Source organism: Pedobacter nyackensis, assembly GCF_900176505.1.
In the GTDB taxonomy this organism is placed as follows: domain Bacteria; phylum Bacteroidota; class Bacteroidia; order Sphingobacteriales; family Sphingobacteriaceae; genus Pedobacter; species Pedobacter nyackensis.
Map to the genome: position 1 here is coordinate 831,298 of NZ_FWYB01000001.1, position 57,671 is coordinate 888,968.

Below are 57,671 nucleotides of genomic sequence, written 5' to 3' on the forward strand. Positions count from 1 at the left end.
AAATCAGCATACGCTTTTAATTCTGCTTCTTTATTTTCTTTAATACGTTTTAGTAAATTAACAGCGCTGCTATCGTTTTTATAGTAATCCCTTGCTTTATACTGATAAAATTGATTATCCCGTTTTGAGAATAGGATGATGCCGTCCATATTGCGGTCTGTGTAGCTTAAAGCATCCTTTTTGCCATAATCAAACAAAATATTGGTAATTCCAGGCTCAATAATGAAAAAGTATCCATTGATGCGCAACCAGGACGTTTTATTAACGGGAAATTTATAGGTAACTGTACTGTCGGCGCCTAAACTCTGCTCATCAACCGCAACGGGAAACCATGCAGCATCAATCGGATGTTTGATGATCACCTTCTGATCACCAGCATTTAGAACTTTAATCTTTACCGTTGCTTCCTCGGCCTTTAAAATAAAAGACATCAGACTAATGGTAAATAAAAGTAGTAGCTTTCTCATAGTGTAAGATAAAAAAATACCGGGAAATTATTTGTCTTCAGGTGGTTGCTTAGGAATCTGGATACTTATCGCGATGGTGCATTAAAGGTTGACGAACTTCTACCAGAAATTGAAAACCTAAATATTATCGATGATATGGCCGTGATCACATTGACAATGAAATTGAACGGAAAGTTTAATGACGTACCGTTTGAAGCCAACTATCGCTATATCAGGTTTTGGAAAAAATTCGGTGATGGGATTAAATTAGTAGGCGGAAGCGGAATAGCTATTTTTTAAATCTGGCTTATAAAATTGTCCTGAACTACAAAATTCATTTTTTAGGAGCTGTGGACACCCTAACTGTACAATTCATGCGATCTTTAAACTTATCCTTATCCGCTGGTGGAAGTTCGACTGTAATGGTCACTGTAAATCTTTCAACCCTTTTCACATCATTTCCGCTTTGGCTACTGGGAGAACTTAAAGGGAATGCATTTTTTACATTACTGATCTCCGATACTTTACCCGAAAGACTAAGTTCAGGAAAATCGTCCACAACAATTTTAGCGGATTGGCCATTAAGCAAATGCCCAACCTGATTTGATTTAAAACTGGCAGTAACACAAAATTCACTGACCCCATTCACTTTTTTATTGTCAAGATATGCATCATCCGTAAGTTCAAAATTTCCATCTCTTGATGGAATGATCTGGCTGCTTAACAAAATCTCAGACCATTGTTTCAAAAAACTAGCCGGAAATTTCTTTGTTTTCATGGAAACAAGCACCATATGTCTACAAGTTTTGCCATCAATAATGTAAATAAGCGTAGAAACAGGTGTCTGCTCAGATTTCAGCGTTCGGTTTTCCAAACTGATCAGTCTATAGGGATTAGGCTTGATTTTATTTTCCCCCAGAAGTGTATAAAGAATGCCTTTGTCCTTTAATAAATCGTGGGACACATCAATACTGTCCAAAGGCTTAGTGTATTCGGTGATGTCATCATTTAATATCATCACCACTTTTTGCCAGCTATCCTTTCTATCGTCCTTAACATCCCACTTATAATGACGACGAGAAAAATCAGTCTGGACAGACAATTTCTCATCAAACTCCCAACCCTCAGCTTTCGGCCACCGGATTTCTATATCTTCCCGGTTAGATTGGGCTTTTGTCAGCCCAAACACCAACACCAGGACAATTAAAGTAGCAATGTTTTTCATTTGCATTTTTCAGTAGTAGATATAGTAAAGTTAACTTAGAGATACAGTTTATTTAGTGTTGACCTCATAATAATGCAGTTTATTTATCCACTCTTTCCATAAATATTGAGCCTTTTGCTGCAAGTGTTCTGATGACATTTCAAATTCTGTTCGTGTATCAGAAGCATTCGAATTATAGGCTGTATAGAAACATACATAAAAAGCACTGCGTTCCACTATCTTTTTTGATAAACCTAAAAATCCACTTTCTACATCTTTCCATTCTACAAGCTCGTACCTTATACCCAGGTCTTCAGATTTTAAATGGATGTAAAAAAACGAATCGTATATTTCTTCAATCTCAGTTCTTTTTGTTCTAAGCTCAAAACCAATGTACAGGTCTTTCTCTACCCATGCAGACGACGAAGGCATTTTATTACTGGTTACTAAATTTAAAATCTGCTTTAAATATTTAGTATTTTCTTCTTTTGCTTTTAAAGGATAATCAAAAAGTCGTTTAGGCTGAGTTTTATAAAGTGAAACAACGATTTCATCGAAGTTCTGTCCCGCATTTATAGCATTCAAATTACTTTTAGCATCGTTAACTACATCGCGTATATAGTCTAACTGAGTGTTTGCAAATTTCTCGGCAATTAGTTTAAAATACCTTTGAGCCTCATTTTTATCGTTTAACCCCATATGGGCATGAGCCATAAAATAATTATTAAAACTCTCTGCTTTTTCACTTTGCATTTTCTGGTAAACCGGATTGCTAAATAAGTTACTTACATAGCTTATACTTTGATTGTGCATGCCCTTAGCCATTAAAAAATTGAAAAATACAATAGCCGTATCCAGAACTATACTTACAATTGTTTTATGTTCATCTCCGTTTTCTTCAAATTTTTGTATAGTTTGTTCATAGATTTGTTTTGCCTCCTCATATTTTTCTAATTGTCGGTAAGCAGTTATCAGGTAAAACATTACCTGGTACCATTTTTCAGCTTCCAGTATGCTTTTGTAATCATCGAAATTAGAAAGTACTTCCAGGCAGAATTTCTCCAGATTCAGGGCACTTTCATTTCTCCAGGAAATTTCCATCCCATTATCTAAGTTTTCCCAAAAAGGAGAAACCTGATAACCCTGCCAATGTATATCCGAGGCGAATTTACACTCGTCATTAAGATAGCTCTTATGCTGATACCAGGATACTTGCTTAATTACAATACCCAGATTATTGCAAAGCATTGCAAAAGTGTGTGGTTCATTGTTGATCGATAAGCCCTTACTACTGTTAAAGTAAGTATCAAATGCGTGGTAGCCGGCTAAACCATATTTTTTTGCCGTTTCATAATACATTTGGGCCGAATAATGATCATTCTTCCCTTGTGCCTCATTGCCTTTTTCCAGATAGGAAGTTAGGATATGATAGCAAATTGCACCATCAGGATAAATTGGAAAATCGATACTTCGTAAATCGACATTTAGGTATTCAGCAGTATCATAATATCTTTCAATTGCTAAATCTTTTATCTCCTCAACTATATTATAATATTTGGTCAAATTATCGAAACCTTTTTTTGCATTCTTATCATTGAAGTAATAGTTGTTACTCAACATCCTCCAGGCTATGGCATTTTTTGGATTTTTTTCAGTTTCACTAATAATAATAGGTAGATATTTCGAAACTACCTCCTGACGGTTTTTGTACCCAAATTCTGTTGGCATATCAAAAGCTGTGGGATAAAATAAATTGAACAAATTCCAATGCTTATTTAATTTCCCTTTATTAAATAACACTTCTATCTTTTCTGCATAGTCTTTACACTCAACAGGATCTGCTAACTCAAAATGCGCCGACAATAATTGCTCCGCCTCGTCAAATCTTTCTAATTCCAGTAAAAGCATCCCACCCTCATAATTTCTGGACATCATTTTTGGTGCATGGTTAAACGATTTCAGGTAATATTCAATGGCTTTGGTTTCTTCTCCTTTTTCTTGATGGAGATAAGCCAATCGGTAATAAGTCTCACCAAAAGCCTGATCTTGTAAAGGACGATTGTTTTGTATGCCAGCAACATCAATTAGTTTATCTTGCAAGGCTCCAATTGCAAGATCATTTAACGATAGTTTTTCCAGATATACATAAATCAACCAATCATACGCCTGAAGTCTACCGGCTATATCACTACTCGTATTTAGTATAAGGCTACAATCATCTTGTATGCCTAATACATCGTTAAAAACAGGGCTATTCTTTATCCTTATACGCCATAATAAGGCATCAAAATGATGTGGTTCTTTGCTTAGTATGGTTTGAACTATCGTTAGAATCTTTTCACAGGTGTTTTTGTTTTCAATAGCTGATAACAAATCGTCTTCATTTGAAAAATCAAGTGTGTTGTATAATTCTATGATGTGGTTAAGTTCGTTTGAAAACTTTTTCATTGATGTGCATTTATAGGTATAGGAAGTACAAAAATATTTTAAGTGTTTTAGCTCTTGAGATATGCTTTTAACCGGATCATTATTTCTGCATCAAAATAATAATCACTGTATTTGTCCTGGACATCCTCGCTGACCATTTCTTTATCCGCCGGATAAATCTCATTCTTGTCTACAACAAATACCTGCGGTCCTTTAAATGCATAGGCAAAGCCATACACTGCCATTTTTCTCGTTACGGCATCAAATTCATAATCTGAAAACCAGTTGTCAGATATGTTGGAAATTCCCCATTTCCCTGTCTTCTGCATAGCGAAGCAGTCCTCATGCAACCAAATAATATCCTCATAATCATCAAGCGGAATAAGCCAGTTTGGATGCGCGGCGTTACCATCAAAAATGCCTTTCTGATCTCCTTTTTGGGCTAAAATAAAATCAGTTGTTTTCTGATTTCTATAAGCCAGCAGATCTGTAAGCGCATCATACTCATAGGGTAAAATAACTCTTTGTTGTTGCAAGCCTAATGCACCATATTTTTTTTCTTTTCTTAAAATGAGTGCATTTGGAAAATTCGTTTGCCTGACGATCTTTTCGAAACCTTTTTCAAGCATTGCACCATCCCTGCCAAACAACATTAACTGATTTGAGTCCTTATGTGGGTTAACCAGGAGATAGCCATCCCCGAGGTCTTCTATGGCAGAGACCGGGAACTCCCCTATATATTTGAAATGCCTGTTAAAGATGATCCGCTTTCCTTTTCCGGCTATAACTGAATAATAATAACCATTACCCTCCTCAAAGCACTGTTCAAAGTCAAATTTCAGGATCGTTTCACCTTCACTATCTATCACTCCCCATTTATCATCTTTCCGTGCTGTAAAATTGCCTTCATCATCCAACGATATTACCTCATCAAATTCAAAGGGGGCAGTGACGGCATTCTGAACATTTATAAGCCCATATTTCCCGCCCCGCTTAACAACCGCTCTTCCCCCTTCGAAATCAAAGGCATCCTGGTACACAGGACTAATATGAACTTTTCCTGACTTATGGATGAATCCATATTTTTCACCTTTAAGTATAACAGCTAGATCTTCCCCTGCAAAACCATAAAACTCATCATAAATAGGTTCAACCAGCACTTTCCCTTCAGCATTTTTTAAACCCCAAAACCCGCCCTGTTCAAAATGTTCCACTTCTTCAGTAGCCTGATCATAGGCATCCACTTCCAACTCGAAGATGTGTTTTAAACCATAATCATAATCAGGATAGTTCAACAAGGACTTAAAATCACTAAAGCCAAGAACAGACTCCCTATGAAATAAAGAAATATCCAATAGTGAAACATCATCGTTTTCAATAGCCCTGTTTATAACGACATTATTAATGGCAATGCTTTTTAAAAGCTCATTAGCTTGCTGCTGGTGCCCCTGATCCGACATATTGAACACATCCCAGGCATCAACATGAAAATACGGCTGTTTCAGTTTATCTAAAAATTCAAACAGGGATTGTTTCGCTAATTGATACTTTTCGATATCATCAATCATTTCATCTTGATGCCGCTCTAAAAATTCGTAAAAGAGTTTGAGATTATTTATCCCTTCCCGGGCATTATAATAAAGTCCGTAGTTTTCAGGATCTGTATGCGTGTTGTAAATATTACCGGACACAAATCCATTAGCAATTAATAAAGGCTGCAGTAATAATGGGACATCATAGCCCCATTCTGTTAACATACAATTGGATTGCCTGACTTCTTCAGGCACACTGACATTATAAATATAGACTCGGTGTGACATTTTCAGATTTTCTTTTGGATAGTCATTAAAAATTGTGCCATTTAGGCTCCATGGTTTCCACCAGAAGCCGAATATTATCCCAAATCAAGTCACAACAAAGCATACAGACTACCTTATGTTTCGATATCGTTTAAAAATAGCCCAAATAAGAAGAAGCACTAGGCCCAATGATATAGCCAACAAATAACATTTCCAAAAATACAGGGGTGTAAACAGGTACTTAGTAATGAACAAATTTTTAACTTTCATTATTGTAGAATAATAAGCGTAAATCGAAGAATGGCTGGAAACTTAAGGTTTTAGCAAATAATAAAACCATTTTGTAGTTTTGATCATCATGGTTTTCAACATAAGAACAATAGATTTCCCAGGCTTACTGAAAAAGATTGAAACAATAAGATCCTTTTTAAAGGCCTTTCTTTATCAGAAATTGAACAGATGATCGGCTTACCAAAAAACTTTGGGAGTTTTGATTATGGTATTGAGGCCGGTAATTGGAAATTAAGCGATTGCTTGGTCGAGATATGGTTTAAAAATCAGATTTGCACTGAGGTTGTAATGGCAAAATCAAGTAAATTAAGTGAATAGTAAGTATTCGAACTAGATCCTATCGACTTTTTTTAATCTATACATCTACAATATATGGGAATATTTGACCTCTTCCGAAAAAAACAGCAAGCTGAACCCGTTTCTCCTGCCCAGACAAAGCAGCCTTATCTGGGGAATCTGGAAAAAACACAGTTAATTTTTGAACTGATTAAAGTCCCCCATGAGCAACGGGATGTGCAGTGGCAGCAAAGCTTCCTGAATAATATAGTACAGGCCAGTTTTCGATGTGGTGATCCCCAGGTGATTACCGGTCCGGATGGTTTTCCGTACGTCCAATTGCTTATGCCCAGGCCGAACGAGAGTTTTCAGTGTTACGTAATTGAACGGATGAAAGATGATTTCCTGCTGGAATCCGGTTATGGGGTCGTTATCAATCCTGATGCAGGGCAACCTGACTGGGTATTGTCTTATGGCGATATTCTGAACCTGCATTTGAATGGTTCATTTTATACGACAGGACCAACACTCTTTTCAACGGCAAGGGAAGATGAGACGATCCTTAAGGATGAGAAAGCTTTAGTTGGTCAGCCTTCCGAATTGATCTTACCTGCAATGACCAGGACTATATTACGTGAATTCCTGATCACTAATGGAATTAAGTCACCAAAAGTACTACTGATGTCAAGAAGTTCGACTGATTCCGGCGAAATTTCTCAGGATCTGGTTTTTAATTTAACCCCGGCTGATTTCGAAAATGAGGATATCTTCAGAAGTGTTATGCAGCACTTAGGTTGGTTTTTGCCCCGGCATTATTCCTATGTGGGATTGGGCGAGAATGGGCCAAACGATGGATTTATACCGCTTTAATGTCCTTATCCTACTTAGTTGCTTCGTATTGAAAGAATCTGCATGAATCACACATTTTATGAAAGAATTACATCCATGAATGTCAGTGAAATTCGGCTTAATTTCCATACTTTTCAATAGCTCTTGCTATTCTTGAATTGACAAAGTGTAGTTCAATTAATGTCAATAAAGGATACCCAATACAAATAATAAATGTTACTGCGATTTCTTTGCTGCCAGGATTTGTAGTGATTAAAGCTGTAATACCTCCAGTCGAATTGATAATATGTCATACCAAGAATACAAGGATGTAATAAGTGTACCTGATCAGTGAAATAGCTGGTCGTTTCTACCCGCTCATCTTGCTAAGTTAATAGCTTTGCCATTAAAGTCTACTTTATATTTTACGTTGCAAAAGTCTGTCAGAGCTATGTGATCTGTATTTAATTTAAATGCTTCATCGCCACCAAATGATACGAAAATATCAGAACCACCAAATTGCCATTTTATAAGCCCGTCTTTGCTGATACGGGTGACCAAAATCTCTCCGTGAATTATAAAATCATCTTGAAGTTTGTGAATTTGAAAACACGTAGCCTGATCAGCTTGAATGCTCCATATTAAGTCAAGGCTAGGGAGCTTTAAGTAGAAAACTGTATCAGCGCAACAGATTAATAATTGATCATTATCTATCAGAGATGAGTTTGATGAAATACCTGTACTTCCTCCAGTGCTAAGGACAATACAGTCGTTTATTTCTTCTTCATCACAATATATTTTTACACCGTGTTTTGATGATGGCTGATAATGTTCTTCGCAATTGGAATAAATCTTTGAATAATTGAATTTATTGTCTGATGATCCATATTCATAAGTTGAATCGTCGAATATTTGAATAACTAGATTTTGATAAGAGTGTGTGTTCATTAAAATAGATGTGGTTTGTGATATGCATAAATTCTTACCAGTGCTAGAACCAATATGACCACCAAAAGCTAGAATGCAGCACAGATGTTATTTAATTAGTTGCTTAATTAGGTTAACCAAGGCAATAGGAATTCCACCTACTAATTCAAGAAATAAGCCAAAAACAGGTAAAAGTAAATATGCCCAAAAGGGGTACTTAAATCTCGTTGTTGTACCGCTAATAAAATTTTGAATCGCAGGTAAAACTTTGTCTTTGTAATGCCAAAGAATCAAAAAAATCAACAGTAAATAAAATGGAATCATTAGATTTACAAAAGAATTACTTCAATTTCTTCTTTTCTTTTAAGCCCAGGTAATTCCCTGTATTAACAACTTTCTTACCCGTCGTCTGTTCCAGTTCCTTTCTTGCAATACCTGCAATGTCGCCACCACGCTTCGCAACCTTTTTATTTTCCATAAGCCCAATAGGATTTTGAGCTTTAATAATCTCCGTAGTAGATGCTTCTCCCAGCATAGAAAATATTAGTTCCAGATCACTCATATGATCACGAAGGTTTTGTTTTTCAAGTCCTTTAAAATTTTTATGTTCCGAAGGTGTCACGCCAAATGTAGCCTTACTAATCTCAGCTGTTAATATGCTATATTCAATTCCTTCTTTAACCCCATGATTTTTCCATTCTCCTGTCAGCTCATCCCTTACAGCGATTCCTCTTACCCGCTTATCAATCCAGCCTTCGCTATATCCTTTGGCTCGGTAAATATCGCGCATTCTAGCTTGGGCAAGTTCCGGGTTTTCTATTTCATCTAGTCTATCAGAGCCAACCTGGGCAAGCCATAACTTAAATGGTTCAGCCTTAGTCGAGGGAACTGATTGGATAATTCGTAATAAGCCTTTTGTGTCAGAAGCCTGAATTTTTCTTTTTTTACCGTCAGCGGCTAGCATTTCAACCAGGGTACAAGTTGTACCCCAGTTACTTTTAAGCTGTTCATCCCTACTCAGCATCTTCTTGATATATTGTTTTACATCTGTGCTATCGGTAAGTATTGCAACCACATCTTGTACGGAAAAATACCATTTCTGCTCAGTTTCGCTCCATTCAGAACGAATTCGTTTGCTTTCAAATAATTTGATATCCATTTAATAAAACATTAAGAGCTAAGATAAGCAACTTTAAACCCAGCATCCACAAGTTTTAGGTAATATACGCTCATAGACACTAATCGAGATAATTGGCTGGTAATTTCCCGTAAGCGTTAAAATATGCTTCCACGATATCAGGTAAGTTCATCGTATCCAGCATTTGTTTTATCGCAGTATGTTTTTCCGATTCTTCCCGATTATAAATTGCTCTTTCAGTATCGTCATCATCCAACGTACTTGGCGCGCTGTTAAGTATATTCTTGATCTCTGTTTCTGCCGAAACTTCCGTTATCTTCTCCATTAATTTTGAAAATATTTCGGAGGAGATTGTTCCATACCTAAAATCAAGCTTTTTCTTCTTCAGGAGTTTAAAAATAAATGTATATACTGGTATAAATTCTGGTGTGTTAACCGAAGTTGTAGTCTTATAAGCGAAACAATCAAAGGGACTCTCATTGCTTATTTGACCGATGTTTGGAAAACGTTCGGTAATAATGCTGGATATCACCGATTTAAAAAGCTCATTCCCATTTGTTGCCAGTTTAAAACACCTGTTATTCTGGTCATGTACAATAGAGTTATGAGCAATGATTTGAACCAGGCCATGGATAAAAAGCCGTAAACAGGACAAGTCAGCGTCTACTACGGGAGGTTTGAAATTTCTTTCGAAGTTCTCAAAAGAAATCAACTCTTTCATTTTATAGGACCTACCAAACCTTCTGGCCTCTTTATAATCATAGGCACGGTTTCGCCTGTATATCCAATACTCATATCTCGCTGAAGGGTATATTAAATCGCGGTATACAGACTGCTCAAAATTATTGCCTAGCACTTCGGCAACAAATTGATCGTAATATTCGAATAAATATTTAATCAGGTTTGCATAGCGGTTCTTGTTCACTACGTTAAAACTAGGGTCTAAATGATATCTCATAGCAGTTTTAGTTATGCATTGAAATCCATTTTTTGCCAGTTTATTGTTTTGGTCTTAGCAGCCTCGCCGTCTGATATAAAAGCTTTTAGTATTGCTACTGGGTTAAAATCGACTGTATTGTAAAACATTTTTCCTGCAAAGGTATTCCTCAAAAACTGCAAGGAAATTACAGTAACACAAAGACAGCCTGGTTCAATCTTAAATTCAAATTGTTGTGGAGCTATAACGTCTGCTTGATATTTGTATTCTATTTCTGTTGTTTGAACAGGATTGAAATAATGCTGTCCATTTGTCAGATCGAAAATGCCAAGCCCAAAGCTCAACATACAATGTCTGATTTCTTTTGGAAAGTTAAGCTCCTGTGGGAGTCGCATTTCTGGTATACTGATCTTTAATTTGTTCCCCGTCACCTCTAATTCCGGACGTACATGAAAAATATTTCTTACCAGTGAATGTTGATTGAATTCAAAACCATTTAGCCTGTCAAAACTATCGCTGCGGAAATCGAAAATGCCTTTATCTATATTTTTACACTGATTTAGAATGTGTACTACTTCAGAATTTAAACGATTTACCATTTCGCCATCGGTAAAATCGGTAGTAATAGGATTAAGATTATTCCTCAAGGTCATGGCTAGCGTACTGGCTTTTCCGAAAATTTTGGCTGCGATTTTGCTGGGCTCAGTATAACTGGAAGGTGTAAAAACAGGTTTTTTTTGAATAACCTGTTTATTTCGGTATTTCTTGTATACCGTAGGACCAATTTTGCCTGTAATAAATTTTCCATTAACTCTAGCCATAATTACATTGATTTGAGGTTTAACAAATGCCTGGCTTTGCATCGACCAGGATAGTATAACTATGCGCAATTAGAGTGCCAGATTAATGCAGTTATCCCGGGTAATAATAGTTAAAGGCGGAGTGCATGCGGGGTATAGGCGGGCTCAATGCGGGGTATGGTAAAATGGTGGCCAAAGATATTCCCGGGTTGTCTTATACTGTTTGGCTTAATCAAAATCAAATTGTAGAGTTATTTCAATCTAGTAAGGCTAATATCAGTAAACATATCTTTTAATCAAAAGAATTGATAAAAGATTGAACTGTTCGGAAATTCCGAACAGTTCAAGAACATTTTATTCCGGGCATATACAGCCAGTTTATAGGCCATTGGTGCTTCATCGGAGATTGGCACCCAAATGGCAGAATGCGAAATATAGATCGTGTTAAACATAAGGCTATTATGAATTTTATGAAGTATTACGTGAATTTTGAAAACCCTAATATGATGATTACATTTGATAAAGAAATTGAACAACTATTAGGAAGAACAACACCTATGGGAACTGAAGAATATCTATTACAAAAAAGAGAAGCCGAAGGGATTCAAATAGGAGAAGCCAAGGGAATTGCCAAGGGAATTTCTAAGGGACGTCACGACGAGGCGCTTGATATTGCTCGTGAGATGCTAGCCGAAGAGGAACCCCTTGAAAAAATCATTAAGTATACTAAGTTGTCAATTGAAGAAATCCAGTCTCTATAGAAGGTGGGGCTCCCTGAGCAGGGTAAATCTCAGTTAAGCAGCTCAGCCAGTTTCTTCTCTAGGGCGCTGCCTCTGAGGTTATGGGCTATGATTTTACCATTCGAATCCACTAAATAATTCACTGGAATTTGTTTGATGTTTAAACTTGTGGCCAGGCGTTTTCCCTCGTCATTTGTATTAACGAACGAATCCATCTTAAGTGCAGCGACCATACCTTTCCAACGTCCGAGATCATCTTGACGATCTAGTGATACCGTCATTACCTCAAATCCTTTTTCTTTATACATTTTTTTTGCCTCGATCAAGTTGGGCAAAACTAAATAATTAGTTTTCAAAATGATCTGTGTTTTTTCAAAGCAATTAGTTTATTAACTTAGTACTCATGAAGATTCCAGAAGAAAAACTCTCCATATCAGATAACATCATTCAAGCTATTGTTGATCAACCCTCTAATGCGCCAAAAATACTGCAAGAGGATTTAAGTAACCACAAAACTGAAATTAGTTACCTTATCGACAATTACCTGCCTGGCACATATAAAGTATCCGTATTTAAAATAATCGATCTTGCCTTTGGGAGTGAACTTCAAGGTACATTAAAAATAAACTACAATGCCACAGAATTTAGCGGATGCGAACTAACAGAAACAGAATTAGATAATTTTATAAATGTGAACTTCGCTATTGATAAACACACACTTCAGGTTATTTTAACAGGAGAGGAGATTAGGGAAAGAGACAGTTTCGAAGAATTTTAGTGAGCGAAGTAGCATTTGAAATTACAGGAATTATGGATGCATTTGTGGAAATTTCAAAATATATACTAAAACCATCAGCCCCCCGCCTCGTTAGATTTACAAAAGCCTATTTCTTTTCTTTGGTGAAAAGGGTCATCTGTCCACCTTGCTTTAAGGCCATTTCTTGCTTTTCCGCATTAAATTCTATTACAATCCCCGCACCATCGAACTTAAACTTATCTTTTGCTACAGCTTCGAGAGGAAATGCTGCCTGACCAGTGGCCTGGGCAACGAGGGAGGTGCCATTTTTGGTAAAAGTTATTTTAATCGGCATTGTTGTGCTTGCATAAATTCCGAGATAGGAATCCAGCTCTTCCTTCTTTAAGACAACTTCTTTAAATGAGGGAATTTGAAATGATTTACCATTGCTGATGCTCAATAACGCGACACTTATATCATTTAATGGATAATTCAGTCCGTTTATGCAAGATGCAATTGAGATACCGCTTTCTTTAAAACTATAAAGCACGCTGTAACTGCCATAAGTTCCCCCATTGTGGCCTAAGCCAGTTTGATCATAGAAAGGAACCCTTAATAACCCCATTGCAAACTGATTTTGATCCTTAAACGCACTCATTTGAGCGTAACTCTTTGGGCTAACAAGTTTACCTGAAGACAGCGCGTTCATAAACGTAAGCAGATCCGCAGGTGTGGACAAAATATCTCCCACACCAATCACATTTGGGAAGTAAATATCTTTTCTATCGGTCCAATTGCTGATCATCGCGTAGGGTCTAGCCTCTGTTTTTCCGCTATTATTAGGTATTCCAGAAGACGTATTTTTGAGGCCTATTTTTTTTAAAACCCGGACTTCCAGTAACCTACTGTATGGTTTTCCTGTTATCTCTTCGAGAATATATGCCATTAACAGATATCCGGAATTACTGTATTGTTGCTTGGTACCGGGGTCGAAATGTGCATTTCTTTTGGCAATGGTGTCCAAAAGTTCAGCTTTGGGATGTGGGTTAGTAATCCAACCTTTGTTGGTCACATCATTTACATAATCCATCAAGCCACTGGTATGCGACAGCAAATCTAAAACGGTTATTTTCTCAGCGTTGGGCATCCGAGGAAAATATTTCGACAGTTTGGTATCCAATGATAACTTGCCCTCATCTATCAGCTGAAAGATCATTGTAGCAGTGAAAACCTTAGTGATTGATCCTATTCTATATTGTGTAGCGGAAGACGCACGAATAGTATCTGGACGTAAGGATTTATATCCCAAAGATCTTTGGTAAACAAGTTTTCCGTTTTTAGCAACTGCGAAGCTTCCCATGCTTTTATTGTGATCGCCTAATGCATTAAAAAAGCTGTCTAGCTTTGCGGTATTGATATCCTGGGCTGGAGCTCTAAGGATAAATAGAAAGAGTAATAATGTGAAGGTTATTCTCATGTTATAATTGCGTTAATTGTACTAAATATAAAGAAATAAATGAGTATTAAATATTGAAAAGCTATCATGCCTAATAACTAACCATACTATATTCTGATTATGCTATTTAAAATGACATTCACCTGCGGTATTGTCTAACATATGTTCTAGATTTAGTAATAATTAAATCCCTGTAGATGTCTAGTCATAAACCTAGATTAGATCATATCGGGCTAGATTAAACAAGAATTAAATGCAATAAATCATAGAATATTAAACGGAATCATGAAACACAAAATAAAGATAAAATTGTCTGTCGGATTAACCATTATCTTATTCTTTTTTTCTAACGGAATTAACCTTGCTCAGGAATCCGGTAAGAAAAAAATGAATGAAATGTGGGATGGTAAAGCAAATTCAAATAGCGAAACAAATACAACAAGAGGTAGGCTGTTTAGAGATGGTAAATATGCTATGTTTATTCACTGGGGTTTATTTTCTCAGTTAAGTAATAAATGGAAAGGGAAAACCTATTATGGTATTGGCGAATGGTTAATGAACAGCAATATGGCAAATATTTCTGCTCAGGATTATTTGCCAGTAGCTAAAGATTTTAATCCTGTAAACTTTAACGCAAAAGCAATCGTACAGCTAGCTAAGGATGCAGGTATGAAATATATAGTGGTTACCAGTAAGCACCATGATGGATTTGCCATGTTTCATTCCAAAGACAATAAATTTAATATCGTTGATGCCACTCCTTTTAAGAGAGACCCGATGATTGAACTGGCTAAAGCTTGCAAGGATGCTGGACTTGGCTTTGGTTTCTATTATTCTCAGAATCAGGACTGGACGGCACCAGGTGGTAATGGTGGACCTGAGAAAGATGAACAGGGAAATAAGAAGATATTTGATGATTATTTTAAAGAGAAGTGTTATCCTCAGGTTCAGCAGATTACTACAGATTATGGCCCAATAGAACTGGTTTGGTTCGATACCCCAGGAGGAATGGATAAGAAATATGCAGAACAACTGGTGGCCTTAGTTCATAAAAATCAGCCTGGAGCTTATGTATCTGGTCGTGTTGGCCATAATCTGGGTGATTATTCTACACTGGGTGATATGGAAGTGCCTAAACAAAATGTAGAGGGCTTATGGGAATCCGTGGATGTAACCAATGATGCATGGGGATATGCCTGGTACGATCAGAATTGGAAAAGCGCTAAAGAACTTTTAACCAGAACGCTTTCTACTGTAGCTAGGGGAGGAACTTATATGCTTAATGTTGGGCCAAAACCAGATGGTACTATTCCTGAGCAGGCGGCTCTTGCATTACGTAATTCTGGTAACTGGATAAAGAAATATCCGCAAACATTATATGCGGCGAAAGCGTCTCCTTGGAAACATACTTTGCCTTGGGGTGATGCTACTGTACAGGGAAACAAAATCTCCCTGCTGGTGTACGAATGGCCGACAACCGGACATTTATACCTTCCGGGATTGTTGTCTGAAATAACTTCTGTGAAATTAGTAAACAATAAAAAACGTGAGGCGTTAAAATTCACCAAAAAGAATGGATGGTTGGATCTAGCTATACCTGTAAAGGCGCCAGAAACTTTGGTTTCAGTTGTTGAAATAACGGTTAAGGGTAGCCCAAAGGCAAATTCAATACAAAGTGTAGATCCAAAAATGGAAACTGTGATCTATGCTGATTTTGCTAAGGCAATAAATTGTGAGAAAGCCGGTAAGTCCTGGATGGAGAAATTTGGTGAGTGGAAGCATATTACCCAAGTGACCAATTGGGCAACAGACAGTAAACTGGAATGGGACCTGGAAGTGCTGCAGCCTGGTTATTATCAAACTGAACTAAATTATACTGGTTTAGGGCGTATAGTCTGGAAGGTTGAAAATAATGAAGGAGGAATTGTTCAAAATCAACAAAACTCTTCTTCTGTGTATACCTGGTATCCTATGGGATGGATGAAGTTTGAACATCCGGGAAAATATAAAATATCTGTATCTCTGGTAGAGGGAGATGGACAGAAGGCTAGTCTATCTGCAATAAGGCTTAAAAAAGTTGAGTAAATTGAGGACAAATGAATAAACCATTGTAATAATTCCTTGCCAAGGTTTTGGACTGGGCAGAATAATCCATCTTATAGATTGTATTGTCTATCTTTTTTGGCTCAAGGTATCCTAATTTTAGAAGTGTTTTTAAGTTTTTATACTAAGAACGTTTGACATGCAAGGGCTGACTCGTAAAAAATAGAAATATTTGAATTATATGAAATATGTAATCACATTGTCACTGATTATAATCGCATTTGCGTCCGCTTTGGCAAAAAAGGAAAATAATCGAGATCGAACGCTCCATGATTCCGTTTATCAATTTAAATCAGCCAAGGTTGTGCTGAAACAAAATCAAATTGTTGCTTCCACCGGTAAATTGGAACGCGCATGGAAATGGACAGGCCGGGGATTACAAACTATTAGTCTTAAAGATATACAACGTAAAAAGGAGTATGCGCAAATCAGCCCAAAAATGAAAAGTGACTGGAGCCTTCCAGGTGCTATTACTGATTCTTCAAAAGCCGAGTTGGTAAGTGTCGCTGTCTCGCAAGAAAATGATGAAGGTTTCAGCAATAAGTTTCTTCAAATTATATCAACTATAAAATATCCTGAATCGAAATTATTGGTACAACATGTAGTGTGGGTATATCCTGACGCCGTGGGGATCCGTACGCAGCTGCGTATTAAAGCAATGGAGGGATTTGTTGCCAAAGGGATCAGAGTTGAGGAGGAAAAGGTAGACAGTTATGGGTATAAAATGGAGTTACCCGGGGCGCGTTGCGATTATCTTCCTTTGAATTTTAATCTGGAAAACCAACGTCGCTATTGGGGATATTACAATAATCCAGGTGGAAGACATGACCCTAGTCGTGACATGTTGGAAGAAAAAGTGGTAACAGGTTATCCTTTGTTTTTGCCTGAGGATAATAACTGGGCTAGTGGTTTAAGTGTTGAATATAAGAAAGGAAATGAAGGAGTCACGATAGTTAAGGAATCACCAAAAGCTGTAAATCAACAGGCCCATCTCACCGGGAGTTTTTATTCAGGTCCGGGTGGATTGCAAGTAACCGGTTGGGGATTAGATGTTGATGAAATTGTGTCTGATCGTTTTCGGGAGTCTTGGGCTACCTGGACCATTTTATGGAGTGGTGGTAATGATGGTATGCAGCTAGCTTTGAAAAAGTTTGATCGCACACGGTATCCTGTTTTCCCTGAAAGAGATATGTTCATCCTCAGCAATACATGGGGTCCTGCTGATCCGGATGGCGCGAGATTTACGGAACAGGATTATTTAATGAAAGAAATTCCTGCGTTAGCCGATCTGGGTGTAGAGGTCATGCAGATTGACGATGGATGGCAAAAAGGTGGACGTTTTAGCGACGCCAGGGATTTTGAACCTCGTTACAAAGATGGCTGGAAAACCCTCAAACGGGAAGCTGATAAATATAATCTTCGCTTCGGATTATGGGTAACTGCAAAATACTGCACGGATGAGGAAATGAAGAAAAATATTGATGAACTGGGATTCATTTCCTGGAAAGTAGACTTTGACCAGTTGCATACACGCAAGGATTATGAGGATAGAATAAAAAAATACAGGAATGTGATGAAATATGCACCAATGAAGACCCAATTTTCATTTTGTCCAGAATATGATGATCCGCGTTATGGCTGGTATTATTGTAAGGAATATGGCAGTATTTATTTTCAGAACATACAAGAAAGCTTGCCCGCGCATTTAACCATGGTGCCCTACCAGGTATTGCGCCAGCATTGGATGATGACAAAGTATTTCAATAGTAATAAACTGCAGGTATTGTTGCAAAATCCGAAGCGTGCTAATGCAGAACGTAGTGATGCACCGCAATATAGCCATGCTTATTCTTTTGCTATGGGACTGCCTTTTGTACCCTGCTTTTTTCAAAGCGGACAGTACCTTGATCCTCAGGGACGTGAAGAATTGAAAAAAATAATCGCTTTATATAAGGTCCATAGAGAAAAAATGTTTACTAGCTATACATTCCCCATAGGGGATAAGCCAAATAATGCAGGTTGGTCAGGATTCCAAATGGTCAGTGAGCAGGGGACCAAGGACAATTATTTATTACTATTCAGGGAAATACACAGTGCCGAACTTGTTAAAACGGTATCCTTGAAATTTTTATCTGGTAAAAGTATCAAAATAACCAATTTGCAAACAGGGGAAAAAACTCTGAAAAAAGTAGATTCTAAGGGGAATGTTAGTTTTTCAATCAAGCATCCAGCTGATTTTTTATTTTTAAAATATGATGTAGTTTAAGAAACAAGGAAACAGCCATTTAACGACTAATGATACTTATCTTGTAACATCGACAGATAAAAAAAACATTTTCTGTAGTATACTCTTTTTAATATTGGTCTTTTTCAGAGGGATGTTGTTGGAATTATATTTTGTTAGGTTAGTACATGTCTAGGGCTCAACCGTATTTTATTCCGTTAAACTAAGCGATTTTGGTGGATTCCACCAAAGTTCTCATTACATGTGTATCACAATTATGGTCGGATTAGTTTTGCAAGTAGAATTTACAGGCAGCCACTATGACAACTTATATCGATCCATTTGTAGACTTTAGTTTTAAAAGGTTATTTGCTACAGATGAGAGTAAACCCATTTTGATAGGGCTTTTAAACAGCATCTTTAAAGGCAGAAAGTATATTACCGCTATTCAATACGGTAAAAATGAGTATCACGGAGAAAATATTGATGAAGGTGGGGTCGTATTCGACATAACCTGTACCGATGTTGATGGCAGTAAATTCATTATCGAAATTCAACGAGGTTATCAGAAAAACTTTAAAGAACGTGCCTTGTTCTATACTTCGAGGGCTATAAGTGAGCAAGCACCAAAAGGAGGGAGGAAGGATTGGGGGTACAATTTAACAGAGGTTTATCTGGTTGCATTCCTGGAAGACTTTAACCTGCCTGATAGCCCAAGATCTGAGTATGTTCAGGATATCTGTCTGGCCAATAGGTATACAGGAAGAATATTTCATGATAAACTAGGCTTTGTTTTCATTGAGTTGCTTAACTTTGTGAAGAAAGAAGATGAGCTAGATAGAGAGCTGGATAAGTGGTTATATGCCTTGAAGCATTTAACTGAGTTTAGTAAGCGTCCTGAATATTTATCCGGTCCGGAATTTGATCAATTGTTTAACCTGGCTAAGTATGCCAACCTAACTAAGGAGGAAAGAGAAATGTATAACGCAAGCTTAAAATACAAGTGGGATAATAAGAATGTGATGGATTACGCTAGAACTGAAGGAAGAGCTCAAGGAATAGCAGAGGGGAAAGCAGAAGGAAAGGCAGAAGGAAAAGCAGAGGGACTAATTGAAGGTGAGCATAAAAAAGCGGTTGAAATGGCTTATGAGATGTTAGCTGATAATGTTCCTATTGATAAAATATTGAAATATACCAGGCTTTCTATAGAAGAGATTGAAGCTTTGAATTCTTAATCTCTTAAAACGGAATATCAATGGGATACAGAATCTGAGTGGTTACGAATGAGTAACATTATATTTTTTTTCGATAAAATCTTTTAAAGCAATAGCGTCATTACTTCCAATGAGGACAGTTTTATTTTGTCCTTTTGAATAGGATATTTCAATGGGTTGTTGTAAAGGCTAGTTTCAAAGGACTCCCAAAAAGTTAAGTTATGTTAAAATCTTACTTTTAAGTGAATTAAAATTATATTTTTATCGTATTAGTTTTAAATTAATCGAAATATATGCGCTTCTTAATCCTTTTTACAACCTTGTTTTCACTGAGCTCACATGTACTTGCTCAGGATGTTTTTTTGCCATTTGAAGTGCAAGGTACTGCAAATGTAGATACAGGAACCGTTAACTTAATACTGACTGCAGATTCAATATACTATCCTAAGGAGCTATTAAATCTAAGTGCAGAAATACATGATGGAAGGTTTTTTATTAAAGGAAAGATTCCATATGCACACCCATTTTATGTGGTGATAAATGATTATAGATCTGAGGTATTATATATTGAACCTGGAAAACAGACGGTAATTGTTGATGTAACTAAGAGTAGGGGCACTCCGCAAGTCAATAATAAGGTAATGAAGGAGTTTTATACGGATTATAGTGATTCATACAGCGTACTGTGGCGTAGACAAGATTCAATTGCCAATAAATTGTCGAAGCTATATAATAAACCATTGGATAGTCTTTCTAAGCTAACAAAATTGGCTCTTGAACAGGAAATACGGGAAGGCTACATGGAAAATGACAGGATTTTATTAGCCTATACCAAAACACACCCGAATTCCTACATCGCATTTTGGAAATTGATACACCTTCTGAATTTTGGATACCAGGAAATCTTTGATGCTATTTTACCTGAGTTCTCTAATGGAATAAAAAATACACACCCAGGATTATTATTTAAAACGAAACTTGCTGCGGCGGGAGTATTAGGTAACGGAAAGATATTTCCGATAATAAATTGTGTTGATGAAAATGACAAGAAACTAAACGCCAGTGATCTAAAAAGAAACAAATATACTTTGATTGATTTTTGGTATAGCAGTTGTTCACCCTGCATCGGTACATTTCCCGGATTATGCCGTGTATATGATCAATATAATAAACAAGGATTTGAGATTATCGGTATTTCTGTTGACAGCAAGGGGAAACGAGAAGATTGGCAAAGAATTATTAGTGAGCACAAGCTTGTATGGCGCCACTATTGGGACAAAGATGGAGTAGAAGCCACCAGGCTGTCTATCCGGGCATTCCCCAAAAACTTATTATTAGATGAAAACGGCAAAATCATAAAGCAGGATATGAAAGAAGAAGAACTGTCGGAATTTCTATCTAAAAATCTAGTAGGCTCATTTATTAAAAGTAAGTAACCCCTATAAGCCGTGACGCAATTAATTTCAAAAGTTCAATATAAAAGAAGCGAAAAAGGCGAATTTCATGAAGTCGCAGAACGCAACCTTGACGACACCATCTCGTTGATTCTGAACTATCCATGGGGTACAGAACGAAGCTTAGCCTCAATAAAACTCTCTTGCCCCTCAGTAACAATCGGGCATCCTATTGGCACCTACTTGAAAGTTGGTCCTTACTTCTCTGGTAAGTTTTCACTTTATTACCTGGATACCAACAACAAGGTTTACCTTAAAATTGCCAACACGCTTGAGGATGCCTGCGTATTGGTAAAAACATATTTCGAGCAAGAAGGACAGCTTCAGGGATTTGAGAGGTACGGTTTTACAATCAAACCTTCCGCCCATTTTCGAACCAATCCTTTCGAATATACTATTGACGCAAAAGCCTTAATAAGTTTTTTCATGTTTCCCCTCTATATGGCGCCAGTCATTTCGTTCATGATCTGGCTAAAATATCTTGAGCATCCGGAGAGTTTTTCTTCAGGTGCTGCTGTAGGTATGGTGTTGTTTTTCCTCATCCTTTTTAGCCCACTGATTTACTTCTTTTTTAATTACCTATCGGCCGACAAAAACTGTTATATTCAAATTTCAAGAGGACACGATGAGTTTTTCTTCGGTACAGTAGATAGCAAAAAGTTATATAGCAAGCTGAATATCGCTGAGATTAACGCATATGGAGTAAGGTACTCCCGAAGCCCTTGGAGAGAATGTGAAGTGTTTAATATCATTTTTAAAAACGGCGAACAGATTCGGTTTACCAGTCTGTTGATCTCTAGCAATAAACTATTGCAAAAATTTCCCGATCACAAAATCATAGATAATAAAAGATTTTTTCCAACGGTTGGAAGTGTTTGAGTTGAATATCTGTTAGATCTAATAGTCAGGTGTTTGTCTGGTTTTTTTATTATTTTAACGTAGTTTATAATTGGCATTTAATTAATGCTTTCATTGCTCTAAAAAATCAAATCTATGGCTTTAAAATACTTGTCTAACTTCATAAATAAGTTAATAATTTTTATAGGTCTATTAAGTGTGATTTTGTGTAGTTGTAATAAGACTACAGATTTTAAAGTCAATGGAATTGTAAAAAATATGGACGGAACAATTGTTGAATTAACAAAGGACGATCTTATTTACGATAAAGCGATAATAAAAAATGGTAGTTTTTCCCTTAGTGCAAAACTACCAATACTGGAACAATGTGTTGTTAAGTTTTCTGGAGTCTACCCTAAAGGGAAAAAATGGGATACCTGGTCGAGTATTGTTAATGTTTTTGTAGAGAAGGGTGCATCTTACACGATTACAGGTAATGGTTCAGATGATTTCTCGCAGCAGAGATGCAAAATAATAACTACTTCGAAAGGGCAGAAAAGCTTTAATGATTATAAACAAATGGAACTGAATCAGCGGGTTTTAACCAAAAAAAGTATTGAGAACCTTGAAATTAAAAGAGCTCATTTTCTTGATCTTGGCGATATGATTCAATACGTAAATTATACAGATTCTATTGGAGTATTGGAAACAAATAGTGTGGAAGTTTATGATAAGCTAAGGCAGAAATATATCAACAATCATCCCAATACTTATTGTTCAATTTATTTGCTCTCCAAGGCACATGATATAGAGAGGAACTTTGATTTTTACAAATCCATTTATAATCAACTAACTCCTGAATTTAAAGAGCATATATATGCTGAAACTTATAAAAAAAAGGCAGATCAAATCTTGAAAATGAATAATCGTGGATTTAAGGTAAATATTCTTGCTAAGAGTTCAACGGAAAAAGCATTTAATATTGCAGATTTTTCGGGAAGCAAATTGATAGTTGTTGACGTCTGGGCAAGTTGGTGTATTCCGTGTAAGAATGAAATGCCTGCTGCAAAAAAGATGCAGGCACAATTATCTAAACAAAAAGTTGCTTATATCTTTTTGTCGATTGATGAAAAAAGATCGCTTTGGAAAAATGCAAATGCCAAGCTGAAACTCGAGGGAAGCTACTTGTTGGATTCGTCGTTTAATAAAAAATTCCAGGAAGATCTCTTAATTTCATCCATCCCCAGATATTTAATTATTAATAATAAAGGGGAATTGCTTAGCAAAGATGCTCCTCGACCTAGTCAATCTGCTTTTTTGCCGCTGGTAAATAAATTGTTAAATTAAATTTTGACTAGAGATTTATCAATGACAATACTTGATGGAAATGTTCATACAAAGCTTGCTGAACTTCTAGGGAAATAGTATTTAAGAGGACTGCATCATAATTAGCATGATGCAGCTTCTTTCGAAAATTTCGATATCCACATACTTTTGGAAAGAAAAGGGTGGAGATAAGTATTCAGTATAAAGGCTGTTAAAATGCTTCAGCGGTAATAGTCTTATTTAGTGCAGTTTTAGGAGGTGTTGCAAAACAACATTTTGAAAATTATCATATCTATAATACTTAACCAAGCTATATTTTGATTACGCTATTGAAAATGGTGGATTGGACCAAAGATTTCTAAAGTTGTGCATTATATTTTGGGTATATGTAGTTTCGCTAAATGGGAACTGAAGAGTATTTATTCCAGATATATTTAAATCTCACTAAAAGAAACATTTTGAAAAAGGTTAAAAAAGGTGGTATCTTTGCATTAACAGTACCTGTGTTGCTTTCCATAAGAACAGCCCACATGTCTTTTTTTAAAGAACAGTTTTCAACTCAAGATAATACACCTCCCATGCCTCTCTTAGATGCACACTTGGGGGGTTTTCTCTTTTTATAGCTATGGCTAAGTGTTATAACAAAGTTCCGCTTAGTTTCGAGCATCAATTGGCTTTATTAAAAAGTAGGGGATTAAGGGTTAATGAAGCTGATGAAGCTATTGCAATTGCCTATTTGAGTGAGGTTAGTTATTATCGCCTTAGTGCTTACTTCTTGCCTTACCAAACAGAAAAGGATGTATTTAATACATCAGTAAACTTTAATCAAATTATTAAAACCTACACTTTCGATAGGGAATTGAGATTATTGGTGTTTGATTGCATTGAAAGAATAGAAGTAGCGATAAGAACACAGTTTATCTATACAATGGCCACGCATTATAATGATAGCCATTGGCAAGATAATCAAGCTTGTTTTATCACTCCTTACTATAATAAAATCGGGAAATTAATTAACCCCCATGCGGACTTCCAAACCATTATATCAAAAGCTAAAACAGCTCGAACTCCAGAGACTTTTATCAAGCATTATACAAGTACGTATGACACCCCGCTAATCCGCCAAGCTGGATGTGTTTCGAATTATTGACCATCGGTGAAATGTCGCATTTATATAGAGGTTTAAAAAACAATTCGGATAAAAAAAGAATTGCGGATTTCTTTGAATTACACCCAACAGTATTTACCTCCTGGTTGCATACGCTAACCTATGTGAGAAATATTTGTGCACATCACAGCAGGCTATGGAACCGGGATTTAGCTATAGAGCCTGAACTTTTAATTAAGCCAAAAGGTAATTGGATTACAACACGTTATGAGAATAATAAAAGAGTGTTCTATTTCTTATGTGTACTTAGGTATCTGCTAAATAGAGCAAACCCAAACAATACCATGCAAACTAAAATAGAAAATCTGTTCTTGAAATATCCTACCATACCTATTAAATTTTTAGGAATCCCATCTGATGGAAATGGAAACTTATTAAATTGGAAACTTGAAAAAATTTGGCAATAGTGGCTAGGTAATTGAACAAATTTTGGAGGAACAATTGGTAACCACAAAGCTGTCATGAGCTGCTAAGAAAGGTAAAATGAGCTGGACAATAAAGTCTGCCCGCCATGTTTTGGTTAGGTTTGCTTATCTTGACATATATTTTGGGCATTACTATGGAACAGCCAGAAAAACTAAGAACTATCGATTACTCGGGTATATTCCTGTCCTGCTTTTCGGATTACAGCGAAAAATGTATCCATGCTACCCCGGAGCATGTGCTTTTGTATTTGTATTCAGGTGAACAAATTATAGAAGACAGAAATAAAAAGATTACGATACGGGCTGGAGAATGTGCGTTTATTAGAAGGAACCACAGGTTGTTAATGTATAAGAACAGTAAGGGCGAGGAACTGTATAAGGGTATTTCCTTAACATTTAATCGCAGTGTGCTGCGCGAATTTTACAGCAGGATAAACAAAACGGATATACCTAAAAAAGTAGCTATTCCAGAAGAAAATGTTTTCAAGATCGAACCACGGGCTGATATCAACAGTCTGTTCCAGTCATTGACACCTTATTTTGATGAAGGTGTAAAGCCAACCGAAGGTGTAGCAAAGTTAAAATTACAAGAAGGGATTTATGCCCTCCTGAACACTTCTGATATCTACTTTCCAATACTGTTCGACTTTACGGAACCCTGGAAGATAGACATCCTGGAATTTCTTAATGAAAATTACATGGACGAGCTTTCGATGGAGCAGATTGCTGCTTATACCGGGCGAAGTCTGGCGACATTCAAAAGGGACTTTAAAAAAATCAGTCAGCTTAGTCCACAAAAATGGATTATAAAAAAACGCCTGGAAGCTGCCTATGTTAAACTAAAGGAAGAAGGCCGAAAGGTGCAGGAGGTATATGTTGAAGTCGGGTTTAAGAACCCTTCACATTTCTCCACTGCATTTAAAAAGCAATACGGATTTCCGCCAACGGAGGTCTGAATTATAAGTCGAAGTTGAGCTTCTCAGTAAAGTAAATTGAGCCCTATAGTAACGTTGCTGTAGGGCTTTCTGGTTAATTTTGCTTTATGAAAAACGCAAAGAAAGAAGTTGAAAAGGCAGAGGATATCTTTCAAAGGTTAAGAACCGGCGAACCTATCCGGTTGAACGACCCGGAGTATTTCAAGATCAATGATGTTGTTTCCAGAACTATAAGGCACTCTCAGCAGCTAAATAGCGCAACTGATATAGATCAGGTGCGCCATCACTTAAGTGAAATCATCGGGACTGCAATCGACGAGAGCACGACTATTTTCGCTCCATTTTACACCAACTTTGGCAGATTTATAACGATCGGAAAAAATGTTTTTATCAATCACGCCTGCTCATTCCTTGATATGGGCGGTATTACGATCGAAGATGAAGTGCTGATCGGCCCGAGGGTGAATCTGGTTACAGAGAACCATCCATTAGACCCAAATGACAGAAGAACATTGATTACAAAACCTATTACCATAAAGCGACGGGCCTGGATAGGCGCAGGAGCCACAATACTGCCTGGGGTTACGATCGGCGAAAATGCTGTGGTGGCAGCAGGTGCTGTGGTTTCAAAAGATGTACCAGATAATATGATAGTGGGCGGAGTTCCTGCAAGCGTAATTAAATCCATTAATGATTAAAAAATCGAGACAATGAAGAACATCACACTAGTGGCCTTTGCAATAATGCTGTCTATCACACAGTTGTTTGGGCAATCAAAATCAAATCAAAAATTAAATACAATGAGCACAGCAATTGATCATTATACTTTTCAGCTAAGCAGTAAAGTAAGCAGAGAGAAAGTAACCTTCAAAAACCGTTATGGCATCGTCCTTTCGGGTGACTTATATATCCCGAAAAACGACAGTAAAGCACCTTTAGCTGCAATTGCCATCAGTGGACCGTTTGGAGCAGTTAAGGAACAATCGTCAGGCTTATATGCCAACCAAATGGCAGAGCGTGGTTTCATTGCGTTGGCATTTGACCCATCTTATACAGGGGAAAGTAGTGGCGAACCTCGTAATTTGGCTTCACCGGAAATTAATACTGAAGATTTTAGTGCGGCCGTAGATTTTTTAGGCATACAAAAAAATGTGGATAGAAATAAAATAGGTATTATCGGTATCTGTGGGTTTGGCGGCTTTGCATTGAATGCCACAGCTGTCGACAAGCGGGTAAAGGCTGTGGCTACTACGAGTTTATATGATATGACACGAGTAATGTCAAAAGGATACAATGATGCAGTTACGCCGGAGCAACGTACCCAGACTTTGGAACAATTAGCTCAGCAACGCTGGAAAGATGTTGAAAGCAGAAACCCGGCCAAAGGACCTCGCAACCTGCCGGAAGAATTACAGGGCAACGAACCTCAGTTTGTAAAAGAATATTTCGACTATTACCGGACACCGAGAGGTTTTCATGAGCGTTCATTGAACTCAAACGGAGCGTGGTTGGTCACCAATCCGCTGTCTTTTATGAACATGCCGATTCTTACTTACATTAAAGAAATCTCCCCACGTCCAATGTTGTTGATTGCCGGAGATAATGCACATTCCAGATACTTCAGTGAAGATATTTACAAAGCAGCGGCTGAGCCAAAGGAATTAATGATTATTCCTGATGCGGTACACGTGGATTTGTATGACAAACTTGATAAAATTCCTTTCAATAAACTGGAAGCCTTTTTCAAAGCGCATCTTCAATAAAATCTTGTTTGGTTAAGCATACTTCAAAAACTTTGTTAATTGTTTATTTCTTTTTAGAACCAACGAGAATTACGATTCCTGCAATTAAAATAATGCCACCCACGTAAGGAGGCCAATTCACATTTTTCTGTCTGTCTGCGGATATCTCAATAGGTCCGGCATCTACTATTTTTTCTTTTTTCGTGTAAGTGAAGCCAGTCCATACTAACATTATAATCCCTAAAATGGTTAGAATTAATCCAAGAGTTTTGTTCATATCAGTTTCTGTTTAGTTTTATAACATTAACAGCAGTTATCATGGAAAGTTTGAAACTTGTTTGCGCTGCAAAAATTGGCAAAATCATAACGCAGAATATGAAAGAAGAGGAAGATGAAACGTACCACAAGCCAAACTTTATCCATGTTCAAGGTGTTTATTTATAACCTTATCCTAACTAAGAAAAAATGGAACAGCACACCAATCAACCATCACCTGAAAACATTATGAAAATTGGTACAGGCTTTTGGGCCTCAAAAATTCTTTTAACTGCGGTGAGTTTTCAGTTGTTCACCAAGCTTGCTGAAAAGAAAAGTATGAAGGCTAAAGATGTCAAAGACATTTTAGGGTTTAAGTGCACGGACAGAAATGTTTATGATTGGTTAGATGCTTTAACAGTATTTGGCTTTTTAAAGCGTGAAGGTATTTTGGATACAGCTATTTATTCAAATACCGCTGACTCAGACACGTTTTTAGATAAAAACAAACCATCATATATTGGAGGTATCCTTGAAATGCTGAACAATCGTTTATATGCTTTCTGGAATAATCTGGGCGAGGGCTTGCTTACCGGTCTTCCTCAAAACGAAGCGAAAAAGGGTGAGAATATTTTCAGTTTGATATACAATGACCCCGAAAAATTAAAAGAATTTACCAATGCAATGAGCGGTATTCAAATGGGTAATTTTATGGCCTTCGCTAAAAAATTTGACTTTGTAAATTATAAAACATTAATTGATGTAGGCGGTTCTGCAGGATTGCTTTCGCTTATGGTGGCAAAGCATAATCTCCACATACATTGTACTAGTTTCGACCTGCCGGCGGTTGAGCCTATAGCAAACGCTACGATACAGCAATTCGGGTTATCAGATCGTGTAAAAACCGTAAGCGGCGACTTCTTCACTATGCCAATACCCAATGCAGATATTGTTGTAATGGGAAATATCCTCCATGATTGGGACGAAGAACATAAAATTTCATTAATGAAAAAAGCTTATGATGCACTGCCCGACAATGGGGCATTTGTAGCTATTGAGGGTATCATAGATGATGAAAGAAAGCAAAACGCTTTTGGTATGATGATGAGCTTAAATATGCTTATTGAAACAGGAACAGGATTTGATTACACATTTGCGGATTTTAACAGGTGGGCTGATATTGTAGGGTTTAAAACAACGGAAATTCTTCCGTTGGAAGGGGCATCGAGTGCTGCGATAGCATACAAATAGATGAGTTTCTGGTTGAGGTTAAGTCTTGGTACAGCGGTAATTTCGATAATAAAAAAGGTCGGAATTTCCGACCTTTTTTCATCTATTTATAAGTAATTAGCTTATTGAACTATTTTACCATCTTTATCAATCTTGATTGATCCTGTTTGTTCTCCTTTTTTAACATCAATTTGATAGTATTGTTTTTTATCTGCATTGACTACCAGGAAAGCTGCCACTGGAGTAAGGTCTTTAGCTTCCTCAGATTTTAATACTGCTTTTACTGGCTCAGGAAGGTCTTTCAATTCAACCGGAGTTTTTGTAGTACTATCTTGATATACCACATTTTCAATTGGGTTTTTAATTTCGCTTGCTTTTACTGATGTTAATCCTGCTACTGCTAAAAATGCTGCTGATAAGATGATCTTTTTCATAATATTCGTTCTAATCAATTAATATTCTTGTTAATTATGAATACAGTAGGGTTCATAACCGTGCCGGAACGCTATGTTTTTGGCATTGTCCTGGTTTTCAATGTTTTGTTAGGTTGGGGTTCTTTTTAGATTGTAGACCTTTTCTACAGTTTGTTGTTTAGCGCAACAAAACTTAAAAGAAATCACTATGTCACTAAAGATTCAAGGACGAAACCAAATTGGAATGTTTGTTGTTTTACATTAAAGGCTCTCCATCCAACAATTAAAAAAACAATAAATAAATAGATAGATGAAAGCGCAAGAAAAGAATGTAAAAAGCGGCAACATGCAGGGAAGCACAACTGCCGACAGAGCCTTTAATAATAAACGCGAAGACCTGAAAAAAAAAGGCATCAGTAATGGAGGCGGCCAACGGTCAGATCAAACATCAAGTCGGGATAGTATGCATAAACCCGAGCATAAAAAATCATAGGCTGAATAGTCGATAAATACAAAACGCCCCTCAATTTTGTTGAGGGGCGTTTTATTTGATTTACTTTACCTTTTTGGGTTTAGCTTTCAAGTCAGGTGACATCAAGGTATATCTCTTATCACCAAATGTAGGCTCATTCAAGAATCCAATATCCGGAACTTGCTTTTTCGTATTACATAGCGTCAGGTACTTCTCTAAGAACAAAGCATAATTGTAATGATTGATAGCTTTGGAACGGTTGTCCAGATCATTCATAGTGATGTAGCGTACATACTTCAAAGCATGTTTCATCCAGGACAAATCTTCGATACTCCTGCTCAGAAAGTAAAGGGAATTGTAAAAAGACAAAACTTGCTTTTGATCCAATTTTACTATTTCCGGAAAACGATCGGCAATGGCTGCGGCCTTGTCGTATTGTTTCGTTCTCAGATAATCCAGTACTTGACCTTTAGCCACAACAGTCGGTTTTCCGGTAAATTCCATCTTGCCCAATAAAGCTGTAACCTTCTCATAAGCTGCGGCTTCAAAACGGGCAGGATTATAAATCCCACTATTCTCTAAACGGCTAATGTCATAATCAAATGCAGAAACTAACTTTTCGTTTACAGCCGAGTCACCATATTGAGCACGCCATTTCGCTTCCTTTTTAATCAATTCATCAAACTGTGGAGTAGAAGTTCCATTTTGGAAATTAGCAAAAAAGCGCCAGGCTAAGGAATCACTCAAGCCGGTGGGAGTAGCATCTAAATAAGTGGTAACTAATGTATTTAATTCGTCTCGCTTGAAGCTCGATTGTAAATACTTAGCATAGTTCCACAATAATTTAGGGTCACGTTTACCCGCTTGATATTGAGATTCCATGAATACAGAGCGGGTATCTGCCTGTAAGGCAGATTGACCCGTATATAAAAATACCTCCATAGCTTGTCTGCTGGTGCTTCTATGAACCACTTCATCCAGAACAGGATCTACAAATAAGTAGGTTGGGTAAAGATTTACCTTAAACCTATTTTTCAAGGTGATTCCTTCTCCTTTTTCAGCATCAAACTTATAATTCACAAATTGCTGATTATAGAAATCACCAACTTTTTGCAAAGAAAAAACCTCTTCTTCCATCAATTTACAGGGACCACACCAATCGGTAAACACATCGATAAAAATGAGTTTATTTTCCTTCTTTGCGATCTCTTTTATTTCGGCCCAGGATTCTTTTTTATGAAATTTAATGCCTTGCGCTCCAACAGTAGCGTAACTGAACAAGGCTATAAAAATCAATACGATTGATCTATTCATAACCAGGGTTTTGTTTAACTACATTATTTCCAGCTTTTACTGTAGCAAGTGGAATAGGGACAATGTATCTGGTTTTGCTGGTTACGTTTGGCTTATAGTTTACGATATTAATATCTCCTTCAACCGCAAATCGAACTAAATCATACCACTCTTCGCCACTCTCACATCCTAATTCAAGTTGTTTTTCTTTCAAGACAGCTTGTAATAGTTCAGCCTTTGTCTGGACAGTAGTTGGAATTAAAGTTGCAACAGCACGACCGCGAATCACATTAATCATATCTCTTCCTTTAGCTAAATCAGCGCTGTTTCCAGTTCTGATTAAAGCTTCGGCTAAAATCAGATAAGCCTCCGACAACCTTAAAAAATACTCCGTATTGGCGGTTAAGCCTTGACCGCTAGCAGATACCGTATTATTAAATTTACCATTCCTGATTAGTTTAGCCGGCGGCGCCGTAAAAGTAATAGCAACAGTTTGTCTGGGATCTCCTGCCATTAAATCGAAATAAGACATTTTGGGTAGGACATAGGATCTGAAAGCAAAGGCTTTATTGTTACGTTCACTTTTATCATCAAATGGAGGTGCCAATAAAGCTTCTTTTGAATTGAAATTTTTTGTAAATACATCAGCAAATTTATCTTCCAATTTCGCATTTCCTCTCTGATCAATAGTTGCAGCAGCATAGAGGGCAGCCTGGGCGTAATCCCGTTTATATAGATACACTTTGGCCAGCAACATATTGGCAGCTTGCTTGGATGCATATTTCGCGGAAGTGTATTGTGGGGCGTTTGCAATAGCAAATTTTAAATCCCGCTCAATTAGCGCATAAGATTCACTAACCGTAGAGCGAGGTTTTGCAACTATATCTTTAACGGGAGCATCCCAGGTTACAATTCCGTATGGAGAAGAGGTGTCGAAAAACTGTCCGTATAATCTCAATAATGAAAAATGACCTAATGCCCTCAATACACTGGCTTCTGCAATAATTTCATTTTTCCTTGGATCATTTGTAATCAAAAGGTTGGTCTTTTCAATGACGTGACTGCTAAGGTTAATTAAAGTGTACCATCCTGTATAAATCCCGGATAGTGTTGAGTTATCAGCTTTTAAATCGTTGTCCGCAAATTGCTGAAAATTACTTCCACCCGTACCAACGTCAAAACTCAAGCCCATACACCCTGTAACGGCTGGTTCATTAACAAGCATATCAAAGGTATGCAACTGGGCATAAGTTCCGGTTAAAACCTTATTTGCGGATGGAACGTCGGTGATCACGTTTTCTTCACTCAATTTGAAAGGGGGCGCAATATCGGTTACGTCTACCAGGCTACAAGCTTGTAGCGATAAGGCCAAAAGGCCTGCCACCGCGTATGATAAATATCTCGTTTTCATATTAGAAAGTAATGTTAAAGCCAAAATTAAATGTTCTTGTTGAGGGATAAATTCCAGAATCAAATCCTCCTGCTAAAAGACCGGAACCTGTTGATGTGCCGTTTTCCGGGTCAGGACCGTCATACTTGGTCAATACAAACAAATTGGTTACACCTGCATACAATTTGATTTGGTTGACTTGTTGCTTCATCCATTTCGAAGGATTAATGTAATAAGCTACTTGTACGTTTTTCAGTTTCAGGAACGATCCATCCTGGATGAAATAATCAGATGGACGTGCGTTTTGATTTGGATCGCGGTAAGCATTTCTTGGCTGATCTGTATTTTTATTATCTTCAGTCCATCCATTCAAAACTGATCGGGTATAGTTTTTATCGGTGTTATAAATTCCTGCGGTAGCCTTAGCTCCATTTTGCAGTCTTTGACCGTAAGAAAAATAGAATAAAAAGGAACCTTCCAGTCCACCATAACGAAGGACATGATTCCATCCCCCAAAGAATTTTGGCTCGGCACTACCTAGCTTCACAACATCAAGGTCAGAAATATATCCATCCCCATTTACATCCTCAAATTTGAGATCACCAGGCGCTGTCTTAATCGCTTGATACCGCTGAATCGGAGACGCTTGATTCAATGCGGTAATTTCTGCTTGAGTTTGGAAAATTCCGGCTGTCTTATAGCCATTCACAGTGCCTAAAAGGTCACCTTCCTTAAAGTTTCTCAATGCATTGGCTGACCCGGAATTTAGTTTTTCTAAACGGCCGATATTCTTATTGAAATTGATATCTGTTGTATATTTAAATTTACCTCGGGTAATGACATCAGCCCCAATTACAAATTCAAAGCCCTTGTTGGATAGGTCTCCCACATTTATGGTCTGGTTACGGAAACCCGTTTCATATGGAATATCAACAAGCAATAACAAATCCTTAGTGTATTTGCGATATACATCCACTGATCCCCGAATTTTATTATCCAAAAATGCAAAATCTAAGCCAATATCTGTCTGATTTGTCGATTCCCAACGTAAACTAGGGTTAGGGACAGAACTCAATGTTACACCATTTTGACCATTATGAAATACAGTGGTGCCATCAGTGCCAAAGAATGTACGGTATTGAAAATCAAATAGATTTGCAGAACCTGTTTGACCTGTAGAGGCTCTAAATTTCAAATCCGATATCCAGCGGTAATTCTTCAGGAATGATTCCTCTGAAATCCTCCAGGCAAAAGCACCTGAGGGAAAGAATCCCCATTGGTTGTTAGGGCCAAATTTGGTAGACTTATCAGTACGCGCCGTAAAAGTCAGGTAGTATCTGCCATTATAATTATAATTAGCCCTGGCAAAATAAGATTGCAGGCCACTCAGGGTTCCGCTTGATTTATAACTTTGTATGGATTGGGCAGAGCCCATGTTATTCAAAACAATATCATCAGGAAAATTAACCGATTCCAGGTTCATGGTATTAAGCCTATTTGAGGTATAGGAGGCACCCACCATTGCATTCAAATAATGCTTTCCAAAGAATTTATCCACTGTAGCCGTATTGTCAAAAATCATGGAACTGAATTTATAACTGATATCCTTACGACTTCCTTTTCTTCCATTTTTTATTTCGAATGGATCGAAACTAGGTGTATAATTTACGGTAACATCATCTGACTGATTGTAGGATAGTGTAGATCTTAACCGTAAAAACTCGAACGGTCTTGCCTCAGCAAATAAGGAGGCCATCAGATTATCTCCGGTAAGTTTGTCTGTAAAAAGAGTTTTGGCTACCGGATTTGCTTGTGTACTATCAATGGCTGTTGCATATTTACCATTTTTGTCAAATACGGGAATATCCGGTCTGTAACTAGCAATATTATAATAAAAGGTGCTGGATGCTCCATTGGAAATATTTTTCGCATAATTTACATTCACACCCGCCTTGACCGACTTCACTACTTCTGACTCTATATTTCCACGAATGCTATAGCGATCAATATTACTTCCTTTGATGACACCTGCCTGGTTATTCATACTGGCTGAAAACGAATAGTTTGTTTGACCATTGCCCAAACCACCACGCAAACCCAGGTTCAACATATTAGAGTAACTATTCCGGGTAACCAGCTTGCGCCAGTCGGTGCTCACCCCTTTATTTTGTAAAAAATCAGTTGGAAAAGTGGTTCCGGCATTCTTATAAGCTTGAGTGGCCACTTGAAAGAACTCATCTGATGTCAACATATCAAAATCTTTGATAAACCGATCCGTCATCCCCTGGTAACTTAGTGTCAAAGTAGGCTTACCTTTTCCTCTCTTTGTAGTCACTAAGATAACACCATTGGCACCTCTAGACCCATATATCGCAGTCCCTGATGCATCTTTAAGGATGTCTATACGTTCGATGTCTTCTGGGTTGATTGATGCTAAAGGGGACATTTGAAATGATTTCGTGCTCCTGTAGGATTCTGATCCATTTCCCAGCCCAAGTTGAATTGGAACACCGTCAATTACATATAATGGTTCATTGACACCAAATACAGAAGATGCTCCGCGTATTCTAATAGAAGCGTCAGCGCCCGGAGCACCCGATGATTTGACAACCATCACACCTGGCGCGCGACCAGCCAATGCAACATCAAGGCTAAATGCAGGTTGTTTTTGCATCTCTTCCACATTTACTAAGGAAACAGCTCCAGTCAAATCACGTTTCTTAACCGCACCATAGCCCACCGCAACTTCAACTTCCTCCAACTGGCCATCTACCATTTTTAAAACGACAGTGCCCATATCCGACTTGGCTTTTAGTTCCTTCTGTGCAAAGCCTACATATGAAATGACAAGCACTGCATCTTCTTCCACACCATTTAAGGTAAATTCTCCATTGCGATTCGTTGAAGTGGATAGCTTTTTCCCCTTAACCTGAACAGAAGTTCCAATCAGGGGGATACCATTCTCGTCGATTACTGTCCCTTTGATGTTAATCGGAATTGTTAAAAATTCGGAGACCTTCTCGAAAATAGTTTTATTCCTTTCCATGATGACAATGGTCTTTTCCAGTACTGTATACCCCAATGGAAATCCTTCCAGGCTTTTGTTTAACACTTCTTCAATAGAGGCATTTTTAAATGCTGCATTGAAGGGGCGGTTTGAAGACAAATCTTTGGCATGCCATACGACATGGTAGCCGGTTTGTTTTTTGATTTCCTGAAATAATTGTTTGAGAGTCGCTTCTTTTTGCACATAAGTTAGTTTTTGTGCCAGACCTGCAGCACTAACCTGCATAAAAGAAATGATTAGCAAAAACGTAGTAAGTCGCATAATTCGCAAAACTTTATGGGCATACCGCTCTGGTATACCTATTCCGGTAAAATTTCTATACATTTGGTTGTTAGGTTTATTGGTAATAATTAATAATATCGATTGTAATTGCTATTAAATAATGCTTAACATTTTCTGCCTTGGCAGAGCCAGCCAGAGGTGTTCGTAGCACTTCTGGTTTTTTGCATTATTTTATATATTTGATGAGGTAGATTTATTTCATAACCGTGATTCTCCTTTCTTTCTCGTTAATAATAAAATGAATGTGACCGGTTAGTTCCAACATTTTTAAGACCTTGGATACTTCTGAAAAGCGGGATATGCTTCCCCCAAATAGCTCCTTTTTTAAACCCTCATTTTCATAGGCTATTTCCACATCATACCAGCGGGAAACCTGCTTCATGATACTTTCTAACGTTTCATTCTCAAAAGAAAACTCTCCATTTTTCCAGGATAGGACTGTGGATGGATTGACGTTTTTGACTTCGAGTGTATTGCTGTGATCGGATGAGATACTTTGTTGATTGGGTATTAGAATAACACTATTTGGAGCGCTTGCTTTAACACGCAGACTTCCCTCCAAAAGGGTGGTTTTTACATTTTCCTCATCAGCGTAAGCGTTAATATTAAAATGAGTGCCCAGGACTTCTACTTCCTGGTCATTGCTCACGACAATGAAAGGTTGTTTCGCGTCTTTTTTCACTTCAAAATATGCTTCTCCATCTAAAGTAACCTTACGATGAACCAACTTGTTAATTAGAACGGTACTATAGGATATACTCGAAGCTGAATTTAGCCATACTTTGGTTCCATCAGGAAGTTTAATTTGGTATTGACCTCCACGTGGTGTTGTAAGGCTGAACTGTTTGTAATTTTCTTTTGATTGGGGAGTCGTAGCTGATGAGATGGCTGCCTGGGTGTTGATGACGGTGCTGTCTGTATACATCATGTTATCATTAGCGATAATAATCCCAGTCTGATTATTGCTTAATTCGACCTTACTGCCATCTGACAGTGTTAAAAAGGCTTTGTTTTTGCCTGCAGCTATATCTTTACCAATTAGTTGCGTCTTAAACGAATAACCACTATTGTAGGACTGATAAAAATAGACTCCAAAAGAAACCATGAGTAAAACAGCTGCGGCAGCTGCCCATGTTCCCCAAATGCGATAATCCGTTTTCTTAGGAATTTTAATAAATGAATGTTCAATTTCACTAAACTGCAAATCCGATAGTTCGGGCAGATCATGGGCCTCATGTTGCAGATACGAGGATTCCAATAACGCCCTTTCTTCTTCAGTACAGTTTCCTGATAAATATTTCCTGAGTAAATCTTTAATCTCTTTTTCTTGCATATCCTAAAGGATAAAATCTCCTTATATAAACCAAGACAGCTTAGTAATGGCGAAGGGCTACTTCAGGAAATAATATTTTATTAAAAAAAGTAAATAAGCAAATAAGCCTAGCCTAAAACGCAGCGTCTTTAAAGCTTTTTTAATGTGATTTTTAACGGTAAACTCCGATATATCAAGTCTTTCGGCAATTTCCTTGTGGCTTAAGTGTTCCTTTCTACTCAATAAAAAAACTTCTCTCATGCGTTCTGGTAAAGCTGTTATTTCAGCTTCAATTTGCTTAGCCAGTTCATTTTCCCGCACCCGCTCATCCGTAATATAACTCGCTTCACGATTAAATTCCTGGAAAGAGGTGATGTAGCCAGCCGCTACTTTTTTATGCGCGTAGATGTTAAAGACCCGATTGCGCACCGAATTGTATAAATAACCGGAGAAATTGACGGTTTCAGGTAAATCATCTCGTTTGTCCCACAAAGCCCCGAAAAGCTCCTGAACCAAATCCTTTGCTTCTTCAAAATCGACTAGCTTTTTATAGGCATGCATGTGAAGAATACCTTTGTATCGCTCATAAATCTCATGAAAAGCAGCTTCATTCCCTTTCTTAAGGAGAACAGCTAACTCTTGATCGTTTAAATTCTTATACAAATTCATTCCGGTTTAGATAATGAGTATAGAAAAATGGTATTGCCCCTATATCTGGTTTTGTAACAACGAAGATACAATGAGTAAAGGTAGCTTTTTTTCTAGAAAGATTACTACACAGACTCCGTATCTAGAGAAGGGGACCGGCAGGCTGGTAGGTGTTGAGAAGGACACCCCTTGGCGTACTTCGTGTTGCAACGAGTGAGAGTGACCGTGGTGGCAGGCCATTTTCGAACAGCCGTTTTCCTTCTCCGAGTATTATCGGAAAAACCCAGAGATGATATTCGTCAACGAGGTTGTTGGCAATCAACGTCTGCAGCAATTCACCGCTTCCCCAAATATGCAACACTGGTCCATCAGATGCTTTCAGCTGGCGAATCTCGTCAACTACATCACCACCTATTTTATGCGAGTTCTCCCAGTCTAATTGGCTGAGGCTGCGCGTGACTACGTACTTCTCCGCCTTGTTGAAAGCCTTAGCAATTGGGTCGTCGCCCTGGTAAGGCCAATAGGAGGCAAAGATCTCATAGGTCCGGCGTCCCAAAAGCATGTCGAACTCACCGGCGATTGTCTCGCCAATAACCTGGTTCGCGGCGTCGTCGAAGAAAGACATGGCCCAGCCTCCATGGCTGAACCCGTTTCTCGGATCCTCATCTGGGCCACCAGGCGACTGCATGACGCCGTCCAGCGTGATTTGGGTGATTGAAATGAGCTTCCTCAATTTTCTACTCTGCCGTTATTGGGTCTATAACCGCCGAGACTTTACTTATCGAATTTGCAGGAAAACCGCCTTGTTTTGCATGTTCAAGAACCATTTCCTCATTGGGGGCAATGTAAACGCAATAGATTTTATCATCTGTCACATAGCTGTTTATCCATTGTATTTCTGGTCCCATTTTGCTTAACACCCCATTGGATGTCTGTGCAACTTCTTTCAATTGTTCAGCGGTAAATTTTCCTGCTCCAGGAATTTCCCTCTCAATTACATATTTAGGCATGGCAATAGTTTTTTAAATTTTCTAATATTTGCTTCAATAAGGACAGTTAAAGCTTGCGACTGCAGGATGGACTTAGGAACCTGGCAACTAGGAAGGGACTCTGGATACTTGCAGCTGAAATTCGATACTTAAATTTACGGATAATATATGAAAACAAAGAATGAAGAATTGAAGTATTGGCTATGCTTTCGGTTGCCTGGATTTATGATTACATTTGATAAAGAAATTGGTTTGTTTACCTGTTAGCCGGATTTTATGAATAAGGACATACAGACTTATAATGACTCACAATCAGCTGCAGATCGAGAAATCTGTAACATGTTATCCATTGAAATTAACCGAAACCTGGCAGAGGCGGAAAGTAAAAACTGGTAAATTTAAAGATGCATCCATTACCTATATTGATGTTGAGCAGGTTAATCTGGACGATCTGGCCCGATGGATCGAAAAATCGAAGGCGATACAATGGGATTATAAAAATATAGTGAAGAGAAAAGGAGTTTTGGTCCGTTTAGAATGAGCGGATGGTCTTTTCAGTATGATACATTTTCAATATATTTAATAAAATAATACCAAAAAATCGCTTTCAAATTCTGCTAATTCAATAGCTTCTTTTTTAGCGAAAATGGTAGTCATGTAGAAATCATAATACCTAAAATAAAGATTATGGCAGATAAAATTGACAAAGAAAAACGTAAGCAGATCCTAATCGACCTTCGTAAAAAAGCTCTTGAAGAATTTGAAAAAAGCCTTCCAATGAGCCGAGATAATTTTAGAATGCTCTTTGATTATTTGGACAACAAATTACAGGAGAAGAAGTGTGACGACGATCATGAAATGACAAGAACCTATTTAAATGTAATCGGAGTTGAAAACGTTGAAAAGATTTTAGGATGGTTAAGAGCCAAAGGCGGTTACTGTGATTGTGAAGTTTTAGCAAATGTTGAGGAACAATTCGAATAATGATGGGAGTTGTCGTTTAATCAATGATATCACCATTTTCGGCTTCATTTGCTTCGGTTCCAAATGGTTGTTCAATCTCATCGGCGATAGCCCAAAAAGCTGAATTTTTTTCTCTACTTATTTGCAGTCACAAGCCCAATCTGTATCCATGTCAATGACCGTTACTACTGTCTGATTGTCCTTACAAGGGGAAAAGATAATTCTGACCTGCTGGTTATCTCTTGTTTTTCCCTCTAAAGCATATTTTTTTCGACAAGGATTGGTGGAGGTAATATTACTTTTAGCATAATTAATATCACCTTTTTTAAGAATCTCATCTACTTCTAAAGAGTCAATAGAACGGCAATGCATTCTACATCTACCATGTTTAGTAAAAATAATTCTGTCTGGATTTCTATTGAAAGTGTTCTCCTTCGTATCGAAGCTTTGTATATCGGCACTTTGGGTTAAGTTACCACATCCAGCTGAAAGAGCCAGGGTTATAGACAAGAGGAATAAAAGGGCGCGGAATGACATCATTCCTGCAAAGGTAAGATTTAATGGATAAAGGGGAAGTCGCAATTTGCGACTTCCAATAAAACTGCATAAAATTATTCTTGCACTGTATACTAATAAACGGACTTCCAGATTTTAAATTTGTTCTCGTTTGTTCCGCCGATTTCCCGAATGACAAGACATAGGTTATCTTCCCTACGAGGAAAACATCTGTCAATAATATACTGCGTCTGCTGCAGCAACAGTCCGAGGTGCTGTTCAAAATCTATATTCTTAACGTCTAAGATAACCTGGTTCATTCTGGAAGAGATAATACATTCGAAGGTGAATTCTCTTTTAAGTGCTTTTACTACTTTTGATCTCAGTTTTTTCATTAAATAAGGGATTGTCACTGGTGTAATAAATTCTAACTATTATCAACTTAAACGTTACTCGCTTTTAATAATTGTGCTTGAATAGGTCATTATTTCATTTCTCTCGAAGCACAAGCTGGACTCTAAATTAAGCAAAAAATAGAAATAGAAATGTAAGATGTTGATTAATATCGTGTAACAAATTTGAACGTTATTGATTATCTTTATAAGAGCGTTATTTTTATTCATGTTTCAATGAATGCGATCAATTTTCAATACGAAATACATTTTGTATGGATTCAATAACGAATGAAGGCAATAATCATGATGAAACAGCTGGTAATCTTGTTATTTTTTCTTTCAACCCTTATCGCTTTTTCTGGTAATGCCCAGCACTTAAGCATAGCCCAACGCCCTGAAAATTCTTTAACGGGTTCTGCATTTGCAGCCTCTATCCGCGATTCCCAGATTTCTGTTTCTGCGCGGGAACAACATATGTTAGAAGAGGTTGAACAGGGTAATGTGCCGGATTTTTATCGTAGCTTTTTGCCTGTTATAGATACCGCAATGATTGAAGGAAAGCAGTTTGTTATCAAGTACTTTGTGGCACCCGATTACCTGGCTATTGGGTCGGATAAGGATTATTTTTACGCACCATTAACGGCAGCATCAGCACAAAAGATAGCGGATAAGCTGAATTGCAGTCTTCCTACCCGAAAAATGTCTAACCGGATTTACCAGTCTGCCATTTTTAAATTAACGCCAGAACCCATCCCACCTTCAATAAGGATGATGACCGTTCCGGTGTTTGAAGATCACAATAAGCTGGTACATCAGCAGCTGGATAGGATAGATGCAAAACCGGGCAGTCTTGTTGCCGGAAATAAAAAAGACGTAATCATATCGAATAAAATTATAGCTGCAGACGGCACATTAAGAGTGGTTATTTACGGTTGGCATAAGCCAGATAACAAGGCTATTCAACCCCTGTATAATGGTCATAAGTATGATTGGGTAGATTACAGCCATGGCATCAGACTAATACAAAACCGAGTTTACCTGAATGGGCGTAAAACCACCATCAAAAAAATATTGAAGTCAAAAACGCTTAATGTGCTGCTATCTGATGAAGGAGTCATTCGCATGCCAAGGTATCCACATACTAATTCAATAAAACTATGATTGACGTAAGTGTTTTTCAGAAAATAGGAATGTTTATGATTCCATTTAGTAGTGTATTAATCCCAGTGCTTTTAGGTAAGTATTATGGATCGTATGTAAGGGCTAAAGCGGGGAAATTAAACGATTCTCCAATTGGGTCGGTTGTAGGATCAGCACTAGGACTTCTTGCTTTTATGCTTGCATTTACTTTTCAAATTGTTGACAATCGGTATAACAGTCGAAAAGAACATCTACTTGAAGAAATAACTACTATTAGGACCACTTATTTACAAGCGGGGTTAATTCCCGAACCTTATCGATCCGCTTCCAGGAAGCAATTAATTGAATTTACGGATGCACATGTTGAGCTGGCAAAAAATCTTACAGACGTAAGATTAGCTTATTCAAATAGGCGAAATGAATTAGTTCTTGACTCACTCTGGAGTTACGCAGAAGCAATAGCAGTGCAAGATCGTAGTTCTGAAGCCTATTCAATGTTTATTTCATCAGTAAATAGACTTGCTGAGATTCATAACAAGCGAATAATAATTACAGTTGAGTATCATATTCCTGTTGCCATCTTGTGGGTTCTGTGGGTAGTCACTATATTTTCCATGTTTCTTCTTGGTTATCATCTTGGAATTTCCGGTAAAAAAAATTTCATTCTAGCCATTTTTTTATCTATCGTTTTTGCTTCTGTGATGTTTTTAATTCTGGCTTTAGACCGTCCTGGAATGAAGATTGCGAGATTGAATCCAGCTCCAATGATATCACTTTATAAAGAGTTACTTGCAAAGTAAGATTCATCCATCAAAAAACTGGTATATTAGAGTGTTGCTCATTTTGTAATATAACAATAAATAGATATGCTCGGAAACTTAGGTAAAAAGCAAATTATAGACCTCCTTCAAAGACAGGTTATTGGAAGGTTGGGATGCCATGCAAATGACGAAACCTATATTGTCCCGATTAATTATGTATATAGGAATGATTCGATATATGCACATTCGGGTAGCGGTAAGAAAATTGAGATGATGCGCATAAATCCCAAAGTATGCTTACAGGTGGATGAGATAGCAGATACCTTTAGATGGCGAAGTGTAATTCTGTGGGGAGTTTTCGAGGAACTCAATGGAGAAGAAAGGCAACAGGCTATGCAGGCCATTATACATAGGATTATGCCACTTACAAATAAGCCATCAGAAGAATCATCTCATGGTATTGATGTTGATCTGCACAACAATCTTATTGTCTATCGCATTAGAATAACCGAAGTTACCGGGCGCTTCGAGTCCCATGAGGATTAATTATGGCTAAAGAAAGTGCCGGTATTTTATTATACAGGATTAAAAATACTGCACCGGAGGTTCTCCTCGTTCATCCGGGCGGCCCCTTTTTTCGCAATAAGGATAGGGGATGGTGGACGGTGCCTAAGGGTGAGCTATTGCCGGGAGAGCTGGCTTTGGAAACTGCTTTAAGGGAGTTTAAGGAGGAGACCGGCTATCTACCCGCTGGCGATTTTATAGTTTTGAGCGCTGTGGTTCAGAAGGGTGGGAAAATTGTGCATGCCTGGGCAGTTCGTGGCGATCTGGATGAAACGGCAATTACCTGTAATACTTTTACACTGGAGTGGCCACCCAAATCCGGTAAAAGGATTGAGTTCCCTGAGATAGATAAAGCCGGCTGGTTTTCGCTGTCGGAAGCAAAGGAGTTTATTAATAAGCGGCAACAATCTTTCCTGGAAGAACTGGGGGATATCCTTGGATTCTGATTGGTCTATCCATGATTCCCTTCAAAATATACATGTAACTAATTCAATTGAACTATGGTTAAGGTAAGTTTTTTAGAGATGATTGGAATGTTTATGATTCCATTTAGCAGTGTATTGATCCCACTGCTTTTAGGTAAGTATTATGGTTTGTTTATAAGGGCTAAATCGGGAAAACTAAACGACTCTCCAATTGGGTCGGTTGTAGGATCTGCGTTGGGACTTCTTGCTTTTATGCTGGCATTTACTTTTCAAATTGTTGACACCCGGTATAGCAGCAGAAAAGAACTTTTACTCGATGAAGTCACTACCATCAGGACCACTTATTTACAAGCTGGATTAATTCCTGAACCATATCGATCCGCTACCAGAAAGCATTTAGTTACGTATACTGACGTACGCGTTGACCTGGCAAAAGATATGTCACCTGCAACATTGGAAAATGCAAAATTGCAAACTCAAATCATCCTTGATTCTCTCTGGAGTTACTCAGAAGCATTAGCAGTACAAGATCGTAGTTCTGAGGCTTATTCTCTATATATATCATCGGTAAATGGTCTTGTCGAGATCTATAACAAGCGAATAGTATTTACATTTGAGTATCGTATTCCTGTTGCTATTTTGTGGGTGCTATTTGTAGTCACCGTATTTTCAATGTTTCTGCTTGGTTATCATCTTGGAATTTCCGGTAAAAAAAGCCTCATTCTCGCCATTTTTATAGCTATTATTTTCGCATCTGTGGTGTTTTTAATTCTGTCTTTAGACCGCCCGGAGAGTCAGATTACAAAATTGAATCAAGCTCCGATGGCGACACTTTATAAAGAGTTGCATGTAAAGGAGGATCTTAGCTCAAAATAATTAGAAGCTTATACGATGGCTAAATAGCAAGTCACAAATTGTGACCTCAGGTTGAGGGAGGCAAAGGAATTTTGACATCTTTGTAAGATAACTGATTAAGGAACGCTGATATGGAGCATAATTTTACTGCAATTGATTTTGAAACTGCTCATGGTAAGCGCTGGAGTATTTGTCAGGTTGGCCTGGTACGTGTTGAAAATGGGATAATAAAGGAGACCATTAACCGACTGGTGTGTCCGCCTGATAATTATTATTTTTATAGGAACATTGAAGTTCATGGTATTACTCCTGAACGAACTCGCAGAGCTCCTGATTTTTCGACTGTTTGGACTGAAATTTCTCATTTTATTCAGGGGCAGGTTGTAGTAGCTCACAATGGTGCTTTTGATTTTAGCTGTCTTTCACAAACTTTGGATTATTACCAAATTGCACAACCCGTGTACAATAAGCAGTGTACCTATAAAATTTATGGGCAAAAATTGTCTTCCTTGTGTCAGGAATACCGGATTCCGTTAAACCACCATGATGCGTTGAGTGATGCGCTGGCCTGCGCAGAATTGTATAAAATGTATTTGAAAAGAATAAAATAGAATTATCCATCTTTTTGAAAGAATAATCTATTGTATTAGTAGGGGGATATTGTATATATTACATTAACCAAATATACATGTATGTACCTCAGGCTATTTTATTTAATGCTGGCTTTTGCGGGGATTGTATTTGCTATACAAGCCTGCAATTCATCTGGTAGTCAGAGTATCGAAGCGCAAATACCGGATACGATCAGCTACAATTTTCATGTTAGACCCATCCTGTCAGACAAGTGTTTTATCTGTCATGGGCCCGATGCGAATAAACGGGAAGCGGGCTTAAGACTTGATATTGCAGAAGAAGCTTATAAAGCCTTGAAGGAAAAACCTTCAGGACATGCTCTTGTGCCTTTTAAACCTAAAGCATCTGAGGTTTTTCTACGGATCTCTGCAACTGATTCTGCCCTGATCATGCCACCAAAGTCCTCCAATCTTAAGCTGACCTCGCGTGAAATTTCTGTGATAGAGAAATGGATTAAACAAGGAGCAAAGTATGAGCGGCACTGGGCCTTTAATCCTCCCAGAACTCCAGGTATTCCAAAAGTTGAAAATGAAGATTGGGTAAGGAATGAGATTGATTATTTTATCCTGCAAAAGCAGGAACAGAATGGAGTAAAGCCCAATCCGGAAGCAGATAAAGAAAGATTATTAAAAAGGCTGAGCCTCGACCTTACCGGTTTACCTCCGAGCATAGAGTTGATGGATAAATTCCTGACCGACGGCAGTAATAATGCTTATGGGAAAGTTGTAGAATCATTGCTGCAAAGTCAGGCATATGGTGAAAAAATGGCCCTTCATTGGATGGATGTGTCGCGTTATGCTGATTCCCATGGTTATCAGGACGACAATTACCGCTCTCAATGGCCTTGGAGAGATTGGGTGATTCACGCTTTCAATAAGAATATGCCTTATGACCAGTTTATTACCTGGCAATTGGCAGGAGATCTTATGCCCAATGCGACTAAAGAGCAGCTGTTGGCTACCGGCTTTAACCGGAACCATAAAATTACGGAAGAAGGTGGGGTAATTGATGAAGAATACCGTGTAGAGTATGTAACTGATCGTACAAATGCCTTTGGCAAGGCATTATTGGGAGTTACCTTAGAGTGTGCCCACTGTCATGATCATAAATATGATCCCTTTTCCCAAAAGGAATACTATCAGGTATTTGCTTTCTTTAATAATGTAAAAGAAGTTGGCCTGGAGTCCACTGTTGGCGGGCCTCAGACTTATGCGAAAAAACCGCTGATGGAAATTAGCAACGAGGATGTTAAAAAGATACTCACTTTTGTAAATAAGCAAGATACGAGTAAACTCATTGTTTCGGTGATGGGCGATAGGGACACGCTCAGAAAAACATTCATTCTGAACAGAGGTGTGTATGATGACCATGGTACGGAAGTAGAGGCAGGAACACCTAAATCCATATTGCCTTTCGGCAGTCAGAATGTTAAAAATCGATTGGGATTATCTAAATGGTTGTTTGATAAACGAAATCCATTGACTTCAAGGGTCTTTGTGAATCAGGTATGGCAAGAGTTTTTTGGTCGGGGTATTGTGAAAACTTCCGGGGATTTTGGGATGCAGGGAGAATTGCCTTCTCATCCGGAACTGCTGGACTGGTTGGCGGTAGATTTTATGAACCATGGCTGGAACATCAAACGTTTGGTGAAGCAGATCGTTAGTTCGGCCACTTACCGACAGTCGGCAGTAATCTCCGCAGACAAATTAAAAACAGATCCCGAAAATTTGCTGCTGGCCAGGGCACCGCGTTACCGTATTCCGGCAGAATCAGTTAGGGATGTAGTGCTGGCAAGTAGCGGTCTGCTGGTGAAAACCATTGGCGGTCCAAGTGTAAAGCCATATCAGCCTGCAGGGCTTTGGGAAGCAGCTACCTCAGGCCGCGGGATTCTGACGAATTACAAACAGGACCATGAAGGTAGTTTATACAGAAGGGGCATATACACCTTTATCAAGCGTACTGTACCACCACCCACGATGAGTATTTTTGATGCAAGTAACCGAGACCAGTGTGAAGTAAAACGATTAAATACGAATACCCCCTTGCAGGCATTGGTCATGTTGAACGACCCTACTGTACTGGAAGCCTCACGTGTTTTAGCAGCAAGGTTATTACTCGAAAACAGTGCTGTTCAGACGAAGTTGGTTAAAGCATTCCGTTTGATTGTGTGCAGGAATCCTAACGAAAAGGAAATTAAGGTACTTAATAGTTATTATGCTGATCAGCTAAAGGTTTTTCAGCAAAAATCGCAGATAGAAAAAGTACTGGCCGTCGGAGAATATCCAATTCCTGAGAAAATCAATAAGCGCAATCTGGCAGCAATGATGCAGGTTATGACCACCATTTATAATTTAGAAGAAACCATTACAAAAACCTGATATATGGAAAAGGATTTTTTAGAACACGGGCTTAATTTTAACCGACGCCGTTTTTTATCCAGGTTAAGTTTAGGTCTTGGCAGCGTGGCTTTGGGCTCCTTACTTATCCCTGATCTATTTACAGGTGGGATGGACGAAAGCAGTCTTCCTCCTGGAATTCCTGATTTTGCACCAAAGGCAAAACGAGTGATTTACCTGTTCCAAAATGGAGCCCCCTCACAGCTGGAATCCTTTGATTACAAGCCAAAGCTAAGGGAAATGATGGGGCAGGAGCTTCCTGCGTCTATCCGTGCCGGGCAAAGGTTAACTGGTATGACTGCTAATCAGGCTTCCTTCCCACTGGTGGGATCCTACTATGATTTTAAGCAGTATGGCGATTCCAGAGCATGGATAAGTGACCTTTTTCCTTATACAGCAAAGGTGGTGGACGATATATGTATCATCAAATCTATGCATACAGAGGCCATCAACCATGATCCGGCTTTGACCTTCTTTCAAACTGGTGCCCAGCAGGGTAATAGACCTAGTATGGGAGCATGGTTGAGTTATGGCCTGGGTAGTGAAAATAAAAACCTGCCTGCATTCACGGTATTGCTTTCAAGAGGTAAAGGAAATGGTCAGGGGGTATACTCCAAACTTTGGACGAATGGATTTCTGGATTCTACCCATCAGGGTGTACAATTTAGTAGTGGAGAAGATCCGGTGTTATATTTGAAAGATCCCGAAGGACTGAACAGATTTGAAAGGAGAAAGATGCTGGATCACCTGGCGGAATTAAACGACATCTCTTATCAGGAATTTGGTGATCCGGAGATTAGTGCAAAAGTGCAGCAGTACGAGATGGCCTACAGGATGCAAACTGCGGTACCGGAGACTACAGATCTCAGCAAAGAACCGGACGATATCATTAAATTGTACGGGCCGGATTGCCTGGTTCCCGGAACTTTTGCTGCGAATTGTTTACTGGCGAGAAAATTAAGTGAGGATGGAGTTCGATTCGTACAGCTTTATCATCAGGGCTGGGATCAGCATGGTAACCTTCCATCGGAAATGGCCGGACAGGCGAAAGATGTGGACCAGGCCTCGGCGGCATTGATTACCGACCTGAAACAAAGAGGATTGCTGGATGAAACATTGGTGATCTGGGGTGGCGAATTTGGCCGCACGAATTACAGTCAGGGTGTGATGAAAAAAGACAATTATGGCCGCGACCACCATCCGCGTTGCTTTAGTATCTGGATGGCCGGAGGAGGGGTAAAACCAGGAATCGTATATGGCGAATCGGATGAGTTTGGCTATAACGTTATCTCAAATCCAGTACATGTGCATGATTTTCAGGCTACGATTCTTCATCAGCTTGGGCTGGATCATGAGAAACTGACATTTAAACACCTTGGCCGTCGCTATAGGCTGACGGATGTTTCAGGGAAGGTCGTAAAAGACATTTTAATCTAAAATATTTATGCAAAGAAGAACATTTATCAAAAACACTACCATCATTTCGGCAAGCTTTTTCATTGCAAAGGACTTGTATGCAAAGCCAACAGGACCTGTTTATGGGCATAACGATATGCGTTACAGATTGGATGTAAAATGGGGACAGCTAAATCCATTACAACATCCGGTAAAAGATTGTCATGAGATGGTTCAGGATGGGAAGGGGAGGATTATTTTACTGACCAACGAGACTAAAAACAATATTCTTATCTATAATAAATCCGGGAAACTGATGGATTCGTGGGGGCATGAATTTCCTGGTGCACATGGGCTTACTCTGGCCAAAGAAAACGGTAAGGAGTATCTTTTTATTACAGACACGGACAGGCATCAGGTATATAAAACCACTATGGACGGAAAGATCCTAATGACCATTGACTGTCCAATGGAGACCGGTTTATATAAAAAGAAGGAGGAGTTCGTCCCAACGGAGACGGCTGTAGCCGATAACGGGGATTTCTTTGTCGCAGATGGTTATGGCTTGCAATATGTCTTTCACTATAATGCCAATGGTAAACTCTTGAGTTACTTTGGTGGTAAGGGGCCAGAAACCAAACATTTGGACAATGCTCATGGAGTTTGTATTGATCATCGAAATGGAGCACCAACACTGCTGGTTACCGATCGTACCCGGAATTGTTTCAAACGTTTTGATATGCAGGGCAATTTAAAAGAAATCATCCAACTTCCCGGAGCTTGCGTTTGCAGACCTGTAATAAAAAATGATTATCTCTATGCTGCTGTGCTCCGTTCGCCGGATCTGAACCAGGATGGAAGTGGTTTTACTACAATCCTAAACAAGGACAATAAGGTGGTTTCCAATATTGGGGGCAGTGCGCCAGTATATAAAGAAGGAATATTGCAGCCCATGAGTCAGGCTGAAAAGATTTTAAGGAATCCACATGATGTATGTGTTGACAACGATGATAACTTGTATGTAGCCCAATGGGCTTCAGGGAAAGTTTATCCTTATAAATTTACCAGGGTATAGTTTTTATTTATGGGCATAACTTTTAAAGGTTTTGCAGCGCATGCGCTGTTTGCGGCAAACATTTTTATCCTCTTTTTACTCGCTTTTAGTGATAAATTAGTTATTCCTCATTGGTTACAGTCCTTTGGAAGAATGCACCCGATGATCCTGCATTTTCCAATAGTGATTCTGATGCTGGCTATGTTATTGGAGTTTTTCCGATTTAAAGAAGCTTATCTTAAGGAGCCTTTATACCAGAGTTTTACTACTGGTCTTTTGCTTTCCGGAGCTCTTTTATCTGCGGTGACAGTCATAATGGGGCTGCTGCTTTCCAAGGAGGAGGGCTATTCTGGAAGTGTGCTGCAATGGCATAAATGGACGGGGGTAGGTCTCGTTTTTATGGCTTCCATCATATACTGGAGCAGGAATACTTCCTGGTATAAAGTCACGCTGGCCAGAGTAGGAGCAATCATGACCATACTTTGCTTAATTGCTGCCGGTCATTATGGGGCATCATTAACCCATGGGGATAATTTCGTACTGCAACCTGTAACAGCGGCTAAGGAATTACCTAAGGTACCCCTGGCGCAGGCCAAAATATTTGAAGATGTGATATTGCCTGTTTTTTCTGAAAAATGTCTGAGTTGTCATAATCCGGAAAAAGCAAAAGGAAGTTTGATGATGGATAATGCTGCGGCTATCATTAAAGGAGGTAAAAGCGGAAAGTTGTTTGTATCTGGGAAACCGGAAATCAGCTTGTTGCTGGAACGGATCCACCTTCCTATGGACGATAAAAAACACATGCCCCCAAAAGGGAAAAATCAATTGAGTAATGAAGAAATAGCGCTTTTGAACTTGTGGATTAAAGGTAATGGGGAGTTAAAGAAGAAGGTGGTTGATTTACCGGCACAAGATTCTTTAAGGATTTTGGCAACTACCTTTTTGGCACCTCCTGCTGCTACTGAACAAAAGTATAGCTTTGCCGCTGCGGATGAAAAGACGATTGAAAAACTGAACAATAATTATCGGATTGTATATGCATTAGCGAAGGAATCTCCGGCATTGGCGGTGAATATTTACAATAAAAGTGTATACAAGCCTGAGGCATTGAAAGAGCTGGAAGAGATTAAAAAGCAGATTGTTTCCCTGGATCTGAAGGGATTACCGATTCGTGATGAGGAATTGAAAACTATTGCCCGTTTTGAAAACCTGAGAACGCTGAACCTTAATTTTACCAATATTACCGGAGTAGGGTTAAAAGATTTACAAGCTTTGAAACATTTAAGTACCCTGTCTTTATCGGGTACTAAAGTGAATTTTAGTACTGTGAAGCCTATAATGGGGATAAACAGTCTTAAAAAACTGATGTTATGGAATACCGGATTTAGTGATGCGGAGCTGCAGCGATTGCAAAAATCGAAAAAGAATCTTAGTGTAATCGGCGGTTTTAAAGATGACGGTAAAAATCCAATCCGGTTAAATCAACCGCGGATAATTAATGAGGTCGCTGTTTTCAAAACATCGCTGGCCTTGCTATTGAAGCACCCGATTAGTGGAGTTCAAATCCGCTATACTACAGATGGTTCGGAGCCTGACAGTTTGAAATCCAACCTGTTTGATAAACAGATTCTGCTCAATGAAAGTACCACCATTAAGGCGAAAGCTTACAAAGCTGGATGGTATGGAAGCGAGACCATTAGTACTAATGTCTACAAGAGTAGTTACAAAGCAGACAGTATGCTGTTTCTGCTGCCGCCGGCTGATCAGTATAAGGCGGAGGCCGTAAAAGTTCTTTCCGATCATCAGTTTGGTGATTATGAGTTCAGTTCCGGTAAATGGGTTGGCTTTAGGTATAATAATCTGGAAGCTTTATTGTTTTTCAAGCGCCCCGTAATGATGCAGTCGGTAGTTTTAAATGTGATGAGGCAGGTTGGATCATATATTTTTCCTCCTGTAGCCGTAGAGATTTGGGGAGGTTCCGAAAAAAATAAGCTCCGTTTATTAGGTAGTGTAAAACCAGAAGCAACCAGGAAGGATGCAGAACGGGCCATGATAAAAGTAGAAGCGAAGTTTAAAACCCAAAGTATTTCCTATCTGAAGATTGTTGCTAAAAACTTGAAGAAACTTCCGATTTGGCATCCTGGTAAAGGAGAGCCTGCATGGGTATTTATCGATGAGATACTTTTGAATTAGAAAGATTAAAATTTTATATATTAGGGCCGTGCAGTCGTCTACAAATAAAGCTCAGCTATTCCCATCCAACCTTACTTTTTTAAACAAGCTAAAAAGTCATAATGACAGGGATTGGTTTAATTCCAATAAGGAGGAATTTCAACACGAACAGGGGATGGTTGTGGCTTTTGCAGAAGCATTATTACAAGAACTCAATATTCACGATGTGATAGAGACCCCTTCGGGTGCCAAAAGTGTGTATCGCATTTATAGGGATACCAGGTTTTCTAAAGATAAAACACCATACAAAACATATTGGAGTGGAAGCTTTAGACGTGCAACAAAATATCGTAGGGGTGGATACTATTTTCATATCGAAGCAGGTAACAGTTTCGTTGGGGGAGGTTTTTGGGGGCCAAATGCTAATGATCTGAAGCTGATACGAGAAGATATTTCATTTGATTCAGCACCATTGAGAAAAATCTTAAACAGTGCGTCATTTATTTCAACATTTGAAAAGTTAAAAGGAGAGCAATTAAAAACTACTCCTAAAGGTTTCGATGCGAATTCTGAGGCTATAGATCTTTTGCGCTTTAAGCAGTTTCTGCTTATCCGAAAGTTTTCTGATGAAGAAGTCCTAAGTGCAGATTTTCTAAAAGAGGTAGGGCAGACATTTAGAAATATGCGCCCGTTTTTTGACTATATGAGCGAGGTGTTGACGACTGATATCAACGGATTGAGCGTATAAATATTTGTTCTCTCCTTGAATTTACTAATCATTTAATCCCTTCCCTATTAGGATTTGCGGTATGTATTTTTCGACCCTCGACTCCCGCGTTTTGGATTGTTTGGGTTGAGAGAAGTGTAGAAGATATGCTCTTTGCCGTCCCGGCGTTAATGCTTCGAAAGCGGTTTTAATGGCCGGAATTTCATCTAATTTCTTTTGAAATTCTTCAGGGACGCCGAATTCTGCAGTCTTTTTGAATTCTACTTTCAAGCCGGCTTTTTCTACTTCAATCGCCTCATAAATATAGGCTTTCAGGGTGGCCTCATGCTCAGCTATTTCCTGAACATTGGTGAATCGAATCTGACGGGTCGCTTGCGTGTTCTCGCTTTGTCGGATTAAAATGCCGCTGGCATTATTTAGCAAGGCTCCTTTGAAAAATAAAAGCGCACAATATTCTTTAAATACATGTATTAATACGATGTTACTTTTTTGAAAAGTGTAACAGGGAGTACCCCATTTCAATTCTTCGTTCAGCCCGCAGTCAAGAACGATCATTCTCAATTTCTCCAGTTCTTTCTGCCACTTTTCGGTTTTACTAAAATAAAAATCGACCTTAGGATTCATTTTAAGCTTTGTTATTTATGTTCATTTAAATAATTTCTATCGTCCAGTCTGGCGTTTAGTTACCTTGCCCGCTTTATTTTTGTGGCTGGCCTTTGGAATTGCAGGTTCAGGTAATGGCTGAGTGAGTTTCCTGATATAGATGTGCTTGACATTCGATTTTCCACTTTCTCTTTCGTCCACTTCAAAACGGTTGGTGCTTTTTATTAAAGGCAGCAATTTAGAAAAACCATAATTCCTGGAGTCGAAATCCGGTTTTTTCTTCATCATTAGATTGCCAAAATCTCCAAGATACGCCCAGCCATCTTCATCTGCCAGATCAGTAATGCTATCTGCAAAGAGTCTGATAATTCCAGGATCAACTTTGTTCAAAGGTTGCATTTCCAGAGTTTTAATGCTTGCAGCAGTCTGTATTGTACTGTTGTCTTCCACAGGCAGCAGTTTTGGCTTCAGGATTTCAATATAGATGAATTTATCGCAGGCAGTGATAAAAGGAGCGAGGGTTTTCTTCTCACCGATACCAATTACTTTCATCCCTGCTTCCCGAAGTCTGGTGGCTAATCTGGTAAAATCACTGTCACTGGAAACGATACAGAAGCCATCCACTTTTCCCGTATAAAGGATATCCATGGCATCAATAATTAGTGCACTATCGCTTGCATTTTTACCGCTGGAATAGCTGTACTGTTGAATGGGGGTGATGGCATTTTCCAGCAGTACTTTTTTCCATCCCGAAACCGTGGGTTTGGTCCAGTCAGCATATATTCTTTTAAATGTTGGCGTACCGTATTTGGCGATCTCCTCGAACATCTCTTTGACATTGGCATAAGGTACATTGTCTGCATCTATTAGTACGGCGAGTTTTAGGTCTCTCTCGTTTTTCATAAGCCTGGTGCTGGTGATTTTCTTAAAGATAAGAATATCAAAATTAATTAAACATCCCCATAGGGATTACTGTACGTAAAGATAAGATACATGCCAGAATTTACTATTAATAAGTTGTGATCGTAACAATAAATAGATTTTGTTGTTAGTACAATAAAATAAATCTCAACTCATATGAATCACGAGAATAGAACAGATTTTACGGAAGTATTCAATGGTGATTATTGGCAAGGAGCACTTATTCAGCAATTACTTGCAGAGCATGAAATTCAGTCCTTTTTAAGGAATGCATTGATGGGAAGTTTAGAACCCTTTGCTGTTGTTGCGGGTGGTGCAAACCCAGTATCAATTGTCGTCCCAACCGATAATTATGAATCGGCCAGGAGCTTAATAAAGGAATATAACGAAGCTACTCCTGAAGATGAGCAACCATAAAAAATGGAACGGGTAGGGCCGTGGCCCTAATTATTATTCTTCTCTGTCCAGCACATGTTTGATTTTGTTCGCATTTTCCATTAACTCCGTAAGATACGCCCAATTCTCTTTTTCAATGCAGGATTTGAATTTTCTGAGCTGAGTAATGTGCTCATTTAATACATCAAGTACATTTTCCTTGTTCTGCTTAAAGATGGGCATCCACATAGCAGGACTACTTTTTGCCAGCCTTACTGTACTTTCGAAACCAGCACTGGCTAGTTCAAATATGGCATTTTCTTCTTTCTCTTTTTCCAATACGGTATTGGCCAAAGCAAAGGAAGTAATATGAGAAATATGACTCACATAGGCCACATGCACATCATGATCTATTCCTTCCATATACACATTGTACATGCCGAGCACGGTGTATAATTGTTCTACCGCGGCTAAAGCATCTTTATCGCTTTCTGATGCATTGCAGATCACATTTGCCCGACCAGTGAAAGCTTGGTCTGTAGCAGCTTCCGGTCCGCTGAATTCCGTACCCCACATTGGGTGAGAAGCTATATACCTGCCTCTGTTGGCATGCCCTTTTACTGCGTCCAATAAAGTCATTTTAGTCGAACCGGTATCCAGTACGATCTGGTGTTTTACCTGATCCAAAACCTGAGGTAATAATGCTGCACAGGCACTTACCGGTGCACTTAATATAATCAGGTCACTGTTGGCTATTGCATTGTCGAGGTCCGTTATTTCATCTATAATCCCGAGTTCGAGTGCTTTTTTTGTATGTGCCTCCTGGTTATCCACACCAAATACTTTTGTGGCAAAGCCTTTTTGCTTTAAAACCAAAGCCATGGAGCCACCAATAAGTCCAAGGCCGACTACTGCTATTTTCATTAGTATATATATGTTTTTTAATTGTTATGAAGCTTGCATAAGCTTATTTTTCACGAGTATCTATTTGTTTCTTGTGTTCAAGAGCTCGCAAGCTCGGTTCATTTCGGTTTGTAAGCGATAAGCTTATGCAGGTTTCATTATTTAATTCAATTATTAATGTAAGCGTTTTTAATGTTATTTACTGATTCGGGTTATTGCCTGTTCAAAACGGGAAAGATCGCCGCAAAGACTGATCCTGATGTATCGATTGCCCTGACTTCCAAATATACCACCCGGGGTTAGGAAAACGTTTGATCCATAAAGAACTTTATCGCTTAGCGCATAGCCATCTTCATATTGATCAGGGATTTTTGCCCACACAAATAAGCCAACTTGTTTAAGCTCATATGTACAACCCAGAATATCCAGTATTTGGTATACTTTAGCTCTTCTTTCTGAATAAATGCTATTAATATGACTATACCAGTCAGGCCCAAGGCTTAATGCCTTAGCTGCCGCGAGTTGCAGAGGCATGAACATACCACTGTCCATATTGCTCTTGAACCTTAATACTTCCTCGATCCGCTCTTTCGATCCGCAAAGCATACCGATCCGCCAACCTGCCATATTATGCGATTTGCTTAAAGAGTTTAGCTCCAATACGACTTCTTTGGCACCGGGTACCTCCAAAAGACTTACAGGATTATCATTCAGGATAAAGCTATATGGATTGTCATGCACCAGCAAGATATGATTCTCCTTTGCAAACTGTACCAGATTTTTAAACAAGTCGGCACTTATCGGTTGGCCTGTAGGCATATGTGGGTAATTCACAAACATCAGCTTCACCTTGCTCAGATCTGTTGCGGCCAAAGCCTCCAGATCCGGATACCAGTTCTGCTCTTCCTGTAAGAGGTAACTCACCGGTTTGCCACCTGCAAGTTTAACGGCACTGCTATATGTAGGATAACCAGGATTAGGGATTAATGCTTCATCACCTTCATTCAGATAGGTCATACAGATGTGCATGATGCCTTCTTTTGAACCCATAAGTGGCAATAATTCGGTATCAGGATCTAAGCTTACCTTATACCAGCGTTGATACCAGTCTGTAAAGGCTTGTCGCAATGCAGGTATGCCTTTGTAGCCCTGATAACCATGCACACCCGTTTTCCCAGCCTCTTCCTGCAACGTCCTGATCACATCGGGATGGGGCGGAAGGTCGGGGCTGCCAATACCTAAATTAATGATGTTCTTTCCTTCTTTATTCAGGGAATCAATTTCTCTCAGTTTTTGGGAGAAGTAGTATTCGCTAATTCCCTCCAGTCTTTTTGCAATCATGATTGAATATTATATATCAAGGTGATCATATATCGCTTTATCAATAAGGTTGAATATAATCCCCGGTGATTTTTTAGCCTAAAGTATTGATTTTTATTATAATATTGAACTGCTGGTTAATATTCGTTTCTTTTAATCGGAAAATGATATAGAGCGGGATATTAGTTACATTATATTTATACCGCAACATCCAGATACAAAGATTAAAATATGACCATAATAATTGATCAACATATAAAATTAGAGCTGACAGCGGAAAGACACGCGGTGGATTTATTCCATGCTGTAGATGATGATAGAGCGCATTTATCGGAGTTTTTACCCTGGGTGGAAGCTATGCAGTCGGTGGATGATTTCAAAGCATATATTCAGAACTGTGAGTCTATGCACCATCAGAAAATGGAAGTTAGCTTTGTGATCATGTTAGATGAGCAAGTGGTAGGCAGAATAGGACTGCATTATTTGAACATGGGCAATAGAAATGCGGCCATTGGATATTGGTTAAGTAAAGATGCTGAGGGGAAAGGAATCATGACGCGTTGCTGTACTGCGGTGATCAATTATGGTTTCGGTGAGCTCGGATTGCAACGAATTGAAATAAAAGCTGCAACAACCAACGCGAAAAGTCAGGCTATTCCAAGGAGGTTGGGCTTCCAGCAGGAGGGGGTTCTAAGACAGGCGGAACTGGTTGGTGAGAAGTTTCTGGATTTAGTACTATTTGCCATGTTGAAAGATGAATGGTTGGCGGCGACTACTTAGATTGTTTACC

57 protein-coding genes are annotated in these 57,671 nt (G+C 38.5%); 32 read left to right on the plus strand and 25 right to left on the minus strand.

Features of this window, described 5'->3' with window-relative positions; translation table 11 throughout:
• Positions 1-467 (minus strand): hypothetical protein (locus B9A18_RS25130; RefSeq protein WP_159452596.1); only part of this gene is annotated, 467 nt, incomplete at its 3' end.
• Positions 468-512: 45 nt separating this feature from the next.
• Between B9A18_RS25130 and B9A18_RS03485 the strand changes: the two genes are divergently transcribed.
• The gene (locus tag B9A18_RS03485) at positions 513-746 is read left to right on the plus strand and encodes a nuclear transport factor 2 family protein (RefSeq protein WP_200816300.1); all 234 of its coding nucleotides are present in this window, start codon (positions 513-515) and stop codon (positions 744-746) included.
• Between the two features lie 34 nt (positions 747-780).
• On the opposite strand, the gene B9A18_RS03490 is transcribed toward B9A18_RS03485, so the two are convergent.
• Genes B9A18_RS03490 through B9A18_RS03500 form a run of 3 tightly spaced genes read right to left on the minus strand, consistent with a single transcriptional unit; the run spans position 781 to position 5,897 of the window.
• Positions 781-1,671, minus strand: a complete 891-nt coding sequence (locus B9A18_RS03490; protein WP_084287263.1) for an HlyD family secretion protein — start codon at positions 1,669-1,671, stop codon at positions 781-783.
• 48 nt (positions 1,672-1,719) lie between these two features.
• Positions 1,720-4,098, minus strand: coding sequence for a tetratricopeptide repeat protein (locus tag B9A18_RS03495; RefSeq protein ID WP_084287264.1), 2,379 nt, complete (start codon positions 4,096-4,098; stop codon positions 1,720-1,722).
• A gap of 47 nt (positions 4,099-4,145) precedes the next feature.
• On the minus strand, positions 4,146-5,897 hold the full coding sequence (locus B9A18_RS03500) for a WG repeat-containing protein (protein WP_084287265.1): 1,752 nt from the start codon (positions 5,895-5,897) through the stop codon (positions 4,146-4,148).
• A gap of 642 nt (positions 5,898-6,539) precedes the next feature.
• On the opposite strand from B9A18_RS03500, the gene B9A18_RS03505 reads away from it, so the two are divergent.
• Complete coding sequence (locus tag B9A18_RS03505) at positions 6,540-7,313, plus strand: hypothetical protein (protein ID WP_084287266.1); 774 nt, start codon at positions 6,540-6,542, stop codon at positions 7,311-7,313.
• Positions 7,314-7,649: 336 nt separating this feature from the next.
• Here the strand turns inward: B9A18_RS03505 and B9A18_RS03510 are convergent, their stop codons facing one another.
• The 4 genes from B9A18_RS03510 to B9A18_RS03530 all read right to left on the minus strand — a co-directional run bounded on the left by B9A18_RS03510 (position 7,650) and on the right by B9A18_RS03530 (position 11,094).
• The gene (locus B9A18_RS03510) at positions 7,650-8,219 is read right to left on the minus strand and encodes a hypothetical protein (protein ID WP_084287267.1); all 570 of its coding nucleotides are present in this window, start codon (positions 8,217-8,219) and stop codon (positions 7,650-7,652) included.
• Positions 8,220-8,538: 319 nt separating this feature from the next.
• On the minus strand, positions 8,539-9,357 hold the full coding sequence (locus B9A18_RS03520) for a BRO family protein (RefSeq protein ID WP_084287268.1): 819 nt from the start codon (positions 9,355-9,357) through the stop codon (positions 8,539-8,541).
• A 79-nt stretch (positions 9,358-9,436) separates the two neighbouring features.
• Positions 9,437-10,294 carry a hypothetical protein gene (locus tag B9A18_RS03525; RefSeq protein ID WP_084287269.1) on the minus strand — a complete coding sequence of 286 codons (858 nt, stop codon included), beginning with the start codon at positions 10,292-10,294 and terminating at the stop codon, positions 9,437-9,439.
• Positions 10,295-10,305: 11 nt separating this feature from the next.
• Complete coding sequence (locus tag B9A18_RS03530; RefSeq protein ID WP_144009384.1) at positions 10,306-11,094, minus strand: hypothetical protein; 789 nt, start codon at positions 11,092-11,094, stop codon at positions 10,306-10,308.
• 440 nt (positions 11,095-11,534) lie between these two features.
• Between B9A18_RS03530 and B9A18_RS03535 the strand changes: the two genes are divergently transcribed.
• Positions 11,535-11,834: an RpnC/YadD family protein gene (locus B9A18_RS03535; protein WP_144009385.1), complete on the plus strand. Its 300-nt coding sequence runs from the start codon at positions 11,535-11,537 to the stop codon at positions 11,832-11,834.
• A 29-nt stretch (positions 11,835-11,863) separates the two neighbouring features.
• On the opposite strand, the gene B9A18_RS03540 is transcribed toward B9A18_RS03535, so the two are convergent.
• A complete protein-coding gene (locus tag B9A18_RS03540; protein WP_084287272.1) occupies positions 11,864-12,169 on the minus strand; it encodes a TlpA family protein disulfide reductase in 306 nt (101 codons plus the stop codon).
• 47 nt (positions 12,170-12,216) lie between these two features.
• On the opposite strand from B9A18_RS03540, the gene B9A18_RS03545 reads away from it, so the two are divergent.
• Positions 12,217-12,591, plus strand: a complete 375-nt coding sequence (locus B9A18_RS03545) for a hypothetical protein (protein ID WP_084287273.1) — start codon at positions 12,217-12,219, stop codon at positions 12,589-12,591.
• Positions 12,592-12,697: 106 nt separating this feature from the next.
• On the opposite strand, the gene B9A18_RS03550 is transcribed toward B9A18_RS03545, so the two are convergent.
• The gene (locus B9A18_RS03550; protein ID WP_084287274.1) at positions 12,698-14,026 is read right to left on the minus strand and encodes a serine hydrolase domain-containing protein; all 1,329 of its coding nucleotides are present in this window, start codon (positions 14,024-14,026) and stop codon (positions 12,698-12,700) included.
• A gap of 264 nt (positions 14,027-14,290) precedes the next feature.
• Here B9A18_RS03550 and B9A18_RS03555 point away from each other — a divergent pair, with 264 nt between their 5' ends.
• The 11 genes from B9A18_RS03555 to B9A18_RS03605 all read left to right on the plus strand — a co-directional run bounded on the left by B9A18_RS03555 (position 14,291) and on the right by B9A18_RS03605 (position 27,454).
• Positions 14,291-16,090, plus strand: a complete 1,800-nt coding sequence (locus tag B9A18_RS03555; RefSeq protein WP_084287275.1) for an alpha-L-fucosidase — start codon at positions 14,291-14,293, stop codon at positions 16,088-16,090.
• Positions 16,091-16,412: 322 nt separating this feature from the next.
• Positions 16,413-18,374, plus strand: coding sequence for an alpha-amylase family protein (locus B9A18_RS03560; protein ID WP_159452597.1), 1,962 nt, complete (start codon positions 16,413-16,415; stop codon positions 18,372-18,374).
• A gap of 278 nt (positions 18,375-18,652) precedes the next feature.
• The gene (locus B9A18_RS03565) at positions 18,653-19,567 is read left to right on the plus strand and encodes an Rpn family recombination-promoting nuclease/putative transposase (RefSeq protein WP_084287277.1); all 915 of its coding nucleotides are present in this window, start codon (positions 18,653-18,655) and stop codon (positions 19,565-19,567) included.
• Between the two features lie 272 nt (positions 19,568-19,839).
• A complete protein-coding gene (locus tag B9A18_RS03570; RefSeq protein ID WP_084287278.1) occupies positions 19,840-20,982 on the plus strand; it encodes a TlpA disulfide reductase family protein in 1,143 nt (380 codons plus the stop codon).
• 12 nt (positions 20,983-20,994) lie between these two features.
• Positions 20,995-21,879: a PH domain-containing protein gene (locus B9A18_RS03575; protein WP_084287279.1), complete on the plus strand. Its 885-nt coding sequence runs from the start codon at positions 20,995-20,997 to the stop codon at positions 21,877-21,879.
• A gap of 114 nt (positions 21,880-21,993) precedes the next feature.
• Positions 21,994-23,184 (plus strand): TlpA disulfide reductase family protein, encoded by a 1,191-nt coding sequence (locus B9A18_RS03580; RefSeq protein ID WP_084287280.1) that lies wholly within the window; start codon positions 21,994-21,996, stop codon positions 23,182-23,184.
• Between the two features lie 604 nt (positions 23,185-23,788).
• Entirely contained in the window at positions 23,789-24,313 is a 525-nt protein-coding gene (locus B9A18_RS25520) for an Abi family protein (RefSeq protein WP_200816301.1), read from the plus strand.
• Between the two features lie 11 nt (positions 24,314-24,324).
• On the plus strand, positions 24,325-24,738 hold the full coding sequence (locus tag B9A18_RS25525) for an Abi family protein (protein ID WP_262497644.1): 414 nt from the start codon (positions 24,325-24,327) through the stop codon (positions 24,736-24,738).
• A 152-nt stretch (positions 24,739-24,890) separates the two neighbouring features.
• A complete protein-coding gene (locus B9A18_RS03595) occupies positions 24,891-25,712 on the plus strand; it encodes a helix-turn-helix domain-containing protein (protein ID WP_084287282.1) in 822 nt (273 codons plus the stop codon).
• Between the two features lie 86 nt (positions 25,713-25,798).
• Positions 25,799-26,389, plus strand: coding sequence for a DapH/DapD/GlmU-related protein (locus B9A18_RS03600; protein WP_084287283.1), 591 nt, complete (start codon positions 25,799-25,801; stop codon positions 26,387-26,389).
• 12 nt (positions 26,390-26,401) lie between these two features.
• A complete protein-coding gene (locus tag B9A18_RS03605; protein WP_084287284.1) occupies positions 26,402-27,454 on the plus strand; it encodes an alpha/beta hydrolase in 1,053 nt (350 codons plus the stop codon).
• 43 nt (positions 27,455-27,497) lie between these two features.
• On the opposite strand, the gene B9A18_RS03610 is transcribed toward B9A18_RS03605, so the two are convergent.
• Entirely contained in the window at positions 27,498-27,710 is a 213-nt protein-coding gene (locus B9A18_RS03610; RefSeq protein ID WP_084287285.1) for a YidH family protein, read from the minus strand.
• A gap of 188 nt (positions 27,711-27,898) precedes the next feature.
• Here B9A18_RS03610 and B9A18_RS03615 point away from each other — a divergent pair, with 188 nt between their 5' ends.
• Positions 27,899-28,939, plus strand: a complete 1,041-nt coding sequence (locus B9A18_RS03615; protein WP_084287286.1) for a methyltransferase — start codon at positions 27,899-27,901, stop codon at positions 28,937-28,939.
• A gap of 101 nt (positions 28,940-29,040) precedes the next feature.
• Here B9A18_RS03615 and B9A18_RS03620 read toward each other — a convergent pair whose 3' ends face one another.
• Complete coding sequence (locus B9A18_RS03620) at positions 29,041-29,352, minus strand: hypothetical protein (RefSeq protein ID WP_084287287.1); 312 nt, start codon at positions 29,350-29,352, stop codon at positions 29,041-29,043.
• Positions 29,353-29,641: 289 nt separating this feature from the next.
• Between B9A18_RS03620 and B9A18_RS03625 the strand changes: the two genes are divergently transcribed.
• Entirely contained in the window at positions 29,642-29,824 is a 183-nt protein-coding gene (locus tag B9A18_RS03625) for a hypothetical protein (RefSeq protein WP_084287288.1), read from the plus strand.
• Between the two features lie 60 nt (positions 29,825-29,884).
• On the opposite strand, the gene B9A18_RS03630 is transcribed toward B9A18_RS03625, so the two are convergent.
• The 7 genes from B9A18_RS03630 to B9A18_RS03660 form a co-directional block, all read right to left on the minus strand.
• Entirely contained in the window at positions 29,885-31,117 is a 1,233-nt protein-coding gene (locus B9A18_RS03630) for a thioredoxin family protein (RefSeq protein ID WP_084287289.1), read from the minus strand.
• Positions 31,110-32,507: a RagB/SusD family nutrient uptake outer membrane protein gene (locus B9A18_RS03635; RefSeq protein WP_084287290.1), complete on the minus strand. Its 1,398-nt coding sequence runs from the start codon at positions 32,505-32,507 to the stop codon at positions 31,110-31,112. The genes B9A18_RS03630 and B9A18_RS03635 overlap by 8 nt, the downstream gene beginning before the upstream one ends.
• 1 nt (position 32,508) lies before the next feature.
• The gene (locus B9A18_RS03640; protein ID WP_084287291.1) at positions 32,509-35,877 is read right to left on the minus strand and encodes a SusC/RagA family TonB-linked outer membrane protein; all 3,369 of its coding nucleotides are present in this window, start codon (positions 35,875-35,877) and stop codon (positions 32,509-32,511) included.
• A 151-nt stretch (positions 35,878-36,028) separates the two neighbouring features.
• Positions 36,029-37,168, minus strand: a complete 1,140-nt coding sequence (locus B9A18_RS03645) for a FecR family protein (RefSeq protein ID WP_084287292.1) — start codon at positions 37,166-37,168, stop codon at positions 36,029-36,031.
• Between the two features lie 57 nt (positions 37,169-37,225).
• The gene (locus B9A18_RS03650; protein WP_084287293.1) at positions 37,226-37,816 is read right to left on the minus strand and encodes an RNA polymerase sigma factor; all 591 of its coding nucleotides are present in this window, start codon (positions 37,814-37,816) and stop codon (positions 37,226-37,228) included.
• A gap of 121 nt (positions 37,817-37,937) precedes the next feature.
• Entirely contained in the window at positions 37,938-38,528 is a 591-nt protein-coding gene (locus B9A18_RS03655) for a dihydrofolate reductase family protein (protein WP_084287294.1), read from the minus strand.
• Positions 38,529-38,532: 4 nt separating this feature from the next.
• Positions 38,533-38,805 (minus strand): DUF4242 domain-containing protein, encoded by a 273-nt coding sequence (locus tag B9A18_RS03660; protein WP_084287295.1) that lies wholly within the window; start codon positions 38,803-38,805, stop codon positions 38,533-38,535.
• Positions 38,806-39,085: 280 nt separating this feature from the next.
• On the opposite strand from B9A18_RS03660, the gene B9A18_RS03665 reads away from it, so the two are divergent.
• Both B9A18_RS03665 and B9A18_RS03670 read left to right on the plus strand, forming a co-directional pair.
• The gene (locus tag B9A18_RS03665; protein ID WP_235005222.1) at positions 39,086-39,325 is read left to right on the plus strand and encodes a hypothetical protein; all 240 of its coding nucleotides are present in this window, start codon (positions 39,086-39,088) and stop codon (positions 39,323-39,325) included.
• Positions 39,326-39,471: 146 nt separating this feature from the next.
• Positions 39,472-39,768: a DUF2695 domain-containing protein gene (locus B9A18_RS03670; protein ID WP_084287296.1), complete on the plus strand. Its 297-nt coding sequence runs from the start codon at positions 39,472-39,474 to the stop codon at positions 39,766-39,768.
• Between the two features lie 117 nt (positions 39,769-39,885).
• Here the strand turns inward: B9A18_RS03670 and B9A18_RS03675 are convergent, their stop codons facing one another.
• Together B9A18_RS03675 and B9A18_RS03680 are read right to left on the minus strand one after the other, a co-directional pair.
• Positions 39,886-40,287, minus strand: a complete 402-nt coding sequence (locus B9A18_RS03675) for a DUF4258 domain-containing protein (protein ID WP_084287297.1) — start codon at positions 40,285-40,287, stop codon at positions 39,886-39,888.
• Between the two features lie 89 nt (positions 40,288-40,376).
• The gene (locus tag B9A18_RS03680; RefSeq protein WP_084287298.1) at positions 40,377-40,637 is read right to left on the minus strand and encodes a hypothetical protein; all 261 of its coding nucleotides are present in this window, start codon (positions 40,635-40,637) and stop codon (positions 40,377-40,379) included.
• Between the two features lie 288 nt (positions 40,638-40,925).
• On the opposite strand from B9A18_RS03680, the gene B9A18_RS03685 reads away from it, so the two are divergent.
• The 11 genes from B9A18_RS03685 to B9A18_RS03735 all read left to right on the plus strand — a co-directional run bounded on the left by B9A18_RS03685 (position 40,926) and on the right by B9A18_RS03735 (position 52,780).
• A complete protein-coding gene (locus tag B9A18_RS03685) occupies positions 40,926-41,798 on the plus strand; it encodes a hypothetical protein (protein WP_084287299.1) in 873 nt (290 codons plus the stop codon).
• A complete protein-coding gene (locus B9A18_RS03690) occupies positions 41,795-42,577 on the plus strand; it encodes a bestrophin-like domain (protein WP_084287300.1) in 783 nt (260 codons plus the stop codon). Before B9A18_RS03685 ends, B9A18_RS03690 begins: the two co-directional genes overlap by 4 nt.
• Positions 42,578-42,643: 66 nt before the next feature.
• Complete coding sequence (locus tag B9A18_RS03695; protein ID WP_084287301.1) at positions 42,644-43,084, plus strand: pyridoxamine 5'-phosphate oxidase family protein; 441 nt, start codon at positions 42,644-42,646, stop codon at positions 43,082-43,084.
• Positions 43,085-43,086: 2 nt separating this feature from the next.
• Positions 43,087-43,548: an NUDIX hydrolase gene (locus B9A18_RS03700; protein ID WP_084287302.1), complete on the plus strand. Its 462-nt coding sequence runs from the start codon at positions 43,087-43,089 to the stop codon at positions 43,546-43,548.
• Between the two features lie 54 nt (positions 43,549-43,602).
• Complete coding sequence (locus tag B9A18_RS03705) at positions 43,603-44,403, plus strand: bestrophin-like domain (RefSeq protein WP_084287303.1); 801 nt, start codon at positions 43,603-43,605, stop codon at positions 44,401-44,403.
• Between the two features lie 110 nt (positions 44,404-44,513).
• Positions 44,514-44,993 carry a 3'-5' exonuclease gene (locus tag B9A18_RS03710; protein WP_084287304.1) on the plus strand — a complete coding sequence of 160 codons (480 nt, stop codon included), beginning with the start codon at positions 44,514-44,516 and terminating at the stop codon, positions 44,991-44,993.
• Between the two features lie 81 nt (positions 44,994-45,074).
• Entirely contained in the window at positions 45,075-47,393 is a 2,319-nt protein-coding gene (locus B9A18_RS03715) for a PSD1 and planctomycete cytochrome C domain-containing protein (RefSeq protein WP_084287305.1), read from the plus strand.
• Between the two features lie 3 nt (positions 47,394-47,396).
• Entirely contained in the window at positions 47,397-48,848 is a 1,452-nt protein-coding gene (locus tag B9A18_RS03720; RefSeq protein WP_084287306.1) for a DUF1501 domain-containing protein, read from the plus strand.
• A gap of 7 nt (positions 48,849-48,855) precedes the next feature.
• A complete protein-coding gene (locus B9A18_RS03725) occupies positions 48,856-49,881 on the plus strand; it encodes an NHL repeat-containing protein (RefSeq protein ID WP_084287307.1) in 1,026 nt (341 codons plus the stop codon).
• 9 nt (positions 49,882-49,890) lie between these two features.
• The gene (locus B9A18_RS03730) at positions 49,891-52,053 is read left to right on the plus strand and encodes a c-type cytochrome domain-containing protein (RefSeq protein WP_084287308.1); all 2,163 of its coding nucleotides are present in this window, start codon (positions 49,891-49,893) and stop codon (positions 52,051-52,053) included.
• A gap of 28 nt (positions 52,054-52,081) precedes the next feature.
• Positions 52,082-52,780 (plus strand): DUF2461 domain-containing protein, encoded by a 699-nt coding sequence (locus B9A18_RS03735; protein ID WP_084287309.1) that lies wholly within the window; start codon positions 52,082-52,084, stop codon positions 52,778-52,780.
• 24 nt (positions 52,781-52,804) lie between these two features.
• Here B9A18_RS03735 and B9A18_RS03740 read toward each other — a convergent pair whose 3' ends face one another.
• Both B9A18_RS03740 and B9A18_RS03745 read right to left on the minus strand, forming a co-directional pair.
• Entirely contained in the window at positions 52,805-53,383 is a 579-nt protein-coding gene (locus B9A18_RS03740) for a YdeI/OmpD-associated family protein (RefSeq protein WP_235005223.1), read from the minus strand.
• Between the two features lie 36 nt (positions 53,384-53,419).
• The gene (locus B9A18_RS03745; RefSeq protein WP_084287311.1) at positions 53,420-54,265 is read right to left on the minus strand and encodes an NYN domain-containing protein; all 846 of its coding nucleotides are present in this window, start codon (positions 54,263-54,265) and stop codon (positions 53,420-53,422) included.
• A 174-nt stretch (positions 54,266-54,439) separates the two neighbouring features.
• On the opposite strand from B9A18_RS03745, the gene B9A18_RS03750 reads away from it, so the two are divergent.
• Positions 54,440-54,700 (plus strand): putative signal transducing protein, encoded by a 261-nt coding sequence (locus B9A18_RS03750; protein WP_084287312.1) that lies wholly within the window; start codon positions 54,440-54,442, stop codon positions 54,698-54,700.
• Between the two features lie 33 nt (positions 54,701-54,733).
• Here the strand turns inward: B9A18_RS03750 and B9A18_RS03755 are convergent, their stop codons facing one another.
• The gene (locus B9A18_RS03755; RefSeq protein WP_084287313.1) at positions 54,734-55,582 is read right to left on the minus strand and encodes a prephenate dehydrogenase; all 849 of its coding nucleotides are present in this window, start codon (positions 55,580-55,582) and stop codon (positions 54,734-54,736) included.
• A 174-nt stretch (positions 55,583-55,756) separates the two neighbouring features.
• The gene (locus B9A18_RS03760; protein ID WP_084287314.1) at positions 55,757-56,902 is read right to left on the minus strand and encodes a pyridoxal phosphate-dependent aminotransferase; all 1,146 of its coding nucleotides are present in this window, start codon (positions 56,900-56,902) and stop codon (positions 55,757-55,759) included.
• 210 nt (positions 56,903-57,112) lie between these two features.
• On the opposite strand from B9A18_RS03760, the gene B9A18_RS03765 reads away from it, so the two are divergent.
• Positions 57,113-57,661: a GNAT family N-acetyltransferase gene (locus tag B9A18_RS03765; protein WP_084287315.1), complete on the plus strand. Its 549-nt coding sequence runs from the start codon at positions 57,113-57,115 to the stop codon at positions 57,659-57,661.
• Positions 57,662-57,671: the final 10 nt, after the last annotated feature.

Excerpts from the sequence above, each read along its gene's own strand:
- B9A18_RS03490 (WP_084287263.1), bottom strand. The coding sequence starts at position 1,671 with ATGAAAAACATTGCTACTTTAATTGTCCTGGTGTTGGTGTTTGGGCTG.
- B9A18_RS03495 (WP_084287264.1), bottom strand. The coding sequence starts at position 4,098 with ATGAAAAAGTTTTCAAACGAACTTAACCACATCATAGAATTATACAAC.
- B9A18_RS03500 (WP_084287265.1), bottom strand. The coding sequence starts at position 5,897 with ATGTCACACCGAGTCTATATTTATAATGTCAGTGTGCCTGAAGAAGTC.
- B9A18_RS03505 (WP_084287266.1), top strand. The coding sequence starts at position 6,540 with ATGGGAATATTTGACCTCTTCCGAAAAAAACAGCAAGCTGAACCCGTT.
- B9A18_RS03510 (WP_084287267.1), bottom strand. The coding sequence starts at position 8,219 with ATGAACACACACTCTTATCAAAATCTAGTTATTCAAATATTCGACGAT.
- B9A18_RS03520 (WP_084287268.1), bottom strand. The coding sequence starts at position 9,357 with ATGGATATCAAATTATTTGAAAGCAAACGAATTCGTTCTGAATGGAGC.
- B9A18_RS03525 (WP_084287269.1), bottom strand. The coding sequence starts at position 10,294 with ATGAGATATCATTTAGACCCTAGTTTTAACGTAGTGAACAAGAACCGC.
- B9A18_RS03530 (WP_144009384.1), bottom strand. The coding sequence starts at position 11,094 with ATGGCTAGAGTTAATGGAAAATTTATTACAGGCAAAATTGGTCCTACG.
- B9A18_RS03535 (WP_144009385.1), top strand. The coding sequence starts at position 11,535 with ATGAATTTTATGAAGTATTACGTGAATTTTGAAAACCCTAATATGATG.
- B9A18_RS03545 (WP_084287273.1), top strand. The coding sequence starts at position 12,217 with ATGAAGATTCCAGAAGAAAAACTCTCCATATCAGATAACATCATTCAA.
- B9A18_RS03550 (WP_084287274.1), bottom strand. The coding sequence starts at position 14,026 with ATGAGAATAACCTTCACATTATTACTCTTTCTATTTATCCTTAGAGCT.
- B9A18_RS03555 (WP_084287275.1), top strand. The coding sequence starts at position 14,291 with ATGAAACACAAAATAAAGATAAAATTGTCTGTCGGATTAACCATTATC.
- B9A18_RS03565 (WP_084287277.1), top strand. The coding sequence starts at position 18,653 with ATGACAACTTATATCGATCCATTTGTAGACTTTAGTTTTAAAAGGTTA.
- B9A18_RS03570 (WP_084287278.1), top strand. The coding sequence starts at position 19,840 with ATGCGCTTCTTAATCCTTTTTACAACCTTGTTTTCACTGAGCTCACAT.
- B9A18_RS03580 (WP_084287280.1), top strand. The coding sequence starts at position 21,994 with ATGGCTTTAAAATACTTGTCTAACTTCATAAATAAGTTAATAATTTTT.
- B9A18_RS25520 (WP_200816301.1), top strand. The coding sequence starts at position 23,789 with ATGGCTAAGTGTTATAACAAAGTTCCGCTTAGTTTCGAGCATCAATTG.
- B9A18_RS25525 (WP_262497644.1), top strand. The coding sequence starts at position 24,325 with ATGTCGCATTTATATAGAGGTTTAAAAAACAATTCGGATAAAAAAAGA.
- B9A18_RS03595 (WP_084287282.1), top strand. The coding sequence starts at position 24,891 with ATGGAACAGCCAGAAAAACTAAGAACTATCGATTACTCGGGTATATTC.
- B9A18_RS03600 (WP_084287283.1), top strand. The coding sequence starts at position 25,799 with ATGAAAAACGCAAAGAAAGAAGTTGAAAAGGCAGAGGATATCTTTCAA.
- B9A18_RS03605 (WP_084287284.1), top strand. The coding sequence starts at position 26,402 with ATGAAGAACATCACACTAGTGGCCTTTGCAATAATGCTGTCTATCACA.
- B9A18_RS03610 (WP_084287285.1), bottom strand. The coding sequence starts at position 27,710 with ATGAACAAAACTCTTGGATTAATTCTAACCATTTTAGGGATTATAATG.
- B9A18_RS03615 (WP_084287286.1), top strand. The coding sequence starts at position 27,899 with ATGGAACAGCACACCAATCAACCATCACCTGAAAACATTATGAAAATT.
- B9A18_RS03620 (WP_084287287.1), bottom strand. The coding sequence starts at position 29,352 with ATGAAAAAGATCATCTTATCAGCAGCATTTTTAGCAGTAGCAGGATTA.
- B9A18_RS03625 (WP_084287288.1), top strand. The coding sequence starts at position 29,642 with ATGAAAGCGCAAGAAAAGAATGTAAAAAGCGGCAACATGCAGGGAAGC.
- B9A18_RS03630 (WP_084287289.1), bottom strand. The coding sequence starts at position 31,117 with ATGAATAGATCAATCGTATTGATTTTTATAGCCTTGTTCAGTTACGCT.
- B9A18_RS03635 (WP_084287290.1), bottom strand. The coding sequence starts at position 32,507 with ATGAAAACGAGATATTTATCATACGCGGTGGCAGGCCTTTTGGCCTTA.
- B9A18_RS03640 (WP_084287291.1), bottom strand. The coding sequence starts at position 35,877 with ATGTATAGAAATTTTACCGGAATAGGTATACCAGAGCGGTATGCCCAT.
- B9A18_RS03645 (WP_084287292.1), bottom strand. The coding sequence starts at position 37,168 with ATGCAAGAAAAAGAGATTAAAGATTTACTCAGGAAATATTTATCAGGA.
- B9A18_RS03650 (WP_084287293.1), bottom strand. The coding sequence starts at position 37,816 with ATGAATTTGTATAAGAATTTAAACGATCAAGAGTTAGCTGTTCTCCTT.
- B9A18_RS03660 (WP_084287295.1), bottom strand. The coding sequence starts at position 38,805 with ATGCCTAAATATGTAATTGAGAGGGAAATTCCTGGAGCAGGAAAATTT.
- B9A18_RS03665 (WP_235005222.1), top strand. The coding sequence starts at position 39,086 with ATGACTCACAATCAGCTGCAGATCGAGAAATCTGTAACATGTTATCCA.
- B9A18_RS03670 (WP_084287296.1), top strand. The coding sequence starts at position 39,472 with ATGGCAGATAAAATTGACAAAGAAAAACGTAAGCAGATCCTAATCGAC.
- B9A18_RS03675 (WP_084287297.1), bottom strand. The coding sequence starts at position 40,287 with ATGATGTCATTCCGCGCCCTTTTATTCCTCTTGTCTATAACCCTGGCT.
- B9A18_RS03680 (WP_084287298.1), bottom strand. The coding sequence starts at position 40,637 with ATGAAAAAACTGAGATCAAAAGTAGTAAAAGCACTTAAAAGAGAATTC.
- B9A18_RS03685 (WP_084287299.1), top strand. The coding sequence starts at position 40,926 with ATGAAGGCAATAATCATGATGAAACAGCTGGTAATCTTGTTATTTTTT.
- B9A18_RS03690 (WP_084287300.1), top strand. The coding sequence starts at position 41,795 with ATGATTGACGTAAGTGTTTTTCAGAAAATAGGAATGTTTATGATTCCA.
- B9A18_RS03695 (WP_084287301.1), top strand. The coding sequence starts at position 42,644 with ATGCTCGGAAACTTAGGTAAAAAGCAAATTATAGACCTCCTTCAAAGA.
- B9A18_RS03700 (WP_084287302.1), top strand. The coding sequence starts at position 43,087 with ATGGCTAAAGAAAGTGCCGGTATTTTATTATACAGGATTAAAAATACT.
- B9A18_RS03705 (WP_084287303.1), top strand. The coding sequence starts at position 43,603 with ATGGTTAAGGTAAGTTTTTTAGAGATGATTGGAATGTTTATGATTCCA.
- B9A18_RS03710 (WP_084287304.1), top strand. The coding sequence starts at position 44,514 with ATGGAGCATAATTTTACTGCAATTGATTTTGAAACTGCTCATGGTAAG.
- B9A18_RS03715 (WP_084287305.1), top strand. The coding sequence starts at position 45,075 with ATGTACCTCAGGCTATTTTATTTAATGCTGGCTTTTGCGGGGATTGTA.
- B9A18_RS03720 (WP_084287306.1), top strand. The coding sequence starts at position 47,397 with ATGGAAAAGGATTTTTTAGAACACGGGCTTAATTTTAACCGACGCCGT.
- B9A18_RS03725 (WP_084287307.1), top strand. The coding sequence starts at position 48,856 with ATGCAAAGAAGAACATTTATCAAAAACACTACCATCATTTCGGCAAGC.
- B9A18_RS03730 (WP_084287308.1), top strand. The coding sequence starts at position 49,891 with ATGGGCATAACTTTTAAAGGTTTTGCAGCGCATGCGCTGTTTGCGGCA.
- B9A18_RS03740 (WP_235005223.1), bottom strand. The coding sequence starts at position 53,383 with ATGAATCCTAAGGTCGATTTTTATTTTAGTAAAACCGAAAAGTGGCAG.
- B9A18_RS03745 (WP_084287311.1), bottom strand. The coding sequence starts at position 54,265 with ATGAAAAACGAGAGAGACCTAAAACTCGCCGTACTAATAGATGCAGAC.
- B9A18_RS03750 (WP_084287312.1), top strand. The coding sequence starts at position 54,440 with ATGAATCACGAGAATAGAACAGATTTTACGGAAGTATTCAATGGTGAT.
- B9A18_RS03755 (WP_084287313.1), bottom strand. The coding sequence starts at position 55,582 with ATGAAAATAGCAGTAGTCGGCCTTGGACTTATTGGTGGCTCCATGGCT.
- B9A18_RS03760 (WP_084287314.1), bottom strand. The coding sequence starts at position 56,902 with ATGATTGCAAAAAGACTGGAGGGAATTAGCGAATACTACTTCTCCCAA.
- B9A18_RS03765 (WP_084287315.1), top strand. The coding sequence starts at position 57,113 with ATGACCATAATAATTGATCAACATATAAAATTAGAGCTGACAGCGGAA.